At 42.1% G+C, this 57,671-nt stretch carries 50 protein-coding genes and 1 pseudogene (1 of these 51 running past the window's edge); 20 read left to right on the top strand and 31 right to left on the bottom strand.

Annotated features, from left to right (window positions below; genetic code table 11):
• Window positions 1–564: the 3' portion of a M23 family metallopeptidase gene (locus B2575_RS03675; RefSeq protein ID WP_296240197.1), read on the top strand. Its footprint begins 39 nt before the window's first position; 564 of the gene's 603 nt are visible here — the last part of the coding sequence; its start codon lies off the left edge, out of view; it ends in the stop codon at window positions 562–564.
• Here the strand turns inward: B2575_RS03675 and phoR are convergent.
• The 3 genes from phoR to dtd form a co-directional block, all read right to left on the bottom strand.
• Window positions 561–1,664, bottom strand: coding sequence for a phosphate regulon sensor histidine kinase PhoR (gene phoR / locus B2575_RS03670; protein ID WP_055125877.1), 1,104 nt, complete (start codon window positions 1,662–1,664; stop codon window positions 561–563). The two genes, B2575_RS03675 and phoR, sit on opposite strands and share 4 nt — an antisense overlap.
• A gap of 80 nt (window positions 1,665–1,744) precedes the next feature.
• The gene (gene phoB, locus B2575_RS03665; RefSeq protein WP_055125876.1) at window positions 1,745–2,449 is read right to left on the bottom strand and encodes a phosphate regulon transcriptional regulator PhoB; all 705 of its coding nucleotides are present in this window, start codon (window positions 2,447–2,449) and stop codon (window positions 1,745–1,747) included.
• Window positions 2,450–2,605: 156 nt separating this feature from the next.
• Window positions 2,606–3,061: a D-aminoacyl-tRNA deacylase gene (dtd, locus tag B2575_RS03660; RefSeq protein WP_201554859.1), complete on the bottom strand. Its 456-nt coding sequence runs from the start codon at window positions 3,059–3,061 to the stop codon at window positions 2,606–2,608.
• A 112-nt stretch (window positions 3,062–3,173) separates the two neighbouring features.
• Here dtd and asd point away from each other — a divergent pair, with 112 nt between their 5' ends.
• Complete coding sequence (asd, locus tag B2575_RS03655; protein ID WP_238035055.1) at window positions 3,174–4,010, top strand: archaetidylserine decarboxylase; 837 nt, start codon at window positions 3,174–3,176, stop codon at window positions 4,008–4,010.
• A gap of 287 nt (window positions 4,011–4,297) precedes the next feature.
• On the opposite strand, the gene B2575_RS03650 is transcribed toward asd, so the two are convergent.
• From B2575_RS03650 to fadB, 7 genes and pseudogenes are all read right to left on the bottom strand, one after another.
• Window positions 4,298–4,903 (bottom strand): DUF1287 domain-containing protein, encoded by a 606-nt coding sequence (locus tag B2575_RS03650; RefSeq protein WP_296240192.1) that lies wholly within the window; start codon window positions 4,901–4,903, stop codon window positions 4,298–4,300.
• Window positions 4,904–5,018: 115 nt separating this feature from the next.
• Complete coding sequence (locus B2575_RS03645) at window positions 5,019–5,648, bottom strand: HD domain-containing protein (RefSeq protein WP_296240190.1); 630 nt, start codon at window positions 5,646–5,648, stop codon at window positions 5,019–5,021.
• Between the two features lie 180 nt (window positions 5,649–5,828).
• Window positions 5,829–6,404, bottom strand: a complete 576-nt coding sequence (locus tag B2575_RS03640; protein ID WP_201554866.1) for an isochorismatase family protein — start codon at window positions 6,402–6,404, stop codon at window positions 5,829–5,831.
• A gap of 202 nt (window positions 6,405–6,606) precedes the next feature.
• On the bottom strand, window positions 6,607–8,325 hold the full coding sequence (locus B2575_RS03635; RefSeq protein ID WP_296240188.1) for a rhomboid family intramembrane serine protease: 1,719 nt from the start codon (window positions 8,323–8,325) through the stop codon (window positions 6,607–6,609).
• 17 nt (window positions 8,326–8,342) lie between these two features.
• Window positions 8,343–9,272, bottom strand: a complete 930-nt coding sequence (locus B2575_RS03630) for a hypothetical protein (protein WP_296240186.1) — start codon at window positions 9,270–9,272, stop codon at window positions 8,343–8,345.
• 152 nt (window positions 9,273–9,424) lie between these two features.
• A complete protein-coding gene (gene fadA, locus B2575_RS03625; protein WP_201560821.1) occupies window positions 9,425–10,597 on the bottom strand; it encodes an acetyl-CoA C-acyltransferase FadA in 1,173 nt (390 codons plus the stop codon).
• A gap of 258 nt (window positions 10,598–10,855) precedes the next feature.
• Window positions 10,856–13,013, bottom strand: a pseudogene (fadB, locus tag B2575_RS03620) (fatty acid oxidation complex subunit alpha FadB).
• A 788-nt stretch (window positions 13,014–13,801) separates the two neighbouring features.
• Here fadB and B2575_RS03615 point away from each other — a divergent pair.
• The 3 genes from B2575_RS03615 to B2575_RS03605 all read left to right on the top strand — a co-directional run bounded on the left by B2575_RS03615 (window position 13,802) and on the right by B2575_RS03605 (window position 17,065).
• Window positions 13,802–14,905 carry a polyprenyl synthetase family protein gene (locus B2575_RS03615; RefSeq protein WP_296240182.1) on the top strand — a complete coding sequence of 368 codons (1,104 nt, stop codon included), beginning with the start codon at window positions 13,802–13,804 and terminating at the stop codon, window positions 14,903–14,905.
• Window positions 14,906–14,946: 41 nt separating this feature from the next.
• Window positions 14,947–15,765, top strand: a complete 819-nt coding sequence (locus B2575_RS03610; protein ID WP_296240180.1) for a DUF72 domain-containing protein — start codon at window positions 14,947–14,949, stop codon at window positions 15,763–15,765.
• Window positions 15,766–15,901: 136 nt separating this feature from the next.
• Complete coding sequence (locus tag B2575_RS03605) at window positions 15,902–17,065, top strand: YaaC family protein (protein WP_296240179.1); 1,164 nt, start codon at window positions 15,902–15,904, stop codon at window positions 17,063–17,065.
• A 116-nt stretch (window positions 17,066–17,181) separates the two neighbouring features.
• Here B2575_RS03605 and B2575_RS03600 read toward each other — a convergent pair whose 3' ends face one another.
• Entirely contained in the window at window positions 17,182–17,811 is a 630-nt protein-coding gene (locus tag B2575_RS03600; protein ID WP_238035046.1) for a superoxide dismutase, read from the bottom strand.
• 542 nt (window positions 17,812–18,353) lie between these two features.
• Here B2575_RS03600 and rdgB point away from each other — a divergent pair.
• The 6 genes from rdgB to B2575_RS03570 all read left to right on the top strand — a co-directional run bounded on the left by rdgB (window position 18,354) and on the right by B2575_RS03570 (window position 25,952).
• The gene (gene rdgB, locus B2575_RS03595; RefSeq protein ID WP_296240174.1) at window positions 18,354–19,007 is read left to right on the top strand and encodes an RdgB/HAM1 family non-canonical purine NTP pyrophosphatase; all 654 of its coding nucleotides are present in this window, start codon (window positions 18,354–18,356) and stop codon (window positions 19,005–19,007) included.
• A gap of 513 nt (window positions 19,008–19,520) precedes the next feature.
• Window positions 19,521–20,864: a trigger factor gene (gene tig, locus B2575_RS03590; protein ID WP_055125866.1), complete on the top strand. Its 1,344-nt coding sequence runs from the start codon at window positions 19,521–19,523 to the stop codon at window positions 20,862–20,864.
• A gap of 448 nt (window positions 20,865–21,312) precedes the next feature.
• Complete coding sequence (clpP, locus tag B2575_RS03585; protein ID WP_270896824.1) at window positions 21,313–22,017, top strand: ATP-dependent Clp endopeptidase proteolytic subunit ClpP; 705 nt, start codon at window positions 21,313–21,315, stop codon at window positions 22,015–22,017.
• A 114-nt stretch (window positions 22,018–22,131) separates the two neighbouring features.
• A complete protein-coding gene (clpX, locus tag B2575_RS03580; RefSeq protein WP_087814795.1) occupies window positions 22,132–23,445 on the top strand; it encodes an ATP-dependent protease ATP-binding subunit ClpX in 1,314 nt (437 codons plus the stop codon).
• Between the two features lie 225 nt (window positions 23,446–23,670).
• Complete coding sequence (locus B2575_RS03575) at window positions 23,671–24,681, top strand: SDR family NAD(P)-dependent oxidoreductase (RefSeq protein WP_296240171.1); 1,011 nt, start codon at window positions 23,671–23,673, stop codon at window positions 24,679–24,681.
• 320 nt (window positions 24,682–25,001) lie between these two features.
• Window positions 25,002–25,952, top strand: coding sequence for a c-type cytochrome (locus B2575_RS03570; RefSeq protein ID WP_296240170.1), 951 nt, complete (start codon window positions 25,002–25,004; stop codon window positions 25,950–25,952).
• A 104-nt stretch (window positions 25,953–26,056) separates the two neighbouring features.
• Here the strand turns inward: B2575_RS03570 and B2575_RS03565 are convergent, their stop codons facing one another.
• From B2575_RS03565 to argS, 3 genes are all read right to left on the bottom strand, one after another.
• A complete protein-coding gene (locus B2575_RS03565) occupies window positions 26,057–27,151 on the bottom strand; it encodes a PTS transporter subunit IIC (protein ID WP_296240168.1) in 1,095 nt (364 codons plus the stop codon).
• 145 nt (window positions 27,152–27,296) lie between these two features.
• Window positions 27,297–28,112 carry an SPOR domain-containing protein gene (locus tag B2575_RS03560; protein ID WP_296240167.1) on the bottom strand — a complete coding sequence of 272 codons (816 nt, stop codon included), beginning with the start codon at window positions 28,110–28,112 and terminating at the stop codon, window positions 27,297–27,299.
• A gap of 102 nt (window positions 28,113–28,214) precedes the next feature.
• Window positions 28,215–30,044 carry an arginine--tRNA ligase gene (gene argS / locus B2575_RS03555; RefSeq protein WP_296240166.1) on the bottom strand — a complete coding sequence of 610 codons (1,830 nt, stop codon included), beginning with the start codon at window positions 30,042–30,044 and terminating at the stop codon, window positions 28,215–28,217.
• A gap of 728 nt (window positions 30,045–30,772) precedes the next feature.
• On the opposite strand from argS, the gene B2575_RS03550 reads away from it, so the two are divergent.
• Window positions 30,773–30,991 (top strand): DUF2788 domain-containing protein, encoded by a 219-nt coding sequence (locus tag B2575_RS03550; RefSeq protein ID WP_045448016.1) that lies wholly within the window; start codon window positions 30,773–30,775, stop codon window positions 30,989–30,991.
• Between the two features lie 156 nt (window positions 30,992–31,147).
• Here B2575_RS03550 and B2575_RS03545 read toward each other — a convergent pair whose 3' ends face one another.
• The 3 genes from B2575_RS03545 to cmoA all read right to left on the bottom strand — a co-directional run bounded on the left by B2575_RS03545 (window position 31,148) and on the right by cmoA (window position 33,264).
• Window positions 31,148–31,270: a hypothetical protein gene (locus tag B2575_RS03545; RefSeq protein WP_265732813.1), complete on the bottom strand. Its 123-nt coding sequence runs from the start codon at window positions 31,268–31,270 to the stop codon at window positions 31,148–31,150.
• A gap of 81 nt (window positions 31,271–31,351) precedes the next feature.
• Window positions 31,352–32,413, bottom strand: coding sequence for a tRNA 5-methoxyuridine(34)/uridine 5-oxyacetic acid(34) synthase CmoB (cmoB, locus tag B2575_RS03540; protein ID WP_296240162.1), 1,062 nt, complete (start codon window positions 32,411–32,413; stop codon window positions 31,352–31,354).
• Window positions 32,414–32,463: 50 nt separating this feature from the next.
• Entirely contained in the window at window positions 32,464–33,264 is an 801-nt protein-coding gene (gene cmoA / locus B2575_RS03535) for a carboxy-S-adenosyl-L-methionine synthase CmoA (RefSeq protein WP_296240161.1), read from the bottom strand.
• Window positions 33,265–33,467: 203 nt separating this feature from the next.
• Here cmoA and msrA point away from each other — a divergent pair, with 203 nt between their 5' ends.
• The 3 genes from msrA (at window position 33,468) to B2575_RS03520 (ending at window position 35,609) form a co-directional block, all read left to right on the top strand.
• Window positions 33,468–33,989, top strand: coding sequence for a peptide-methionine (S)-S-oxide reductase MsrA (msrA, locus tag B2575_RS03530; RefSeq protein WP_296240160.1), 522 nt, complete (start codon window positions 33,468–33,470; stop codon window positions 33,987–33,989).
• 171 nt (window positions 33,990–34,160) lie between these two features.
• On the top strand, window positions 34,161–34,814 hold the full coding sequence (gene tmpT / locus B2575_RS03525) for a thiopurine S-methyltransferase (RefSeq protein ID WP_296240159.1): 654 nt from the start codon (window positions 34,161–34,163) through the stop codon (window positions 34,812–34,814).
• 81 nt (window positions 34,815–34,895) lie between these two features.
• Window positions 34,896–35,609, top strand: coding sequence for a DUF1499 domain-containing protein (locus B2575_RS03520; protein ID WP_296240157.1), 714 nt, complete (start codon window positions 34,896–34,898; stop codon window positions 35,607–35,609).
• Between the two features lie 31 nt (window positions 35,610–35,640).
• Here B2575_RS03520 and B2575_RS03515 read toward each other — a convergent pair whose 3' ends face one another.
• Together B2575_RS03515 and B2575_RS03510 are read right to left on the bottom strand one after the other, a co-directional pair.
• Window positions 35,641–36,246: a retron system putative HNH endonuclease gene (locus tag B2575_RS03515; protein WP_296240156.1), complete on the bottom strand. Its 606-nt coding sequence runs from the start codon at window positions 36,244–36,246 to the stop codon at window positions 35,641–35,643.
• On the bottom strand, window positions 36,233–37,732 hold the full coding sequence (locus B2575_RS03510; RefSeq protein WP_296240155.1) for an AAA family ATPase: 1,500 nt from the start codon (window positions 37,730–37,732) through the stop codon (window positions 36,233–36,235). Before B2575_RS03510 ends, B2575_RS03515 begins: the two co-directional genes overlap by 14 nt.
• Window positions 37,733–38,025: 293 nt before the next feature.
• Here B2575_RS03510 and B2575_RS03505 point away from each other — a divergent pair, with 293 nt between their 5' ends.
• A complete protein-coding gene (locus tag B2575_RS03505) occupies window positions 38,026–39,507 on the top strand; it encodes a lytic murein transglycosylase (RefSeq protein WP_296240154.1) in 1,482 nt (493 codons plus the stop codon).
• A gap of 107 nt (window positions 39,508–39,614) precedes the next feature.
• Here B2575_RS03505 and B2575_RS03500 read toward each other — a convergent pair whose 3' ends face one another.
• From B2575_RS03500 to B2575_RS03485, 4 genes are all read right to left on the bottom strand, one after another.
• Window positions 39,615–39,914, bottom strand: coding sequence for a hypothetical protein (locus B2575_RS03500; protein ID WP_045455583.1), 300 nt, complete (start codon window positions 39,912–39,914; stop codon window positions 39,615–39,617).
• Window positions 39,915–40,190: 276 nt separating this feature from the next.
• Window positions 40,191–41,189, bottom strand: coding sequence for a DUF4062 domain-containing protein (locus B2575_RS03495; RefSeq protein WP_296240152.1), 999 nt, complete (start codon window positions 41,187–41,189; stop codon window positions 40,191–40,193).
• Window positions 41,190–41,354: 165 nt separating this feature from the next.
• Complete coding sequence (gene murI, locus B2575_RS03490; RefSeq protein WP_296240151.1) at window positions 41,355–42,362, bottom strand: glutamate racemase; 1,008 nt, start codon at window positions 42,360–42,362, stop codon at window positions 41,355–41,357.
• Between the two features lie 253 nt (window positions 42,363–42,615).
• The gene (locus tag B2575_RS03485; protein WP_296240150.1) at window positions 42,616–43,311 is read right to left on the bottom strand and encodes a DUF1285 domain-containing protein; all 696 of its coding nucleotides are present in this window, start codon (window positions 43,309–43,311) and stop codon (window positions 42,616–42,618) included.
• A gap of 613 nt (window positions 43,312–43,924) precedes the next feature.
• Here B2575_RS03485 and B2575_RS03480 point away from each other — a divergent pair.
• Window positions 43,925–45,562, top strand: a complete 1,638-nt coding sequence (locus tag B2575_RS03480) for an electron transfer flavoprotein-ubiquinone oxidoreductase (protein WP_087814817.1) — start codon at window positions 43,925–43,927, stop codon at window positions 45,560–45,562.
• Between the two features lie 113 nt (window positions 45,563–45,675).
• Here B2575_RS03480 and B2575_RS03475 read toward each other — a convergent pair whose 3' ends face one another.
• Window positions 45,676–47,172, bottom strand: coding sequence for an alanine/glycine:cation symporter family protein (locus B2575_RS03475; RefSeq protein ID WP_060491926.1), 1,497 nt, complete (start codon window positions 47,170–47,172; stop codon window positions 45,676–45,678).
• A 1,110-nt stretch (window positions 47,173–48,282) separates the two neighbouring features.
• Here B2575_RS03475 and B2575_RS03470 point away from each other — a divergent pair.
• From B2575_RS03470 to B2575_RS03460, 3 genes are all read left to right on the top strand, one after another.
• Complete coding sequence (locus B2575_RS03470) at window positions 48,283–48,543, top strand: DUF4212 domain-containing protein (protein ID WP_045448034.1); 261 nt, start codon at window positions 48,283–48,285, stop codon at window positions 48,541–48,543.
• 4 nt (window positions 48,544–48,547) lie between these two features.
• A complete protein-coding gene (locus B2575_RS03465) occupies window positions 48,548–50,416 on the top strand; it encodes a sodium:solute symporter family protein (RefSeq protein WP_060491927.1) in 1,869 nt (622 codons plus the stop codon).
• Between the two features lie 359 nt (window positions 50,417–50,775).
• Window positions 50,776–51,321 carry a hypothetical protein gene (locus tag B2575_RS03460; protein ID WP_296240146.1) on the top strand — a complete coding sequence of 182 codons (546 nt, stop codon included), beginning with the start codon at window positions 50,776–50,778 and terminating at the stop codon, window positions 51,319–51,321.
• 84 nt (window positions 51,322–51,405) lie between these two features.
• On the opposite strand, the gene B2575_RS03455 is transcribed toward B2575_RS03460, so the two are convergent.
• The 7 genes from B2575_RS03455 to B2575_RS03425 form a co-directional block, all read right to left on the bottom strand.
• Window positions 51,406–52,011 (bottom strand): rhomboid family intramembrane serine protease, encoded by a 606-nt coding sequence (locus tag B2575_RS03455; RefSeq protein ID WP_045448040.1) that lies wholly within the window; start codon window positions 52,009–52,011, stop codon window positions 51,406–51,408.
• 40 nt (window positions 52,012–52,051) lie between these two features.
• Window positions 52,052–53,101, bottom strand: coding sequence for a 5'-nucleotidase (locus tag B2575_RS03450; protein ID WP_296240145.1), 1,050 nt, complete (start codon window positions 53,099–53,101; stop codon window positions 52,052–52,054).
• A 174-nt stretch (window positions 53,102–53,275) separates the two neighbouring features.
• The gene (locus tag B2575_RS03445; protein ID WP_413469117.1) at window positions 53,276–53,803 is read right to left on the bottom strand and encodes an IS630 family transposase; all 528 of its coding nucleotides are present in this window, start codon (window positions 53,801–53,803) and stop codon (window positions 53,276–53,278) included.
• Complete coding sequence (locus B2575_RS03440) at window positions 53,769–54,122, bottom strand: IS630 transposase-related protein (protein ID WP_087816314.1); 354 nt, start codon at window positions 54,120–54,122, stop codon at window positions 53,769–53,771. Before B2575_RS03440 ends, B2575_RS03445 begins: the two co-directional genes overlap by 35 nt.
• Window positions 54,123–54,361: 239 nt before the next feature.
• Window positions 54,362–55,651 carry a TRAP transporter large permease gene (locus B2575_RS03435; RefSeq protein WP_045448043.1) on the bottom strand — a complete coding sequence of 430 codons (1,290 nt, stop codon included), beginning with the start codon at window positions 55,649–55,651 and terminating at the stop codon, window positions 54,362–54,364.
• On the bottom strand, window positions 55,648–56,175 hold the full coding sequence (locus tag B2575_RS03430) for a TRAP transporter small permease (RefSeq protein ID WP_201582122.1): 528 nt from the start codon (window positions 56,173–56,175) through the stop codon (window positions 55,648–55,650). Before B2575_RS03430 ends, B2575_RS03435 begins: the two co-directional genes overlap by 4 nt.
• A gap of 17 nt (window positions 56,176–56,192) precedes the next feature.
• The gene (locus B2575_RS03425; protein ID WP_296240142.1) at window positions 56,193–57,254 is read right to left on the bottom strand and encodes a TRAP transporter substrate-binding protein; all 1,062 of its coding nucleotides are present in this window, start codon (window positions 57,252–57,254) and stop codon (window positions 56,193–56,195) included.
• Window positions 57,255–57,671 lie beyond the last annotated feature (417 nt).

Genomic DNA, 57,671 nt, shown 5'->3' with positions numbered 1-57,671 from the left:
AAAAGGCTAACTTTTTTAAGCCGTGTACTCAGTGTGCTCATTAAAGCGGCTATATTGTTGATGCTATTATTTGTATTTGATAGGCTCTTACCCGGTATCAGCCAACAAACTCAGTCATTTGTGATAGCAAAATGGCAACAGCTCAGTTTGTTACAGCAAGAACTACCGACGGAAAACAGCTTACCCAGTCCACTTCCAGAACAACATCTAACAGATACATGGGGCGCTGCACGCAGTCAAGGTCGCAGTCATGAAGGTATCGATATCTTTGCCGCACGAGGCACACCAATACGAGCCACGACACAAGGCATCGTCAGCAAAGTTGGTGAAAATACGTTAGGCGGTCGTGTGGTGGTCGTGGTTGGACCAGGCGGCGCAGGGCATTATTATGCGCATTTAGAAGATTATGCAGATATTAGTCCAAACGACTGGGTTAATGCCGGCGATATCATCGGCTACGTCGGCGACAGTGGCAATGCAAAAGGTACGCCGCCACATGTGCATTACGGTATTTATATCAATGGTAGTGCAGTGAACCCTTACCCACTTTTACAAAAAGATTAGGGTATCGCAGCTGATCTAATGTGGGCAGCTGGAAATACCATACTGAACGTCGAGCCTACCCCTTCTACTGATTCAATTTGTAAATTAGCCTCATGCTGATATAAAACGTGCTTAACAATTGCCAAACCTAGCCCTGTGCCGCCAGTCGCCCGACTACGACCTTTATCAATACGATAAAAACGCTCCGTCAACCGTGCGATATGCTCAGGTGCAATACCAATGCCGTTGTCTTCGACGGCAAATCGGCAACCTTCTGACGTTTTTGTCCAGCTAATGGCGATATTACCGCCCTTGGGCGTGTATTTGATGGCATTAATCACCAGATTAGAAAGCGCGCTATTTAGATACATCTCTGAGCCATACAGTCCGTCATAAGTGTCAATCTGCAAGTGAATGGTATGCCCATATTCTTGATTGTACGCTTGCGCATCATCATAAACATGGGTCAGCAGCTTGGTCATATCAATATAACTGAGCTCATGGGTTTCTTCGATTTCGATACGAGATAACAGCAATAAGTCATTTACAATTCTATTCATACGCGCAGTCTGTTGGCTCATCAGCTCAAACCCGCGCTTCCAATGCGGCGGCATATCTGGCTGATCCGAAAAATTTTCTAGATAGCCCATCATGACGGTCAACGGTGTGCGTAACTCATGCGAGACATTCGCCACAAAATCGCGGCGCATCTCCTCCAAATGATGCAAGCGCGTCACATCATAAATGATGAGCAGCTTCTCATCGCCAAAAGGCGTGAGCTCACACTTTAGATAACGCTTGGGCGCGCGCCACGAGACAATGTGCACACCATCCTGAGCGCCATCGTTAGGGTTGGTCGTCGCCTGATAATACTGACGAAATTCAGGCGCACTGATAAAGTCAAAAATGCACTTACCTTTATCTGATAATTGTAACAACATTAAATCTTCGGCGGCCTGATTCCACCATTCGAGCCCATCATCGTCATTGAGCAAAACCACCGCATCTCGTAATGCGCGTAGTGCGCTTCTAATTTTTTTGAGTTGATCCGTTGTATTCTGCTGAGTTGCTAGCAGTGATTTATTTTGTTGGTCGCCTTGAGCCGATATTAGGGTGTTCATCCATCATCCTTATCACTATTCGCCGTTTTTCACTGTGCTACGATTGACATACTGCTTTTATAGCGAATAAAAACCGTCCGTTAAATTGGTTCAATAAAGCTAGAAAATCGATAGCCTGTCCCGCGTACTGTCTGTATCAACGTATCACATTGATGTGGTCGTAGTAATGTCCGCAAACGTTTGATATGCACATCAATGGTTCTATCTTCGATATATACATTACCGCCCCATACTTGGTCTAGCAGCTGCGTCCGCGTATAGGCACGCTCTGGATGACTCATAAAAAATGCCAATAATCGATATTCCGTAGGACCAACATCAACCACTTTACCAGCCGCTGTCACTCGCTGACTTTTGGGATCAAGGCTCAAATTGCCGATTTCGATAGGTTTATCACTACTGAGCGCGTTACTACGACGCAATACTGCTTTGATTCTGGATATTAACTCTCGTGTCGAAAAAGGCTTGGTCATATAATCATCAGCACCAGCATCAAGGCCATGCACTTTGCTGTCCTCTTCACTTTTAGCCGTCAACATAATGACTGGTATCTCAGCGAGTAGCTCATCGTTTTTGAGCAATCGACAAAAATCAATGCCACTTTTATCTCCGGGCAGCATCCAATCTAGCAAAATCAGCGCAGGGCGGTGATCGACTACTTGTTGGTGCGCCTCAGATACATCCGCTGCCTGTAAACTATCAAATCCCGCCATCTCTAGCGTCATGACGATCATTTCACGAATCGCAGGTTCATCTTCAACAATCAAAATTTGCTCATTATACATACGGCATTCTCAGTGTTAGAGGACAACATTTAGCTGACAAAAAAGGCGATAAATGCTCGCCTGCTGCTCCCTATTAGACGGGGTAATTATGACAGTTTAATGACATTCAACTTTTAAGTGGTTCATAGGTCTCGTGACGGCTAATGCTTAGTTTACTCAATTCACTTCTAACAAGAAATTCAATGGCCCGTCATTGACGCTCGACACTTGCATATTAGCGCCAAACTGACCAGTTGCCACGTTTGGATGTTGCGTGTTGGCATAGGCGACCAATTGCGCAAACAACGCTTGCGCCGCATCAGGTGCCATCGCACCACCAAAGTCAGGGCGACGACCCTTGTCTGTTTTTGCCATTAGCGTAAACTGTGATACCAATAACAGTCCGCCACCAACTTGCTGGACGTTTTTATCCAGTTTGCCGTACTTGGCAGGATCATCATCATTATCAAAAATACGATAGGTGAGGATTTTATCCACCATGCGCTGGGCGCTTGTTAGGTCGTCATCAGGCCCTAAACCAATATAAGCCAATATGCCTTGCTCAATCGTACCAACACACTGCGCGTCGACGGTGACACTAGCATGGCGTACGCGCTGTATAAGTGCTTTCATTTACGGATTCCTTACCAATTATGCCCATACAATAATACGCCGTCCATGATAAAATACGGCCACTCTCTTGCTTATTAATTATTACATCACACCCTATTTTGGTAGCCTCATTATGAATGTATTCACTACTTTACAACAGCTTGTCCCGCAGCAGCAACTGAGTAAAGTTGCTGGGCGTCTAGCCGCTAGCCGCCATCCTTATGTTAAACGCACGTTTATCCGTAGCTTTGCTAAAGCCTACAACGTCAGCTTGGACGAGTATGAGCGCCAAAGTCTCAACGCCTATGAGAGCTTCAATGACTTTTTTACTCGTGAGCTAAAAGAAGACGCGCGCCCTATCGACATGACGCCTCATGGTATCGTCAGTCCTGCCGATGGTATTATCTCGCAGTTGGGTCAAATTGACGACCATAAATTGCTCCAAGCAAAAGGTCGCTATTATGACGTTGGTCAACTTCTTGCTGACAGTGAAGATGGGCGCTATTTTGCGGATGGCAGTTTTGCAACGGTTTATCTTGCGCCCAGTAACTATCACCGTGTACATATGCCCTTCGCCGGCACTCTGACCAAAACCCGTTATGTACCGGGTACGCTGTTTTCGGTCAACAATACTACGGCGGCGAACGTGCCAGACTTATTTGCGCGTAATGAACGCTTGGTTTGTCTGTTTGATACAGTATATGGTAAAGCAGCGGTGGTGATGGTTGGGGCGATGATTGTCGCTGGTATCGAAACGGTGGCAACTGGTAAAATTTCCCGCACTGATGATATTCAAGAAGCTGAGCACAATATGAGCTTTGAAAAAGGCGATGAGCTGGGGCGTTTTTATTTAGGCTCAACCGCAATTGTCATTCTACCAAAAGGCGCAAAAGCAGATTGGCAAGACAGTATGAAAGCCGATAGTGTGGTAAAAATGGGACAGCTATTGGGTGTCGCTAACACTCCATAGGCAAGCGATTTAACGACTCAAAAAAGCTCAGTTCAGCATCCTAATCTATGTTGAACTGAGCTTTTTATTGTGGATAATTATCTCATCGCAACATATTAGGGCGTGTCATCAATTAGCACATGAATACATTTAGTGGTCTTAAAATGGCTAAATTTTGCTAAATATCGTCAGAAATTTTGTCAATATGTTCATGTTAACGGCAATTTCTTCCTTGTTTATCTACAATTTTTCTCATTTTAAGCCTCACAATCTAATTGATGACACACCCTAGTTAATAATGAAAGTAGTTAATAACGAAAGTGCTTGAGAATAGGATAAGCAAACAAGATGTTTTCTTCTTGCGTACCGCGTCCGATATTGTGAATAATCAGCGGTGTACCATCCGCAGCGACTTTATCGGAGACGATGCCCGTGTGCGGCAAATTACCATTCGGTAGTCGCCACGTCACCACATCGCCTGCTTGAAAACTGGCTTTATCAGTCGTCGATAATGTCTTTGCGTGACGCGCAAAAAACACTTCAAGATTGGGCACTCGGCGATGGTCGATATTCTTATCGGTTGATTTGAGCCCCCAACTCTTTGGATAAGCCGACCAATTTGACTTCATATCATGGTTGACTAATTGCTGTAGATCTATATTTTGCAAGCGATAAGCACGGACGATAACATCGGTACAGACGCCAGTTTCTATCGGTACATCGCCACGCGGAAAATCCAACTTGCGGTAAGCAGGATCATAGCTGGTGGTAATGCCGATCTGTTTTTTGGCATCGTGCGCCAGTTTATCACCATTACTAATAGGTGCGGCAGCCTGCGTTAGTTGCGCCAAAGTTAATAGGCTAACAAAGACGAGCGATTTAGCAAAAACCTTATAAGTACCAGTAATTCTCATTTAATAATCTCTCTATATAATGTTCTTAATCGCTCATTGAGCTAACTATAAATGCTTTACTAGTTGAAAAAGATGAATGTTTGCAAACATGTAAACGGCAAAATGATGGCTTTACTTAAGCATCAATCAACCATCCTTGCTGGGTCGCATAGTCGATATTTTTTGATAGCCAATCATGAATGGGAGGAAAGCTGTCTTTGATAAAAGCAAGTGCCGCAGCCACTTGCGAGCACGTGACGTTAGCATCAATCCACGTTTTTCCATTGGTATTTAAATTCAATAAAAAAGGCAATAAGCGATCAACCACTCTGATCAGCTGGGTTTCTTTACTACTACCCGTCTCCTGCTCTTCCCAAATCTCATTTAAATCCATGATGCCATTGCCACGCTCAGCTTGCAATCGAGCAATGCCTGCACGTTCTTCAATGTGCGCCTCGCTACGACTGTTTGCGAATAAAAATGTATCGCCAGCGTCAATCTCACCCAAGTCATGTACCAATGCCATCTTGAGTAGTTTTTCATGATTGACATCTAGCTCAAACTGTTCAGCGATAGACCAGCACGCCATGGCTAAATGCCATGAATGTTCGGCAGAGTTTTCTTTGCGTATGGTATGCGTCACATAACTACGACGATTGATACGTTTAAGCGCATCAAGCTCTAATAAGAAATGAGTGACATGATCTATATCAATGTTTGAGGCAAGCGTTGGGTTGGTTAATAAAAGGGGTTTGGTTGATAGCATAAATTTTCTCTTAATTTTTCTACGAATATATAGCGCTTCATTTTACCTTTACGCATAAGCAATTATTATACATTTTATGAGCGCTATAAAAGAGCATGCCAACCTATAGCTGATTAACACCACTATAAAAAATAGCGCTTATGTGAGTAAGCGCTATCGGTTCTATTTTGAACAAAAGAACTATTTAATCAAGTTACTGATGGTTTTAAAAGCAGGGTCTTTACTACTGCGGCATAACTCAAACAGAATGGTTTCAACTGTGGTAATCACGCCACCAGCACGGCGAATACGGCGAATTGCTTGCTTTTTATCATACGGAAAACGCGAACCGACCGCATCACCAATAATAACCGGCTGCATACCATTATCTAGCAAATCAAGCGCTGTTTGTAGTACACAGACATGTGTCTCTACGCCAAATAGCAAAACAATACTTCGATTTTGCTGCGCTAAATAATGCCACGAATCATCATTATCACAAGCGCTAAAAGTGACCTTTTCAAAGCTTTTGGCGTTATCGCCTTCTAATACCTCGCGTATTTCAGGTAGCGTATCGCCGAGCCCTTTTTTATACTGTTCATTGAGCATGATAGGGATATTCAGTGCTTGTAGACCTTTAATAAGCGTCACTGTTTTTTTGACGATGTTTTCATGGTCATAAATATGCGGTGTTAAGCGTTCTTGAACATCGATTATCATCGCTTGGGTATTTTCGCGAGCGATTCGATAGGTACGATCGGTAATCATAGTAGACATGGCACACTCCTTGTACGGCTGACTTTATTGTTAAAGGCTATGTTAGTTTTATCATTGATATTGTCTTTATTAGCCTTACTCTTATTTAGTCATAGTTTGCTGAGGGCGTCAATGGAGATAGTCTCTAATAATGATTAATAACAATTCATCACGTTTGATTCATACTGCTTAGCGTAGGTTTTTGATTATGAATAGCCAATAACTATATATTATGACGCCTAGCATTACGTAATAAAGACTGTTTTTGAGTCATGACTATGACCACACCGAAAACAATACCAAAACACAAGGTTAAAAGATAATACACCATATAAATGAGCGTGTTTATAAATGCAAAGAACATGCTGGTTAAAGTAATGATTAATATCGCAGCGATAGTACCACCGAATAGCTCTCGATATTTTTTATTAAAAATCTTAAAGGCTACCAACGGTATCGCGATACCAAACAAGCCAAATGTAGCACCCCAAACACCTGCCATATCCATATCAAAATATAGTACCCCTAAAACATTAGCGAAAATACCACATATAAAAAACGCAATCGCAAAACGTATAGGACCCAATACTTTTTCCAAAATATAACCTGTCGCAAACAGCATCCCCAGACTCATTACTAAATGCATAATTCCTGCATGTACAAAAAGTGCTGTGACCACCCGCCAATATTGACCAGCTTGCAGCGCGTCCATCGTCAACCCACCTACACTATTTACCTGTCTAGATAAAGGGTCAATGATATCCATACCCATGAATACGGTTAGTATAAATGTACCTATACAGGTCAGTATTAACACCAACGTTGCAGGTCGTTCTTTATTATTTTTAAACCAAACTACTAGGCTCTTTGATACATCACTTACTGGTGCTCGTTTTTTTACGGGCTTTTGTTTTTGTATATGTTTTCGCTTTTGTATATGTTTTTGCGTACTTTTCTTTTCTTGACTATCAAACTCTGCTGCGAGAACGAGCAACAAGCACAGCACCATACCAATAAAAAACGAACCAAATCCCCAAACAAAATCACGATCTAAGCTATCAGCAAGTAATCCTGTTTCTGGCTTCAATATCAAGGGTGGCAAATTAGATTGCCTATTAGCCGTAGAAATCGTGTGTAAGTAAGCATTTCTGCTATTTGATGATTTAAGTTTCTTAAAGTAGCTGATAGTAGAGAGGTCGTTGGCTGCGTACTTATGGTGCGAGTCGTTAATAAACGCTGAGTATTGACTGTCTTTAATACTTTGGTCTGCGCGATTATCGTATTTCGTGTGGTAGCTAGAACCTAGCCAAATATTATCAGCGGCTATAAATGGCGTCGCAATGTAATAATCAATATGCAATGTTGAGTCAAAATATCGTCCACTGACTACTTGTGTTTCTATATAAGAAACGCTCTCTAATTTGAGTGGCTCAAAATCATTTACTCTGAAATACTTTTGCTTTGGATAATGACGAATATCATTCAAGCTATTTACTTCAATGACCTCGTAAGCCGCTTTGGATAAATAGTTTTGGCTGAGAACGAGCGGTATCACTAATGCTAGAACCATCGTTATAAAAAAGTAGCCTGAACTACTGCGCTTAACCCATTTTAAGGTTAAAAGCTCATACCTCGGCCACATCCAAATACTAACGACTAAAACAGATAACAGAAAAGGAATACCAAAATCCCAATAGCCTTCCTTTAAAGGTAGAATATCTAGATAAATATCTAGCAACCAACGTAAAGCCCCAAAAAGCAGAATGGTCAGGATACTAAGACCTAAATATGGCAAGAATATTTGCTTTAGTTTTATTATGATCGATTCTTTAGCGCTTAGGCTTTGTATTCGCTTCTGTTTAGCACTTTTGCTTACTCTTTTTTTGTTTCTGCTTCTATTTTTATTCTTATACCTATACTGGCTTTGCTTATTATTATCCATGCCCTATCACCACAAATCTAGCGTAACTTAAACTGTTGAAATGCTTTTTTATCAATCGTTGCTTTTAAGACTAATAGTAAGCAAATAAACATGCCAATGATAAAAAATCTAAAGAATTTTGCTAACTCTTTATCTGCTTTTTCGTTAAGTGTGCTCAACTGAGATACAAGTATTATTGGGTCATTAATATGTTGCTGACCTGACAATCTAATCGCTTCTAAATAACCATACTTAGTATCTGAGTTTTGCAATTTTTCAAAATAATCAGCAGTAGATATCTCTTCATTTGCATATTGTTGTCTAGAAATCCTTTTAAAATTTTCTATTTGTTGAACTTTCTCTTTTTCTTCAAGATCATTATCAATAACCTTAGTAAAAGCCTGTCCCCACCAGATATCTTTATCTCCATAAAAAGGAGTGGCAAAATATAAGTATATTTTTAACTCTTGTCTAGATTTCCCCATCTCCCTAGTATTGAAGTAAGAAACAACCCCTTGTTTCTCAATACCTTTATTATCAAATTGGAAGTATTTTTGTTTTGGATATAATTTAATATCACTTATATTACTTATATCAATAATGTCATATGCTGCTTCATATAAGTAAGCTTGACTGATTGATATAGGCGGAAATAAAGCAAGTATCATCACCAAGTAAAATACATTAGCGCTATTATCATCAAATAATTCAAATCGTAGCAGTCTAATCCTTGATCGCATTATGACAAGCACTAAAATAACACTGATAATTATTGGGATAATTAAGTTCCAGACCGTATCTTTTAGAGGCCATATCCCTAGACAGATGTCCAACATCCATCTTATGATGTTGTAGAATAAAATGGCGCCAATACTAAAACCTAAAAAAGGAAGAAAGATATAGCGCATTTTTAACTTAAACACCTCTAAATCTAAGCGCCTCTTATCTGACGATTTATGATGTGCCATTTATACTCTACCTTTCATTACTATGACTTAAACCAAAAAAAGCGCCTCCAACATTAAGTGAGAGACGCTCATTTTACAAGACATTAGTACAAATTTAATCGACAAATATCAGCTTTATTAATATTTACTGCTATTTGGAGATTAGATAAAAATTACACACGCTCAATAATAGTCGCGATACCTTGGCCAAGACCGATACACATAGTCGCTAGACCAATTTCAGTATCTGACTGCTCCATGGCGTTTAGCAAAGTAACCGTGATACGAGCACCTGAACACCCTAGTGGATGACCTAATGCAATCGCGCCACCATTAATGTTGACGATGTCTTGCTTGTCCGTCAAGTTTAAGGCTTTTAGTACTGATAAGCCCTGCGCTGCAAAAGCTTCGTTTAGCTCGATTGTTTGCATATCATCGATGCTCATGCCAGCACGTTTAAGCGCTTTTTGCGTCGCAGGTACTGGACCGTAACCCATGATAGCCGCATCACAACCAGCGACTGCCATGCTACGAATACGAGCGCGAGGTTTAAGACCTAGCTCTTTGGCTTTTTGCGCGCTCATGACTAGCATCGCTGATGCACCATCAGATAATGCAGATGAGGTCGCAGCAGTTACTGTACCGCCTACTGGATCAAAGGCTGGACGTAGCTTTTGCATTTGCTCCATCGTGGCATCAGGACGAATCACTTCATCGACAGTACATAGTTGCAGGCGACCCGCTTCGTCATGACCTTCGATACCGATGATTTCATTGTCAAAACGACCTTCAGTAGTCGCAGCCCATGCACGGCGATGCGACTCAAGACCAAAGGCATCTTGCTCTTCACGGGTGATGTTATTCATACGACCTAGCATTTCAGCAGTTAAGCCCATCATGTTTGAGGCTTTTGCATAGTGCTTTGACGCTTCAGGGTTCAGATCAACGCCATGCATCATGCCGACGTGACCCATATGCTCAACACCACCGATGATGAATACATCACCTTGACCGGTCATGATCTGAGCCGCAGCAGTATGTAGCGCCTGCATAGATGAACCACATAGACGGTTAACGGTTTGACCGCCAGCAGTCTTTGGAATACCAGCAAGCAAGCCGATGTTACGACCGATGTTTAAACCTTGCTCTAGTGTCTGATTGACACAACCCCAGATAATGTCTTCGACGTCACGTGTGTCAAAGTCGTTACGCTCAACCAATGCACGTACCAATTCGGCAGACATGCTATCAGCGCGGACATGGCGGAACATACCGTTTTTGGTTTTACCCATCGCTGAGCGTACGCCATCTACGATGACCACGTCTTTTGGACTTAAAATTGTCATACTATCTTCCTTTTCAATTTTTATTGTCAGTGTAGTCAGTCTGCTTTAGTGCTATTACCTCGTCAATCTCGCTTGAAGTACAATACGTACCTCTACGCTTGATGTCTTTGTACTAGCCCTAAATGAAACTAACTATAATCGTACGTGTGCTATTAAAGATTTGTTATTAAAAAATAGTGCCATTAAATATAAATAGATTAATAGCTCTCACCCTCAAACAGCACACGTACGGCACTTCATCCTAGTAATGACTGCCTATTACGCAGTTGCGTAAAAGGTCTCGCCCGCTGCTGCCATGTCGCGAATTTTTTGCGGCGCTTCATAAGCTTTGCCAAGGTATGCGTATTTTTCACACAGTGCCAAGTAGTTATCTAGACCCATTTGGTCGATATAACGGCAAGGACCACCGCGGAATGGCGGGAAACCAACACCCATAATCATCGCCATATCTGCTTCTGATGGCGTGCTGACGATATTGTCTTCTAGGCAGCGTACAGTTTCATTACAGAACGCTAGCATAGTGCGGTCGATAATTGCTTGATCATCAAAGGTTTGCTTGTCGCTATCAGTCGTGGTTTTTAACAGCTCATAAGTGGCTTCATCAGCAACTTTCTTTGGCTTGCCACGTTTGTCCATTTCATACTTGTAGAAACCAACGCCGTTTTTCTGACCTAAGCGTTTGTTTTCATATAAAAGCTCAATCGCGCCTTTATAATCAGGCTTCATGCGGTCAGGGAAACCTTCTGCCATGACTTCAGCGCCATGTACGCCCGTATCCAAACCAACAACGTCGATTAGATAAGCAGGACCCATCGGCCAGCCGAATTTTTCCATGACTTTATCGACATGAGCAAAATCTGCACCTTGCTTGAGGAGCAAATCAAATGCACCAAAGTATGGGAACAAGACACGGTTGACTAAGAAACCTGGGCAGTCATTAACCACAACAGGTACTTTGCCCATTTTAGACGCTAGCGCAACGGTAGTCGCAATCGCTTCTTCAGAGGATTTCTCACCGCGGATAACTTCAACCAATGGCATACGGTGTACTGGGTTAAAGAAATGCATNNACGAAGTTTTCTGGACGCTCAAGTGCTTCAGCCAAGAAAGTAATAGAGATGGTCGAGGTGTTTGACGCTAGGATACAATCGTCTTTTACTAAGCCTTCAACTTCTTTAAGAACCGCACGCTTCACGTTTGGATTTTCTACCACTGCTTCGATGACGATATCAGTTTCAGCAAAATCGCCGTAATTCAAAGTAGGACGGATACGGCTTAAGGTTTCACCCATTTTTGCTGGGGTCATTTTGCCGCGATCGACCATTTTGCCCAGTAATTTGCTGGCTTCGCCCATACCAAGATCTAATTGCTCAGACTTGATATCTTTCATGATGATTGGCAAGCCTTTGCTGGCTGCTTGATAAGCGATACCGCCGCCCATGATACCAGCGCCTAGTACAGCGGCTTCATTGATTTCATGCGCTTTTTTGCTGTGCTGCTTGGCTAATTTTTTAACCAACTGATCGCTTAAGAATAAACCAACCAAGCTTTCTGCTTGTGGGGTTTTCGCCGCTTTTGCAAAACCAGCCGCTTCTACTTCAATCGCTTTATCACGTGGTAAGTTAACGTGTTTTTCCATCGCAGCGATAGCAAGTGCTGGTGCAGGATATTGTTTAGGATTGGCTTTAGCAAAGATCATACCTTTTGCGCTGTTAAATGCCATCGCTTGCTCAAGCTGATTTAGCTTAACAGGAACGAGTTTCTCTTCACGCTTCGCTTTCCAATCAAGCTCACCTGAGATACATTTTTTGACCAAATCAATGGCAGCATCTTGCAAGTCATCAGCAGCAACGGTCGCATCAACCAAGCCCAGTTTTAGGGCATCAAGTGGTTTCTTTGGTGTACCAGTCGCAATCAGCTCAAGCGCATTATCGATACCAATCACACGCGTACTACGAACCGTACCACCAAAACCTGGGAAGATACCCAGTTGGGTTTCTGGTAGACCGATGATGGCTTTGTCGCTCATGACGCGATATTCACAAACCAAAGTCATCTCACAACCACCGCCAAGCGCCGCGCCATTGATGGCCGCTACTTTCGGGAAAGGCAGGTCTTCAAAGCGGTTAAAGGCGTCATTGATACCTACGACCCAATCTTTAATCTCGCTTTCTGGCTTTTTAAAAGAGCCAACGAATTCTGTGATATCAGCACCAGCGATAAAGACGCCTTTGCCTGAGGTCACGATTAAACCTTTGACGTCGTCAGCTTTTTCTAAGGCAGTAACCGCTTCACCAAATTGCTTATTGGTCTCAGCATCAAACTTGTTCACGCTCTCATTTTCGGCGTTGTACTGCATGTTGGCGATGCCATCCTCTAGCATTGTCACCGTGATGCGATTTCCTTGGTATATCATTTGGAACTCCTTGCTATATAACGAAAGCTACGTTTTAAAATTAAAAGTTTTAAAATTAAAAGTTTTAAAATTAAAGGTCATAGCCAGTTATTGTTAGAAAAACGAGTAATAACACTGCCAATATACTGTGTTATAAAGTCAGTATAGAGTAAGCAGTGAAGATGTCTTTATTATCCAGCGCTCATGGTTATATATTCATTTTTTATGCTTAATGTTACCGCGTTAGCACAAGTGAATACGGCGCTTCATTTATATATATTGTGACCAGTACTGATATTGAACATACTAACATTAAAAATATGGACTGAGATTTGAGCAAATTTTTCGCTGAAATAAGCACGCAAACCTCTAGCCCTGAATCATCAGATCATTTTTATGGCAATTAGTGTAGGGGATTATGCCCCTAACTGTCACAAGCTAATACCATACTCACAAGTCACTCTTAAATCAGCAGCAGCCCTTTACCTGACTAGTAATGTGCTTTAAGTGACGGTTTGTATACTGAAATTGTATACTAAAAATTCGTCTTTTAAAGATTATAATGACAGATGCTTATCGTCACATGACATCACACGCTTAACTTGATTCTTTATCAAAACATATCCACTGACTAAGTTAAATCACCAATACGTAACGAGGGCTTGTTGCATTATTTCGGTGTGCTTAATCGAATTTTTAACAGTAAGCTGCCAAAAATATGGCATTGATGATGCTCAGCCCATAAGCTATATAATCTATCATGCTACACTAGCGATATTTTTATTATTCACCTGATAAATGGTTGGGTTATGACTGTTTCTTCTACGCCAAGCTTTATACCTGAAAGCCTTATGCCTTCAAGACTTGTATCTTTTACTAGTTTTAATAACAACACCGAGCAATTTCATAGCGCCGTGCGCGCGCAACTTGCACAAGATATCGACGTGCTGTTTGCTTATGCTGAGCTGCCAAGCCCGCTGCTTGATGCCTGTCGTTATGTGATGACCGGTCAAGGTAAATTGGTGCGTCCACTATTGGTTGCCAGTGCCTTTGATAGTGTCAATCAAAGCAATGCTAATGATAATGATAATACAGATAAAAGCACTGACAATAAAAACAGCATGGCTAACGCTGATGGTTTGGAAGCTCTATTAGAAAACGACTCCGATTATGATATGGCGCGCCGTGCGGCATTGGCGGTAGAGCTGCTGCATACTTATTCGTTGGTGCATGATGATCTGCCCTGTATGGACGATGATGAGCTGCGCCGTGGTCAGCCAACGGCGCATATCGTCTTTGAAGAATCAACCGCCCTACTCGCTGGCGACGTGCTACAGACGCTCGCCTTTGAAGTATTGACCGCAGAGCTGCCCACTTTTGCGCCCTTTGATTCAGCCATCGTCAGCCAGCTTATCGCAATATTTGCACCACGTGCACGGCGTATGGTTTCTGGTCAAATGCTTGACCTGAATGCTGAGGCTAGTGCTAGTATTTCACAAGGCGATCTAGAAGCTATCCACCGTGATAAAACAGGCGCATTGATTGAAGCCGCTATGCTTATGGGCGGCATCTGTGCTGGTGCGACCGCTCCGCAGCGTATGGCACTGCAAGAGTGCGCTCAGCACATTGGTCTCGCCTTTCAGGTTCAGGACGATATTTTAGACGTCACGACCTCTACTGATACCCTTGGCAAACCTGCAGGCAGCGATGAGAAACTAGATAAATCTACCTATGTGAAATTGATGGGTGTCGAAGACGCGACCAGCTATGCGCAATCGCTATTTAATGATGGACGCACAGCCATCATTCGTGAACTGAGTCGTCATGAATCAAGCAGTAGCGAGCTTGGCAATGACGCAAACAATGATGCTTTACTGGCATTAATAGAATGGCTATGGGCACGTAAAAAATAGCCAAAAATTTAATCATCAAAGAACGGTAATGAGTGGTCAACATGGACAGTAACCCTACCCTGCGTATTTACCTTGGCACTGGCGGTTATAGCGATACCGATTTGCTCGGTACGCTGTATCCAACTGGCACAAAGAAAACGGACTTCTTACGTGAGTACGCCAAACAATACGGCGCGGTCGAGATTAACAGTACCTTTTACGCGCCTATCGGACAGAAAGCCTTTACAGGTATGGTCAATAAAGCCTATGCCGAAGCGAATAGCCAATTGAAATTTGCTGTCAAGCTACATCAAGACTTTACTCATGCGCGTAAGGGCACTGCTGAACATGCGCAAGCGTTTTTAAATGCCCTATCCCCGCTTATCGAAGCCAATGCTCTAGCGCCACTATTATTACAGTTCCCACATGGCTTTGATCGTACCCGTGAGCACCGCTTATATCTGGCTAACCTCGTGAGTTGGTTTAAGGATTATCCATTAGCCGTCGAGTTCCGTCATAACGGTTGGCATACACCGCAAGTGGTCGATAGCTTTACCCAGCAAGGTCTGATTTGGTGTAGCGTCGATTATCCAAAAGTTAGCGGTCTGCCACCGTCACGGCTGATATTTACTCAGCGTACTGGTTACCTACGGATGCATGGTAATAATCTCAACTGGTGGGATGCAATGAGTGCGGCTGATCGTCATGATTATCGTTATAGCGAGGTGGAAATGCAGGATTGGGCGCAAGCGATTGCCAATCAGCGTCAGCATTTTGATACTTTATATATTTTCTTTCAAAATACCGTTAATGCGCACGCTTATTATAACATTGCCATGCTGCGTGAGGCGTTGGGTAAGTTTGGGTTTGAGGTGTTGTAGCTTCAATAGCTAGTAGATACAAACCTGACTTAAAGAATGTATATAGGTAGTATGAATCAAAACAAATAATTTTTTAAACTAACTATTTACGCCGTAGGTTAGCACCTACGCTACGATTACCAAAGAAAGGATAATTGTGAAAATTTCAGATGTTTCTAAAAGGGTTACTCAAAATAAAACTACAATTAAAGAGATTAAAGACTCCTTAAAGCCTATTAGAAAAAGAGAGGCTCTAAAAGTTGGCATATGGCCAGTTACTGTTTATCATGCAACATTAAACCCTAAAATCCAGTCTAAAACCATATTAACAGACTCTACTTGGGAGTTTGTAGAAATATATTTGAAGCAAAACTGTGACGGTTCAAAAAAGCAAAAAAATGCTATCCTGTATTGGCAACAGGCAAGGAATTTTTATCAGGCAACACAATCTCTCGATAATAACTCTAAGCCATTGACTATTTATTATTGCCTTCTAAACGCAACAAAAGCATTACTAGAAACTAAAAAAATTCCCTATAGTTTTGCTCATGGTGTCGCAGGAAGGAGTAGTAACGGGCATAACAATATAAAAAATGAGTTCGTAAGACTAAAAACTAAAGGTGTACTTTCTGGATTATGCAATTATTTAGAAGAGCCAGTCCGCCCAATATCTGTTCAAGAGCCACACGAAGAGTACTCGATTAAAGATATTTTTTATAACCTTGCTTTTATTCATCGTGCCTACAATGTCACCTATTCAAACAGTGCAGAACTATTTATACCCATACTAAATCCACAGCTCGTAAGAGATAAGAGTATTAATCGGGCTTGGTTACAATTTGAGCTTGAACCAGAACATTCTAATAAAACAACATTATCTCGTATATTTCATCTGAAGTATGAACGAGAAAAAATCACGGATAATAGTGAAGGATTCATTATTAGGCATAAAAAGAGATTTGAATGGGATGTTGTCAGAAACGTACCTGACAGTGCAAATAAGCTTCGTTTAGACAACTATATTAAAACTCGTCGTAAAGAATTCCAATACATATACAGCGCTAATGAACTTTGGTATTTAAAAAGGAATGATCTTATTCCAGGTGTTATTAATCATAGTCCACTAGTACTAATATATTCAGCTATGCATCGTCTAAGTGAACTTGCAAGATATGAACCTGATATTCTAAAGTCTCATCTCGAAAAGGATGCCTCATGGCTTCTAAATGAATTTATTAATAAGTCTGTCGTACAGTTTATTGATCAGATTTCTTCTGAGATCACTGGCAACCAATTTCGTATTACAGGGTTTCGCTCCTGATTAACGATGTATTTATTAGCCCAAAGATATTGGCAATTGCTAACAACAATATCAAACCAAAAAAAAAGGACGCTTCACAGCGTCCTTTTTTATTAATCAAATACTTGGTTTAGAGATTACTCTTCAACACCAGCATCTTGACCTTTATATTTCGCATTGGCGTAATCCCAGTTCACTAGCTTGTCTAGGAACGTATCAACATAGTCAGGACGACGGTTGCGATAATCGATATAGTAAGCATGTTCCCACACGTCACAAGTCAATACCGCTACTTGGTCATGTGCAAGTGGCGTATCAGCGTTAGCTGTTTTGGCGATAGACAATTTGCCACCGACTTTATCAGCGACTAGCCACGCCCAACCTGAACCAAACTGAGTCAATGCTGCGTTTTTGAACTCTTCACGGAACTTGTCGTAGCTACCGAAGTCTTCTTCGATTTTGCCTTTTAGATCACCAGTAGGTTCGCCGCCGCCATTGGTTGGCGTCATGCAGTTCCAATAGAACGTGTGGTTCCATACTTGGGCTGCTTGGTTGAACATACCTTGCTTGCTGTCATCTTTAGCAGTCGCTACGATGATTTCTGGCAATGTTTTGTCTTCTAGACCAGAACCTGGTAGCAATTCGTTGAGCTTAGTCACGTAAGCATTGTGATGCTTGTCATGATGGTATTCTAGCGTCTCGGCACTGATGTGTGGCTCTAGTGCGTCTTTTGCGTATGGTAGCTCTGGTAAAGTAATGTTTGACATAGTTATTTTATCCTTGCTGTTTTTAGCCGTCATTTGATAAAAACTCATTATAGAAACTGAATTTTACGCTATTTTTACATGATAAAAAACACGATAAAATGGCGGACTAAATTGGCTGAGTTTATTGTTTGAAATGAATATTATTGCTTAATACCGTTTATTGTTTAACACAGTATCACGTATTATTATGAATCCAAAATTAACTTACTTTTGTTACAGTTTGCTCAAAAGCCAAGTGCTTGACTTCATAAGCATTTATTAACTTAATATTCACAAGCCATAAGATATCATTCACTGTAGCTTGGCGGCTATTATAGCAACAGTAGCGACAAATATCAGTTACCAAATGTTATGGATAACACTGTTAGTATAGCCTTTGGTTGTCTATAGACTAAGCGCAGAATGCCTTACCATGCCAATCGTGCTAGGCACTTAGCTGACTGATAAACTGATGAAATTGGCATTAAGATACCGATATAATTTAAAAACCGATCATACTTTCACCAACCATATTCTTAATAATGACATAACGGAATAACCCTATGAGCACCACAAATACCTCACGATCCTCCATCCAATCAACCCCTGATAATCAATGGGTGCTCGCCAGTAATAATAAAGGCAAACTGGCTGAGTTTAAAAGGCTGTTTGCCGAGGCAGATTTGGATGTGACAATCATCCCGCAAGGACAGCTTGATATCGAAGATGCAGTTGAGGATGGTTTAAGTTTTGTAGAAAACGCCATTATTAAAGCGCGTCATGCCAGCCGTATCAGCGGACTGCCTGCGATTGCTGATGACTCAGGACTATGTGTGCCTGCACTCGGTAACGCACCTGGGATTTACTCTGCTCGCTATGCTGGCGAACACGGTAACGATGCTAAAAATAACGCCAAGCTCATCGCTGACTTGCAGCCTATTCGTACTGAGCACGCGAACGAGCCTATTAAAGGGTTATTTGTTTGCGTACTGGCGATGGTGCGCCATGCTGATGATCCTCTACCGATTATCGCGCAAGGTCTATGGCAAGGTGAGATTTTAGAGACAGCGCATGGTGATGGCGGTTTTGGTTATGATCCGCTGTTTTGGTTGCCAGAGTTACAAGCTAGCGCAGCGAGCTTAAGTGCTGCCGATAAAAACCGCATCAGTCATCGTGGTCAAGCGATTCAGCAATTATTGGCGCAGTTACCGTTGTAGATAACCCTTAAATCTTATAGTCGATTCAATTTAGCCCTTTATCTATTAATGCTGATACAAGAAAGTCGAGCGCAGAGGTACAAATCGTACTCTAAGCGAGATTGACGATGTAGCAGATTCAAAGTGAATGGACGATAAAGAGATAATTTTTACTTTAATAAACAGATAGATTATACTGTTCTACTTTTAAAATTTTGTTGAAAGCCGTTATTTGTCTGTATAATTCACCAAAAAGCGTTATTATGCGGTGCATTAACGGTTTATGATTGATATCTGATAGCGCCTATTACTAAGATATCCGTTTCACATTTTAGTATCAGTCAGCGCCAGTGGTGACCAAAGGCGATTGCTCAAGGTACTGACTTTGACATTGCGCGCTATCGCTATCCCCTATTTATTCCAACGGCAACCCATGGTACACGCCCGTAATTTGAGGCACGGTTTGTCTATTACCATTTAACCCTAAGTACTATTTAATCAAACGTACTATTTAATCCTAAAGGTGTAATCAACATGGCTACAGATTTACAAGTCACAACCAACAAGTTATCTAATAAAGAAACCCAATTGACAGTTAAAGTACCTGTCGAAAAAATTCAAAACAAAGTCGAAGGTCGTATTCGCCAAGTTGCGAAAACTGCCAAGATTGACGGTTTCCGTAAAGGTAACGTCCCTATGTCACACATCCGTTCACAGTACGGTGCTGGCATTCAACAAGAAGTCATCAACGATGTGATCCGTGATACCGTTTTTGAAGCGATCAAATCTGAAGACATCCGCGCGGTTGGCATGCCTAACATCGACGACGTAAAACTTGAAGATGATTTCTTGGTTTATCAAGCCACTGTTGAAATCTTCCCAGAAGTAGACGTGCAAGGTATCAATGAGATCGAAGTTGAGCGTCACACGGCTAAAGTAAGCGAAGAAGACGTCGACACTATGATCGAAAACCTTCAAAAGCAACGTGAAGAATTCGTTGAGAAAAAAGGTAAAGCGGACAAAGGCAATCAAGTAACTTTTGACTTTGAAGGCTCTATCGATGGCGAAAAATTCGAAGGCGGTTCTGCTGAAGATTTCAAACTGGTTATCGGTAGCAACCAGATGATTCCTGGTTTTGAAGCGGGTATCAAAGGCATGAAAGCTGGCGAAGAGAAAGTTATCGACGTGACTTTCCCAGAAGACTACCAAGCTGAAAACTTAGCGGGTAAAGAAGCTCAGTTCAAAATCAATGTAAAATTGGTTGAAAAATCTAAGCTACCAGAAATCAACGAAGAGTTCCTTGAGCTATTCGGCGTGAAAGAAGGCGGCATTGAGAAGTTGAAAGAAGACGTTCGCAAAAACATGGAACGCGAAATCAAAAACGCGGCTCGTAGCCAAGTTAAGCAAGCGACTTTTGACGCATTGCTAGAAAAGAACGAATTTGACGTACCAAACGCGATGCTAGAGCAAGAAATCGAGCGTCAACGCAACATGATGATGCAACGTTTTTCTCAGCAGTTCGGTGCCAATGCTGATAGCTTCGATAAAGACATGCTGCCAAATGAGCTATTTGAAGAGCAAGCGCTACGTGCTGCCCGTCTTGGCATCATCGTTGCTCGCGTTATCGATACCAAAGGCTTAGAAGTCGATCAAGAACGCGTTGAAACCTTCATCAAAGAAGCCGCTGAAAACTACGAAGATCCAAGCGAAGTAATCGAGTATTACACCAATGACAAGCAGCAGCGCGCGAACATTGAGTCTGTGGTACTAGAAGACCAAGTAGTTGATTATTTAATCGAGCAAGGTAAAGTAACTGACAAAGAAGTTAGCTACCAAGACTTGCTAGCTGCACAGCAACAACAGCAGCAAGGCATGTAATTTAGTGAGATAACTTAGCAAGTTGCCATTCAATGGCAACTTGCTAATCTCAATCTAAACATGCTCTAACGCCATGCTCTAACGCCATGCTCTAACATATGTGTTAGGGCATTTTTATTGGGGATTTATATGCTATCTTTATAGACAGTTTATCACCAAGCCCCTTGATAAATGGTTACAGACGCCTTATTAATAGTGAGTCAATCATTTTATTAATAGCACTCATGTTATAAATAGAAAATTATTTTTCACATGAAAAAGTTACTATTGCCTCAATAAAAAAGTTACCATTAGCTCAATTATTTTTAGCGATATCTGGCGCTTATTATTTCAGCCAGCGAATATTATTAAAAAGCGGCAACATCTAACATGATGAGCAGCCATACAAGCGTAGCCGCTCGCTAACTTCAATCCCTTTATTTTATGTACTTATAAACAGGACATCTTTATGACAGATTATGATCGCATCACTGCCAACCCACATTTTGATATGCTGATGAGTGCGCATAATGACGCACAAGGCATGCAATATACCCAAAGCGCCCCTCAAGCTGCGCATGCAGCATTAGTGCCAATGGTCGTTGAACAATCCTCTCGCGGTGAACGCTCGTTTGATATTTTCTCGCGTCTATTGCGTGAGCGCGTTATCTTTTTGACAGGTCAAGTCGAAGACCATATGGCCAATCTGATTGTTGCACAGTTGCTATTTTTAGAAGCAGAAAACCCAGACAAAGACATTCATTTGTATATTAATTCACCAGGCGGCTCGGTGAGTGCAGGCTTGGCAATCTTTGATACCATGAACTTCATCAAACCTGAAGTATCGACCATCTGTATGGGCGGTGCTTATAGCATGGGCTCGTTCTTGCTCGCGGCTGGTCAAAAAGGCAAGCGTTATTCTCTTGCCAATGCTCGTGTCATGATTCATCAGCCTTCAGGCGGCGCGCAAGGTCAAGCAACCGATATCGAAATTAATGCGCGTGAAATTCTAAAAACGCGTGCCCGTTTAAATGAGATTTTGGCTGAGCGTACTGGTCAACCATTAGAGAAAATTGAAAAAGACGTTGAGCGTGACTTTTGGTTAGATGCGAAAGAAGCCAAAGAATACGGTCTGGTTGATGAAGTATTAGAGCGCCGCCCTACTTCTTTATAATTACCGCATAAGAGCAAAAGCTTTGATGGGCATCAAAAGCCTGAGCGTTATACGTTTTGGCTTTGATGTAAAAATCAAAATATTTGTAAGTTTTAAATTTTAGGAGCGCCTTTTATGGCAGAAGATAACACCCCGCATTGCTCGTTTTGCGGCAAAGCCAAAAGCGATGTACAGCAGCTGATTGCCGCTGACGATGCCAATATCTGTAATGAATGTATTGAGCTATGTACCGATTTAATCGCCGATAGCGCTGAAGATGGCGATGATGACAGCGATATTGATACTTCTTGGGTCAATAAAAAGCTACCAACGCCAAAAGAGCTGCGTGCCAAGCTTGATGAATACGTCATTGGACAAGACGCTGCTAAAAAAGCACTAGCAGTTGCCGTCTATAACCATTATAAGCGTCTAAAAGTTAGCCAAACCTTAGCCAATGACAGCAAAAAAGCGAAGATTGGCGCTGACGATGCCATGGTTGAATTGGCTAAGAGCAATATCTTGCTGATTGGCCCAACGGGTTCTGGTAAGACTTTGCTGGCGCAAACCTTGGCGCGTCTACTGGATGTGCCTTTTGCCATGGCCGATGCCACGACGTTAACGGAAGCGGGTTACGTTGGTGAAGACGTTGAGAACATTGTACAAAAGCTCTTGCAAGCGTCGGATTACGATGTCAGTAAAGCAGAGCAAGGTATTATCTATATCGATGAGATTGATAAAATCAGTAAAAAAGGCGACAACCCGTCTATCACGCGTGATGTGTCAGGCGAAGGCGTACAGCAAGCGTTGCTAAAGCTTATCGAAGGTACGGTCGCTGCCATTCCGCCGCACGGTGGCCGTAAGCATCCTCAACAGGAGCTGATCCAAGTTGATACGAGTAACATCTTAATCATCGTCGGTGGGGCATTTGCAGGTCTTGATGCGGTTATTCAGCAGCGTACAGAAAAAGGCGGCATTGGCTTTAACGCCGATGTCAGCTCAAAAGATGATAGCAAACGCAGCTCAGAATTACTGCAACAAGTAGAGCCTGAAGATTTGATTAAGTTTGGTCTTATTCCTGAATTAATCGGTCGTCTTCCTGTTCTTGCTGCGCTCACAGAGCTGGACGAGGATGCATTGGTTCAGATATTGACAGAACCAAAAAACGCCTTAGTTAAGCAATATAAGTATCTATTCGATATGGAAGGCGCTGACATTAGCTTTACCAAAGAAGCGCTCGATGCGATTGCCAAAAAAGCCATGGCGCGTAAGACTGGTGCTCGTGGTTTGCGTTCTATCGTTGAAAATGCGCTACTTGAGACTATGTACGAGTTGCCTTCGATGAAAAATGCCAAGACTGTCATCGTCGATGAGCAAGTGATTAATGAAGGTAAAACACCTGAAATCATCTTTTCTACCGACGACTCAGAGCAAATAGCGATAGATGCTTAGCGGTGGTTATCAGCTTTATTAAAACTGTCATTGAAGTAAAGGCGTCTAGCATATCTTATGCTAGACGTTTTTTTATGGCTGCTCACTTATGATCTTTTTACGACAGCCAATGTATGGATAAAGTGACAGCGGCGTCTATCAATCGTTCATAGCTAAAGCCACAAAGCATGCTAAGGTAAATGTACTACCAACACCTATCACTGATGAAACAAAGGACTGTTTATCATGCTTAACAATGTTACTTCTATCGCAACCTCATTACGTCAACACTTGCCTTTTCATACCACGATAGACCAAGATATTGCCCCTTATTATCATAATCATGTCGCGGCTATTACGGGTGCTGGCTCTGGTATGGGGCGCGAGTTGGCTATTCATTTGGCAAAGATGGGCTGCCACGTGGCACTCTCTGATATCAACGCGGCGCAACTGGCACAGACCAAAGAATTGCTCGTCGGTTATAATATAAAAGCGACTATGACGGTGCTTGATGTCTCAGACAATAAAGCCGTGGAAGCGTGGGCAGATAGCGTCATGGCAGACCATGGCAAAGTGAACTTCATCTTTAATAATGCAGGCGTTGCGCTATATTCGACCGTAGAAGGCAGTAGCATTAGCGAGCTTGAATGGGTCATGGACATCAATTTTTGGGGTGTGGTCTATGGCACCAAGGCATTTTTGCCATTAATTAAAAATAGTGTCAAACAAAGCGAATCGACGAATGGCAGCAAAAAAAACAGAACACGCCAACTTAACGAGCATGGTCACATCATTAATATCTCAAGCCTGTTTGGCTTAACCGCGCAGCCGTCACAATCTGCGTATAACGCCAGTAAATTTGCTGTACGCGGCTTTACCGAAAGCTTACGTCAAGAGCTAGATATTCAGCGCTGCGGTGTGTCAGCGACCTGCATTCATCCCGGCGGGATTAAAACCAATATCGCCAATAGTGCCCGTGGCAATGATAGTATCAATGACATTGGCATGCGTACTGGCCCCAAAGCCATTCAGAGCTTTAATAAATTCCTGAAATTTGATGCAAGCAATGCCGCTTTGATTATTTTGCAGGCTGCCGCGACCAATCAACCGCGCTGTCTGATTGGCAATGATGCCAAAATAATCGACGCGGTACAGCGTGTCTTTCCAGCGACATACAGTCAAATATTGAACGATGTCCATACGCTCTCTCGTAAGCTCAAACCACGCCGCCATAAAAAATCAAGCACGCCAAAATAGTATGTTTTAAAAATCACTCCCCACAAAAAAGCGCTTAAANNTTTAAGCGCTTTTTTGTGGGGAGTATTTCAACACTGTCTTTCAATATGGTTCTTCATACGGTATGAAATTGATTCATGTCCCTCTAAAGCCAAAACACTTTATCTATTTATATACTTTAATTATTTAATATTTGATACAATTATGTTTCTAGCAACTTACAGATTGATGACTCATTCAGATTTTTTGCACAAAAATTAAGATTACTTCTGTCATTTTGACAGCTAAATTATCATAAAAATATATTATTACATATTATTTTTGATAATAAGGATATTCCAATGAAAATACTTTTAAGGGTCAAACCCTCTTCCTCCGTTTTACTGGCTGCTATCTTTGCTATTGGTGCGGTTAGCCTGTCAGGCTGTAGTGAATCAGATACCAAGGCTGTCGACCGTGTCGAAGAAGCTGAAGCATTGGCCCGAGTTAAGTCACTTGAGGCACGTGCCGCAGAAATTAAAGACGAGATGGCTGCAAATCCAAGCGCCAAACTGACCGTTAGCATGCCAGATGAGTCCACTATTCCAGATGATGAGTTCGGCGCAGCAGTACGTCGCGGCTTACAAATCGCCAATCATACTTATAAAGAAATGCCTGACAATGTCGGCAACCAGTTGAATTGTACCAGCTGTCACTTGGGTAACGGCTCAGAGGCTTACGCGGCGCCTTGGAATGGTATGCCGGGCATTTATCCTATTTATCGGTCACGTGCTGGTCGCGTTAATTCAATACAAGAGCGCATCAATGGCTGTTTTGAACGCTCAATGAATGGCAAAGCACTTGATCTAGGTTCAGATGATATGAATGCGATGGTGTCTTATATGAGCTGGCTATCACAGGGTTTGCCTTATGGTGTCTCGCCTGAAGGTCGCGGTTTTGTTAAGGTAGACAAAACTTTAGAGCCAAATACGGACAATGGTAAAAAGCTGTTTGCTGAAAAATGTAGGGTTTGCCATGGTGAAAACGGCGAAGGTCAATATAACGACGATGGCACTTATATCTATCCAGCAGTAGCTGGAGACAAGTCCTTCAACGATGGCGCAGGTATGGCGCGAACTTATACAGCAGCGGCCTTTATCAAGGGCAAAATGCCCTTTGGTCAAGGTAACTCGCTTAGTGACCAAGAAGCGGTCGATATTGCCGCTTACTTTACCCATCTGCCGCGACCTATCAAAGCCAACAAAGACAAAGACTGGCCAAATGGTGATGCCCCTAAAGATGTACGCCGCTAATTAAAACAAGCTCATAATTTATATAGTAAAAAAGCCCAGCTATTTAAGTAGCTGGGCTTTTTTACTATTGATAGTTAGGACAATTTGCGTCCTTTATCTTTAATTTAAGGCAATTTCATATCACCATCAACCAGCCAGCCCACGCGGCGCATCACATGAGCGACCACCCCTGCAATTAGGGCAGGTAATACAAACATCAACAAAATAATCGCTGTCCATAATTGACCCGTACTCATGATATCTTGTGACGCTTCAATCACTCCAAATACGCCGACCAATCCAGCAGTACCCATACCTGCACCCGTTGCCGTACATGCCAGTCCAAAGCCTACGGTCGCGATAGGACCAACGATGGCGCTAGCAATCACAGCAGGCAACAACACCAGCGGTTTTTTTAACACATTAGGAATCTGTAGCATACTGGTGCCCAGACCTTGAGATATCACGCCACTGACGCCGTTGTCTTTATAGCTTGCAACGGCAAAGCCAATCATGTGTGCCGCACAGCCTACCACTGCTGCCCCGCCTGCTACGCCACCAAGCCCAATTGCGATACAAATAGCAGCGCTGGACGTTGGCAATGTCAATAAAATACCCACCACCACTGCAATCACAATACCCATTAACAGAGGCTGTAACTCAGTGGCCGCTTGAATACCTTGACCAATGGCAGCGACCGCAGCGACGATAGGTGGATTCAATAGGGCGCAAACTGCTAATGCTACCGCGCATACCAATAAAGGAACCAATAGAATATCAAGCTTGGTTTTGCCAGCGACCCAAGTACCAGCACGATAAGCAAATACTGAGGTCAAATACGCCCCTATCGGATTACCCGGTAACGCGGCAAAGGTCGCAGGTCCGCCTACTTGGGGCGTAAATAACGTCCCTGCCATTAATGCTTCAGAGTGTGCGCCAAGCATACCCGCCACCAAGCAGCTGAGCATGACGAGCGTCGGTGCTTTAAGGTAATAGGCGATCCCTACTCCGATACCCGCACCCATTAGTACTGAGGCAAGCTTGCCCACCGCAACCAATGCGGGCAAATCTAACCAGCCACCGATTTGCGAGATGATTAGACCAGCAATCAATGTGACAAATAGCCCTAAAGCCATGCCAGTAAACGCATCAATAAAATACTTTTGGAAAAATGCTTTAATGAAGCCAGTAGGCGGTGTTGCTAAATGAGAGACAGTCATAGCCACGCTCTTTATAAAATTTTTGATGAAAGGTAATAAACCAACAGAAAAATAACTTTGCTAAAAATCAGAGATAAAAAAAACGTCATTGCGACGCTTTTTTTATTATTCATAAAGAGCTATAACTGTCATTAAACAGCATAACTTAACGACGCTGTTCAACAATAATGGAGTCAATACCATTATTCTGTAGGCGCTGCTGAGCAGTGGTTACTGCTTGGCGATTATTCATCGGGCGAGAAATAACCTGATAAATTGGCAAACCATTACCCGTCGTATTCTTAACCACTCTAGCGTCTACACCCGCCATCAGCACTTGGGCACGACGACGATCTGCCTCATCCGCATCACCGAAGCTGTTTATCTGCAAAATGTAAGTTGCCGCAGGTTTTGCAGCCTGAACGCTAGCAGTACCTGCGCCTGCATTATTGGTGGACGTATTATTGTTACTAGTAGGCGTCGATCCATCATAGGTCGCGTCTTCTTCAACGATCACAATGTCATCGCCGCTATTACTGGTAGCCGCGTTATTACCACGACTAGGCGCAATAACCGTGTTTTCAGAGATACCAAAGTTACCAGTATCATCATTGCGACTGGCTGAGCCATCTTCAGGTTGAGTCACCACCACATCAGGCTCAAAGGCACTGATATCCCCTATGCGATCATTGCCTGTCTCAGCAATATCTTCATCAGGAATAGTCGCCATCTCTTGATTGGGCAAAATATCATAGAACTCATAATCACCATTATCAGTATCAGTGTCGACACGTGGCTGCACCTGACGATCAGGATCATTACCAGCGGTGCTGTCAGCGGGACTGAAATCAAATAATGGTGACAAGTATATAAATACCCCTATCATAAGGGTCAATACCGCCCCGACAAACATCCACAATAAGCCTGATACGCTACTTGTTTTGCGTTTTTCAGTCGCACCTTTAGGTTTTTTGGCTAGCATGGATCTGGTTCTCCCTACTGAATCTAACTATCATCAAATTATGGCTGGCAGTCATCTATACTCATACTACATGTTAGAAAGTTACTATATACTAGAAAAAAACTACATGCTAGATGGTGCCGACAACCCTAACAAACTAAGACCATTGGCCAATACTTGACGTACGGCTTTAGACAAACGCAAACGGGCTTGCATCAATTCCATCTCATCCGAGCTTGGTGTCTCACCTGAGGTCAAACTCACTGGCAAAATACGATTGCTGTCATACCAACCATGAAATAGCGCTGCCAACTCTTTAAGGTAGTTGGTCAAGACATGTGGCTCATAACCCGTCGCAGCGCGTAATAATGTCGCTGGATATCCTGCTAATAGCTTAATCAGCTCGTCTTCGTTTGGTGCGCTAAGTAAGTTTTGATGTTCTAAACCAATCGCATCGTCTACCACAAGACCACTATTTTGTAGCTTTTCTAATACTCGGCAAACACGAGCATGCGCGTATTGAATGTAATACACTTGATTGTCTTTGCTTTGTGATTTAGCCAGCTCCAAATCAAAATCAATATGCACCTCAGGCTTACGGGCGACATAATAAAAACGCGCGGCGTCGTTACCAACTTCGGTACGTAAATCACGCAGGGTGACAAATTGACCTGAACGCGAGGACATTTGTACTTTTTCACTGCCACGCCATAATGCAACAAATTGCACAAGCACCACATCTAAACGCTCAGCATCAATACCAAGCGCCAATAAAGCAGCTTTTACGCGTGGCACATAACCATGGTGATCGGCACCCCAAACATTGACCACTTTATCAAAACCACGATCAAATTTGTTTTTGTGATACGCAATATCAGAAGCAAAATAAGTAGATTGGCCATTGGCACGGCGCACAACACGGTCTTTTTCATCACCAAAATCGGTTGATTTAAACCAAATATTACCGTCTTTTTCGTATAGATAGCCTTTTTCGTCTAAGGTTTGCAAGACTGGCTCAATATCGCTATCAATAGACCGTTCGCTAAACCAGCACTCGTAGCGCACACCAAAGTCATTTAAGTCATCTTTGATATCGGCTAAAATACTGCTCAATGCGGCATTCAAAAACAGCTCATAACCCTCACCAAGCAAGGCTTTACTGTTGGCAATCAAGCCATCAATATGCGCTTCTTTGTCACCTGATAGCAGTGTTTTTTCGCCGTCCGCATTGACCTCAAACTCAGCATCTGCTGGCACATCTTTGGCGATTGCTGCAAAGCTATGAACGTAATGATCACCGTGTTGCGCTTTTAACGTTTGGGCGATGTCACTGACATAATCACCTTGATAACCATTGACTGGGAAGATTATTTGCTCACCGTTGCTTTCCAGATAACGCAAATAGGTACTGGTCGCCAAGATATCCATCTGCCGACCCGCATCATTGACATAATACTCACGCGTGACGTCATAACCAATCGCTTCCAGCAGGTTTGCCACGCTCATACCGAACGCTGCACCGCGACCATGCCCAACGTGCAAACTTGACGTTGGATTGGCAGAGACAAACTCAACCTGAATTTTCTGCCCGTCAAACTGATCGCTTAAACCAAAGCGATCTTGCAAGGCAAAGATATCATCTAATACCGCAAATTTGGCTTCCGCATTTAAGAACACGTTAATAAAGCCTGGACCTGCGATTTCTACTTGGCGAATGTCTTGGTTTTCAGGCAGCGCATTGACGATTTTTTCGGCAAGCTGTCGTGGATTGACCTTGGCAGCTTTGGCCGCTGTCAGCGCGATATTACTGGCGAAATCACCATGGCTTAAGTCTTTAGTACGGGTGATTTGGCTATTATTTTGCCAATCGCTTGGTAACGTGCCATCTGCTTGTAGGGTTTGAATCGCATCGTTAAATAGTGATGCAAGTGTATCAATTTGGGCTTGTGACATAAGGATTTGAACTCAATTAAATAAACAACAAAAACGGTATAAAAATGTGGCGAATGCGAGCAGCCAATAACTGCCTATTATAATAGCGACCGACATTGCAGGGGATAAAATAATACAAAAAAGATAAGTAACCTGTAAATATAACAATCTTTGCCCTGCATTGCACCATTTGCATCAAAATTAGCACTAAAATCTTACGGTTATGACAGTTAACACTGATAATTTAAGTGACTAGGGCGTGCCCTCATTGTAAAAATGGTGATAAAAAGGAGATAAATTGCCGTCAAACAAAGAAAATAGCGCAAACAATATCGAGATATTGATAAGCTATTTGACGATGTTTGGCAAAATTTAGCCCTTTTTAGCCCATTTAGAGGATGATTGATTGAATTGAAGACACGCCCTAACAGACGCGTTGCCTGTGCTTTCATTCACGATAAGTCAGATTAAAATATTTTAAATAGATCAGGATTTAGCGCTGTTACCGATCAGTCAGCCCTGCAAATTGTAGCGTTACTGTTGTCTCATACTTAGCAGCAGTTTATACCTGCTCGCTTCCGCGCTATAATAACGGTTTGTATTGCTGCCTGCTTTTTTCTGACTTATTTTATGGATTACTGCTTATATCATGAATGGTGATACTTCATTTTGAAGGCAATTATTATCGAAAGATTCATAAAATAATAGAAATAAATAAAGGCGGCGTTACTACTTTATAGGATTATGCCATGTTTGCTATTGCTGCCAGTACGGTTACCAGTTGGGGATTGTATGTTTTACTACCCATATTTATCGCCTTCTTATTTTTTATTATGTGGGATATCTCTAAAGAATCTCAAGCTGGGCGCGCGGGTACATTTTGGATTTTCTTAGCACTAGGCGCAGGGTTTGTGGGCTTCTTACTCAAGCTATTATTGGAAGTCGCTTTTAAAAGGTGGTTGATATAATTTTTATATGACTAGGCCGTGTCCTCACTGTCGATGATAGGTAATAAATAACTCGCCTATCACTGATAAATAAGCGGTTAAATAATCAATTAAAAAATACATGGCTCATGACGGCTTCACTTTACAGTGTGTCAATCATTCCTACCAAAATATCACTCACTGAGCCTTGCTATCATTTTTAACAAACCCCCAACCTTCAAAGGGATCACCATACGCATCTGATGCCATAGCAGGTAGCGAGAATAGACCAATCGTCATACAAGCCATTATTTTTTTCATAATCTCTCATCCTTGCTATATTTGCAGTCCATTTCCACTGCTGATTATATTGACTGATGGCTTCTCTGCTACCCTAAAAAACTATCTTTTGGCAATCAAGGTCGCGCGCATCGGCGCAGGATAGCCTTCAAGGGTTTTGCTGGAATCATTAGGGTCTAAGAAGTCGGATAGCGAATGATAGGTCATCCACTCCGTTTTGCGCTGCTCTTCTGTTGAAGTCACTGCGACATCAACGCAGCATACCTCTGAGAATCCTGCTTTTTCTAGCCAGCCTATCAATGCGGCGACTGATGGTAAAAAATACACGTTATTCATCTGGGCATAGCGGTCGTGTGGCACCAGTACGGTATTGGCATCACCTTCGATAACCAAGGTTTCAAGCACCAGCTCACCGCCTTTGACCAACTGCCCTTTAAGCTGTTGTAAATGCTCAAACGGCGATTGGCGATGATAGAGCACACCCATGCTAAATACGGTATCAAATAATTGGCTATGCTCGGGCAAGGCTTCAAGTGGTACGGGGATATAATGCGTTCTATAGCTATCAGCAGCCCCGACAAAATGCCGAATCGCCATAAACTGATGATAAAATAAGCAAGACGGATCAATGATAATGACTGTATCCGCGCCAGCGCCAGCCATACGCCAGCCGTGATAGCCAGAGCCACCGCCCACATCCAATACGCGACGACCTTTTAAATTACCCAAATGCGGTGCGACTCGCTGCCACTTCCAATCACTGTGCCATTCGGTATCAATCAATATTGGCGCGGCTTGTTGGTCTTCATTCTGACCACTATCAATTTGATTTTCGATCTGACCACCAATTTGAAAAGGCCCTTTACGCCACGGCATGAGCTGCTTTAATAATGCCATTGTTTGTTTGCGCTGAGACTCACTAAGATTTGCCTCAATCGTCAGGACATCACTGTTTAGATCGACATTATTGACCGTCAATGTTGGCAAACGAGCGACTGACGCTTGATAAGCAGGTGCATGCGCGTAGTTGGCTTTGTCCTTGATATCATTTAACCATGTTGGCAAGCGCGTAAGCCATTCATAAGCACTCGGCTGCTGCTGGGCTAATTCTAGCAAGGTTAAATATAATGCGCGTTCGGCGTAGGTGATAGTGTTGTTAAGCATAAAAGCAGGTTACCGTATTGATCAAAAAACAACTGTGTTAAAAATAAGGATTATTTAAATGCCACAATAGAGACGAAGTTTAAAAACTGAAACCACGTCAGATGACGCTGAAAACCAACTTGATCTAACCGTGCATGATGCTCGTCTAAAGTATCAGTAATAAGCACGTTCTCTAGTGCATTACGCTTGCCGCTGATTTCCATTTCGGTATAACCATTGGCACGTTTAAAATCATAATAACGCTCAACTAACCATGCATCATATTGCTCATCAAAGGCATGGGTTTTTTCAGTTAATACCAGTATGCCGCCTTCGCTCAATGCTGCATAAATCTTCTCTAAGACTGCGACTCTATCGGCGGCGGGGAAAAACTGTAGCGTTAAATTCAAAATCACCATATCGCATGGCTCAAGCTCGACATCGCGAATATCAGCGGTAATGACTTCGATGTCATGCTCAGGATAATTTTCACTCAGTAGCGTGGTCGCTTCGGTCGTCATCGCTGGTGAGATATCAATCGCTTTAATCTGCAAATCTTGCGGCTCAAACTCACCCGCCAAGGTCATGCTTGCTGCGCCAAGTGAACAGCCCAAATCATAAATGCGACTGACGCGCTGACCACTATCGCTCTGTTGACGATACTTACAATGACGACGGGCAAATATGGGCAGCATCGCCAGCACCTGACCATAACCGGGCACACTGCGACGAATCATATCGGGAAAGCAAGCCACCACTTGCTCATCAAAGGAAAAACGTGCCGCTTTATCAAGTGGCGTGGTAAACGGTTTGTCAAATAGGGTGTCGTGTTTAACAATAGCAGGCTTAGACTGACTCATGGTGCGACTCATTTTGTGATAATAGAACTTAAATTAGGAGATAAGTGATGGTCTTGCTTGTCATTATTAGCTGAAAGGGGCACGACGTAGCAAAAGCCCATTATAACATTACTGTTTGTTACTTATCGCGGTCAGATGCCCTGCTAAGCTAAATACGTATTGCTAAGTAAGTAACACTTGGCTCATATTTTATATTTATAAAAATAGGAAAAATTATGCAAACCATTATTTTGGGCGGTGGCTGTTTTTGGTGCACCGAATCGGTATTTTTATCCGTAAAAGGTGTGCAATCTGTCGTTTCAGGCTACATGGGCGGTGACGCTATTTCTGCCAACTACGAAGCGGTTTGTGGTGGCAATACAGGGCACGTTGAAGTCATCAAAATCGAGTTCGATGACTCTATCGTCCCGTTAGAAGTGATACTTGATGTTTTCTTTGCCACCCATGATCCCACCACAATGGATCGTCAAGGCAATGACGTCGGTAGCCAGTACCGCAGCGTGGTTTTTTATACCGAAGAAAATCAGAAACCAACGATTGACCGCACCATCAACAAACTGCGTGATATGGGCGTCAATGTGGTCACCGAAGTACATCCAGCTGTTGAGTTTTATCAAGCAGAAGAGACCCATCAGGATTTCTTTAATAAGAATCCAGGACAAGGGTATTGCAACTTTGCCATACCACCAAAGCTTGCCAAATTACGTAAAGAATTTAGTCAATATATGGTGAGCTAAACGACAAAATAAAGATATTTTTTATTTAGAATAAAAAAATATCTTAGTATTTCATTATAGCCAAACGCTTATTGTATGAGCGTTTGGCTTTTTAACATCTTTAGCATTCTCACTCAAACAGTTATGATAGAAACAACTCAAAGATAACCCTCAACGAATAAAGGCGAAGGTATGAACGCTGAATTTTGGTACAGCCGTTGGCAAGAGAAACGTATTGGCTTTAATCAGTCTGCAGTGAACCCATTATTAATAAATTACTTTAAGCAGTTAAACCTGCAAGCTGGTAGCCGTGTCTTTGTCCCTCTTTGCGGTAAATCGATTGATATGGCTTGGCTGGCAGCGCAAGGCTACGACGTCGTAGGCGTTGAATTGGTGGAAACAGCGGTACAAGAATTCTTTACTGAGCAGAATATCTCTCCTACTGTGCACCAGTATGCAGACAATCCAGCCATTAAATACTATCAAGGTCAGTTGTCAGGACAAACCATTACCCTATGGGTTGCTGATATTTTTGCAATAACAACTGAGGATATCGGATCTGTAAATGCCGTATATGACAAAGCCGCATTGATTGCGCTGCCAGAAAATATGCGTACGAAGTATAGCGAGCATATACGTAAAATAAGTGGTCATGCACCACAATTCATCATCACTCTCACTTATGACCAAAGCAAAAAAGTGGGACCGCCGTTCTCTATCAGTAGCGAGCAAATACAGCAATATTATGGCGATAACTATCATATCAGCGAACTGACGAGTGAACCTACTTCTATAGGATCGGCACCTGAGCTAATGGTCACGGAGCATGTTTGGCTGTTGAAATGAGTGGTTAATAAATGAAATGAGTCGTTAATAAAGCCGTTTGCGTAGTGATTAAGCAATACTAAATTATGATGGAAAAATTGAATGAAAATATTAGTTGGGCTGATAAGTTTAATCTCTATTTTGCTAGTCACACTCGCAGGTCCGCTGTACAAGTTTGGCTTAGTCGATTTAGCGACTGCGTTTGCAGGGTTTAAGTTTGGTGTATTTGCTGGTATCGCAGCATTGGTACTATTAGTCATACAGCTTTTATTTAAACGAGACACGGCTAGCCTTGGTAGCGTATTAACATCAGCAGCACTTGCTATCATTGCCATTGCTATTCCACTAAGCATGATGAATACCGCCAAAAACGTACCGCCCATTCACGATATTTCAACCGACCTAGTGAATCCACCTGAATTTGTGGCCATTGCCCCACTGCGCGCTGATGCACCAAACCCAGTTGAGTATGCAGGTGTAGAGACTGCCACGCAGCAGCGCGCCGCCTACCCTGAATTACAAACATCACGCTATAGACAGTCAAAATCTGAGTTGGTTGAGGCAACCAAACAAGCCATCGATAATTTAGGTTGGGAGCTTGTCAATATCGATGCCGATAAAGGCATCATTGAAGCGACAGATACGACTGCTTGGTTCGGTTTTAAAGATGATATTGTCGTGCGTATCACGGATAACAGTAGTGAACGTCTAGTAGATATTCGTAGTAAGTCACGGGTTGGTGGGAGCGATTTGGGCAAAAATGCGGCGCGTATTCATACGTTGGTTGAAGAGTTGGATAGGGTTTTGGGGGAGTAGTTATTTTTGAAACCTCGAAACCTCCTATAACTTATTTAGTCAGTTTTTTGACAATATATTGAAGCTCACTTCTTTGCCCTTCATCAGGTAGACATGTTAAAAGCATTTCAAGAGCGTATTTATTTGCTATTTCTATGGGAGGCTTATACGGTAAGTCATAACCAAAAACCTCACTCATCATAGTGAACAAATCTTTGCGGTGTCTACAGGCTTTACGACTATTTAGATTCAACATTTGAATAGCTTCACTACCACGTTTACTATCGGACTCTAACTCTCCTGCAAGATTTAGTTTTATCTCTTCTTCACATTCATCCATAAGCGGTGTTAAAAGCAGTTCTTGGCTGCCTTTTGCGTTGTCACACTGCTTAGCAGTTCTACAACTTAATAATAAATTATCATAGTCAAAGCACTTATGTGGATAGTCGTTACGGCTTTTTAAATGTTCAATAGTCGTGTTTCCATTGCCAAGACTTTTACAGCAGTAACAGCAAACTCCACGCTGTTCATCATACAACTGCTGACGCAAAGGCGCTTTAATAGTTTCTGGAATTTCGCCCCAATTCTTAGTTTGATACTTTTTAAAACTCTTTGCTGTCTCAAGAGGCATTGACCCTAACTTATCAATCTTTTGCATGACTGGACTCATCTGTATTGTTGTTTACCAATTTAGATTGAGCCAAGAGCAAGCGACATTTCAATAGTTCTAAATGGTCAGATGGCAGTTTTTCAGCTAGCTCTGTTATACAATTTTCCGCTGTCACATAATCATGCTTACTGATAGCGCGGCGAATCACGTTAAATTGTTCCTCTACCTTACTGTCACGAATATCTACATCAAATATTTTGGTAAGCACTGTATTCGCATCTTCACCATAGACATTAGGCATTTCTGTCAATTCACCGTCATCTAATGAGTATAATAAAAGATCATTTCGGTCACTTATAACGTGCGGCGAATGTGTGGTTAGGATAAATTGAACATTTGGAAAAGTAGCGACCAGCTTATCAATCAAATCATGTTGCCACTTTGGATGCAGATGCAAGTCCACTTCATCAATCATAACCACGCCTTCACCCTCTAGCGGATTATCCAGACTGGGATTAAGCAAAGTCAAACGACGGGCAATATCACCTACTAAAGCTAATAAAGATTTTTCACCTTGTGATAACTGATTAACGTCTAATTCTTCGCCATCTTTTTCTACTATCATAGTAGGCGTGCCTTGGCGGCGAATACGAATGTTCTCGAAATTGGTAAACCTAGTTATGCTTTCTCTTATAGGACTTAGAATTCTTCTAGCTTGATATTCGGAATTCCTACTATAACTTTGAAATTTTTCCTGCAATTCACTTACTTCAACTAAGTACTCTTGAACCCTGTTCTTGAGTAATTCAAACTCTTTTGGATCTTTGGTTTGACTGACTTTATTACTTAAAGAGCTCAAATCTTTCATTAGATATTTAATCTTATCTTGCATATCTTCTGAATTATAATTCAAGTTTTTTGTTTCATTTTCAATATCTTCTTCGTTTCTGAACCATTGAATAAAGTCAGAAAAATCAATTCGTGCACCATCTAAGCTCGCAAAATACCCTTTAAGCTGTTCAAAGTGTCTTGATAACATAGCTGTATTTTTATTTTCATAATTAGAGCGCTCTACTGGGTAAAAAACTAATAATGGTAAAGAATAACTGTCTTCTTGAGTTAGATATTTTCGATACTTTTGGACGACAGATTCTAATTCAAAAAGCTTATCTTCAAATGAACTGTTACGTCCTTCACGTACAGATGATAACTGCCATCGAGTATATCCATCCTCATTGAAAAGACTGATATAGTTATGACTACCAAAATCGGTTGTTATTTCTGCTAAGACATCGTTTTTATTATTTTTGATTGAACTTTCTTCAATAGCAAATCCGCTGACCTTCCCATTTCTCAAATATCCTATAAACCAACTCAGACTTGTCGCCAAAGCCTGCAAAATCTGCGACTTGCCAGCGCCATTATTACCCACGATAACAGTGACATTACCCGCCTTTTCAGAAGTTGGCGCAAAGTCTATTTTTAAGTCTTCAAAGCGACCATAGTTTTGTAGGTGTAAGCGTTTGACTTTCATTGTTTACCTTATTTTTATAGGTAGTAAATATTTAAGTATTTTATCAATTTCTTTGAAAATTCTTACCAGTCAGTATAGCAACTTAAAACACAGCTGAGGAATGCTATTGTTTTGGGAAAAAATTCTCAACTTGCCTAAACCCTCTCTCAACCTCACGCCACCGTCAATTTATAGTAACAGCTTACTTCGATACCTTTTCTTTACCCATGAGATTGGTTACTCTAAGTCCATACTGCACCAATCCGCTTTGCTTTCTCTTTTAATAACTATTTCAACGTTTATAGGATATTTTCATGCGTTTGACTCCAGTTTCTACTTTATCGCTACTTAGCCTTGCTGTTGGGCTGAGTTTTGCTAGCACTGCTCAAGCAGCCAAACCACCAGCGCCAGACTTATCTAATGCCGAGTTTCAACAATGCTTAGACGGTTTGAAAAACTCTAGCAAATTTCGAGGGGTTGATAGCTCTACTTTTAATAACTATCGCCCTAGCCAGCCTGACCCTAGCGTGATTCAGTCATTGAATTACCAGCCAGAGTTTCAAAAAGACGTTTGGGATTATTTATCTTCACTGGTCGATAAAGAGCGTGTAGAAGATGGCATCCGCGCCAAGCGCCAATGGGCAGATACGCTACGTCAAATTGAATCACGCTATGGCGTCAAAGCCGAGCACGTACTAGGTGTATGGGGCGTTGAGTCAAACTTTGGGCAGACATTGGGCAAAAAACCTTTGTTTGAGTCTCTAGCGACGCTGTCTTGTTTCGATCGCCGTCAGAGCTACTTCCAAGGTGAATACGCTAATGCGCTAAAAATCGTCCAAAACGGTGATATCGCACCAAGTGATATGACTGGCTCATGGGCAGGCGCTTTTGGGCAAACGCAATTTATGCCAAGTACCTTTTTAGAGCTGGCAGTCGACTTTGATGGTGATGGTCGCCGTGATTTGGTCAATAGTGTGCCTGACGCGCTAGCCTCTACCGCCAACTTCTTGGACAATCGTGGCTATCGCACGGGCGAGCCTTGGGGCTACGAAGTCAAGCTGCCCAGTGGATTTTGGGCTGCGTCTGACCGTAAAAACAAGAAGTCTATTAGCCACTGGCGCAATCAAGGTATCACGCTCGCCAATGGCAGTCCATTGCCAAACGATTTGAGTAGCGCTGGGTTATTATTACCCGCTGGCAAAGATGGTCCTGCTTTCTTAGTTGGTAAAAACTTTGATACGTTTTATTCTTATAATGCGTCAGAAAATTATGCGTTGGCAATCGCCCATTTATCAGACTTAATCACCAAAGAGGACAGCAGCAAAACTGACTTTGTCACAGCATGGCCTACCGATGACCCTGGTATCAGTCGCCAGCAAGCCAAAGATATCCAGCAGGCGTTATTGAATGCGGGTTACGATATTGGTGGTGTTGACGGCATTATTGGCGACAATACCCGTATCGCGATTCAGCAATACCAATCTAGTCGTGGTATCTTGCCAGCGGATGGCCGCGCAGGACAGAAATTCTACCGCGCAATCATTGGAGATGCTGGAAATACAGCCCCGAAAAGTACGCAATACGGCAATCAATACGGGCAGCCATCGAATAGCCAGCCTTTAAACCCTGCCTCTGCTGATCGCATGGGACAGCTGATTCAGCAGCAAACGAGTACTCCTAATACCTACTCGACGCAGCCTTCTACACAATCACCTAACTCTAGTAACACACGCTATCGCCGTGTCATCGGTAGCGACGGTGTGGTGAAGCTCGTTCGTGTTGACGAAGGTTCTTAGTATTCCGCGGATGTATCTTAGGTTAAAGCACATAAAAAAAAGCCACGTTAATAATAACGTGGCTTTTTTCATAGGGTTTACTTTTTACTTTTTAGTCAATTTTTAACTTAAACGATCGGTGGTGGGTTCGGTTTACCATTGTCACCATCCCAGTTCTCACGTGCTTTTTCATCTAGATCAGCAGGTGTTTTTGGTTCCCACTTGCCGTTTTCTTTCCAAGTAGCATCGCCCCAATCAGCGTCTTCTTCTTTTCTGTCCAAGTCTTTGTAAGCTTGGCTAGGGTCGATACCGCGACGTTTCATGTCCGCTACTTGCTCTTCTAATGTATGAAACTGCTCGGCAGCATGCATAGATTCTTCTAAGCCATCAAGCTCTTTTTTTAATGCATCGTTTTTAGCGTTACTCATCAGGTGCTCTCCTTAGTCAGTATTATTATGCGATTTATATACATTCGACTTATATGTATACAATATATACGTCAGTAATTTTAATATAAATAATGTATTTATTATCAATCTCTGATTAGTCTCAATATTACCAGTCTTAAATGGATTCACAACCGTTGACGCGTATGCTTTGTATTACAAAACGTAGTCACAGCCACACGTGTGCTTTTTACAGCAGATAGGCTATGACTATTTTGAAATAAGGAAGGCAGGAATATTATTAGTGCAGAGTGCGAATCATTGGGAGTTATGATGGACTTCGTTCAAGAGATTTTTTGCGTGAAAGGTCAACTTCCAAAGTTCTTGCGAGACGCGAGTGCCATAGGTTGTGAGCTGTATCCAGTTTGCACCCACTAGCTGACGTTGTAGCTGGTTCAAATCATCTTGAGAAATTTGGCAGCGCGAGACGGCATGGACATTCGGCATCTCTTTTTTGATGTCTTGCTCAGCTTTTGACGCTATCAAGCGATTCACAGCATTTTGCAAGCCATAGCTCGAAAAGGTCGCTGGTATTTTCATCAAGGCGATCAATATCTCTTGCCATGTTAAGGTCAAGGGTCTGGTAACATCGGTTAGGTTGCCACCTGCATAAGCTTGAGCACTATATTGAATATCAAAAGCTTCTAACAATATAATAGGCTTACTCACATCATCAGAGACGAATTCATCAGCAGGTGGGCTATTTTCCTTTAGCGTTTTGTCAGTAGACAATAGATCTGCAAACCGTTCCGCCACGGTTTGCTTGCTCAATTTAATCATTTCCTCATTAGCTCTCAGCCATCCACCAACGACCTGATGATTGGTCACTGCGTTATAGTAAGCTTGTACAAGTAATGGCTCAATATCCGTTTCTGTATCATAATAATATATTGTATTGTCCTGCCGAGTTACCGACTTAATAAATTCTTGCAGTTGACGACTGATACTCGCATCTGGATGATGATTTTTGATTAAGATGAGTAACGGTTTGAGCTTGGCTTTGGCATTCAAATAGCTCAAATGCATTTGGCTAACGCCATTCCTTTGCACGGTGCCATAACTGTCTCCAATGAGCATCAGTGCATAATCGCAGGAGTCGATACATTGTCGACCATATAGCGATGCTTTTGGCAATTGGCTCGACACATCATAGGTCAAGAAAGCCCGCGACTGAAAAAATATCGCCAAGCTGTCCAAGACCAACAATTGATCATTGTCAGCGCATATGATGTGAATATGATAGCGACGGTTTGGCACAATCACCTCTAAGCTTAGGTCATGACATAGAATAATATGATATAAAATAGAGCACAAATATCTTGTGTTGCACAGCCTAGCATAATCTTATAAAAATAAGCTCAATTTATTTTTAATATATCAATATTATGGTTATGGGTTTGATATAAACACCTTTAGCTGCGCCTATTCAGAACAGTATTGCAAGATGGCGTCTTTGCCAAGCAAACGCGCTATTAAAGTACCCAGTTTATCATCGAACTTAGTCGCATAAAAAATCAATGGCGGTCGAATGACAACTTTTGTTCTGTTAGTTGTTTCTAAACAATGATCATCTGGGGTATTGTCAACCAATGCAGACAGCTGGTTTGCAGCCAATAGCTGCTTAACTCGCTCAGCAATGGCTTGTCCAGAATCAACGACCTGCATCGCCAATTGCTGCTGAGCAATCTCATCTAACAAAAACGTTTTGAAAAATGGATAGTGCGTACAGCCTAGTACCAATTGATCAACGCCATCATGAGCAAATAATGTGAGCTGCTGGCGTAATCTTAAAGCAGTATCATCCTGCTCTGGCATTCCCGCCTCTACCCAAGGTACCAATTGCGGATCAAAATATTTGGTCACTACCGTATTGTTGGGTTTAGCAAAGTGATCGATGACCTCATTAAGCAATGTGCCATTCAAGGTAGCCTTAGTCGCTAAAACGACCACGCGACCAGTTTTGCTCGCCGATATGGCGGGCTTTAGCGCCGGGACTAATCCGACGATAGGCAGCTGCGGATAACGCCGTCTGGCTGTTTCCAAAGCATAAGCTGAGGCGCTATTACAAGCAATAACAATGAGCTTGCAGCCCTGCTCATACAACCAATCAACGGCTGTTAAAGTCAACGCTTCAATATCGGCGCTATCACGATTACCATAAGGCACATTTAAGGTGTCTGCATAATAGACATAACGCTCAGCAGGCAACTGCTGTGCCAAATGTAGATAAACTGACAGTCCACCGACACCAGAGTCAAACAATCCGATTGGCGCATTGCGCTTTTTATTATTTATAACTGTGCCGATATTCGTTTTATGGATGTCAGCTTTAGCATTAGTTGCACTATCGACATGCTCAACATGTTTACCATCAAGGCTATCTAAGCGCATTTTCACCCTATTTAAGCTATTACTTGCAGCAATATCCATCACTACTCTACTGCCATTTTTATATACATATCGTCATCTTTATGCTGTTTGCTGTTTGCTGTTTTGCATACTACAGTAATTATCTGGTGATTTATCGCTATAGTCGGTTCAATATAATTTGGATACAATGAGGGCAAGCAAAAGTACTACAAATAGTAGACTAAGCGAACCTGATACCGTATCTGATTTATATGGGATTGACTATATCTAAACCGTAAATTATTTGACGGACACATAGTTTTGAGCCCTTGCGTTAACTGTCTGGCATCGACAGCTCATAGGATTTTCCGCCACTTTGTAACGTCAGTATCGTCTCACCATTTTGCTCTGTCAATTCGCCAATTTCGGTCAAGTGATAAAAAGTATTACGCCCAATAAGTGCGTCCAAACCATTTCTAACGGGCATATAAGGACGTACCTGCATATCCATTGCTGCCTGCTGATCAATCGTATCATTGTCTGTAGGATTATACGCTTTTAATGTGATGGTGTGCTCATCATCTAAACGCACCACATCGCCAGTCGTCGTGGTAAATTCTAGCCAACGGTTATTGCCTTCGTTGACGATACCGACGTCATTGATTAATAAAGGGGCATCTTCAACTTGGATACGGATTTTCTGTACTGGCGTCTTCAAAAAATATTCAATGACACCATTATTATCTTCTTTCCATAAAATAGTCGCAAATAAGCTCACCAATGACTCTCTGGTCATTTGCCCTCCTTCATGCCACCACTCGCCATTTGCCTTTATGACCAGATCCATATCGGCCACATCTTTTGGGTGCCATTTATCCAATGGTGGGATGGCACGTCCTTCACGTTTGCCTACAGTAGACTTTAGATACTGACTGAGCGAATCCATATTACTTAGCTCAGATGGCACGTCTTTTGGCGGTTTAGCTGCCGATTCATCGTTTTGAATTATGTCTTCATTATTGTTATTCATCGTGTAATCCTTTACTTAGCATTCAAAGTTTGGCAAATCTATTATTACTATAAATTTTAGTTTCGGGTATGATGAAAACATATCATCTTAGCACCCTCATTAGTTCAATCTTACCTTAACATCGATACTCATAAATGCGTATCGTGTTTGTAGGACTTTTCTTTTATAATGAGTAACGATTTTTTATTGAAATGGTCAAGTGGGTGTTGTGTTAATGACACATTTTACGTGATGTGTTGATATCCTTAAATACATGGATCTCGACAGTAACATGGTCAATTGATGTCGCAAAGACAGTTTTTATCGGGCAGCCATATGTCTGAGTAATGTTAGCGCCGCAAGTCTATTATTCAATGGTTAAGCTAATGATGCCCTGAGATAAGCCACTAAAAGTTTAGGAGTAGGTATGCAAGAGCAAGACAATCAAAAGCCAGTCATTGATAGTGACACTGTGAATACTGACCCATCAGTAGCGACAGAGACGGCAAATCTAGATAAAGCAGAGTCAGCCGTTGTGACCCAAGAAGCGCCAGCTGAAACAGTCGCTATCGACAAAGCGCCAGAGCCAGTAGTAGAAGCTGTCGCGGCAGAGCCTGAGATTGAACGTGAATCCATGGAATTTGACGTTATCATCGTTGGTGGTGGACCTGCTGGGCTATCTGCTGCTATCCGCCTGCGTCAGCTCGCTATCGCTGCTGGTAATGATGAGTTTATGGTTTGTGTGGTCGAAAAAGGTTCTGAGTTTGGTGCGCATACCTTATCAGGTGCTGTCATCGAACCACGCGCTTTGAACGAGCTGATACCAGACTGGAAAGAAAAAGGCGCGCCGCTTAATGTGCCAGCGACCGAAGATCGCTTTTATTATCTAAACTCAGCCACGCGCTCTACTAAAGTACCTGACTCGTTGATTCCAGGACCGATGCACAACAATGGCAACTATATTGTCTCATTGGGCAATGTGGTGCGCTGGTTGGCGGTACAAGCTGAAGAGCTTGAAGTCATGATGTTCCCAGGCTTCCCTGCAGATGATATTTTATATAACGACGACGGTTCTGTACGTGGTGTCTTAACGGGCGATATGGGTGTGGCTGCCAATGGCGAAGCCAAGCCTAGCTTTGAGCCAGGTTATGAGCTACTTGCTAAATACACTATTTTTGCCGAAGGCAGCCGTGGTCATTTAGGTAAGCGCTTAATCAGCCGTTTTGATCTTGATAAAGACTCAGATCCTCAGCATTATGGTATCGGTCTGAAAGAGCTGTGGGACGTAGCCCCTGAGAAACACGAGCAAGGCGTGGTTATGCACGGTCTTGGCTGGCCCTTGACCGAAACAGGCTCTACTGGTGGCTGGTGGTTGTACTTCGATGAAAACAACCAAGTAAGCTTTGGTCTTGTCGCTGACTTGTCTTACCACAACCCATATATGTCGCCATTCGATGAGATGCAGCGCCTAAAAACCCATCCCGTCATCAAAAACGTATTGGAAGGCGGTAAGCGCATCTCTTATGGCGCACGTGCTTTGACCAAAGGTGGCTTAAACTCTCTACCGAAATTTACTTTCCCAGGTGGTGTATTGGTCGGTGATGATGCTGGATTCTTGAACCCCGCTAAAATCAAAGGCACACACACATCGATGAAGTCAGGCATGCTAGCCGCCGAAGCCATCTTTGAGGCGCTACAAGCCGATCGTCAGCATGATGAAGTGGTTGCTTATACCACCATGTATAAAGAGTCATGGTTGTATCAAGACAACTATGAGTCACGCAACTTCTCGCCTGCAATACATCGCATGGGTCTGTTTATGGGCGGTGCTTTTACCTTTATCGAGCACAACTTATTAAAGGGTAAAATGCCGCTTACCTTACATGACAGCCTGCCAGATTATGATCAGTTAGAGCGTGCCAATCATGCTTTTCAGCCAACCTACCTCAAGCCTGATGGTAAACTGGTATTTGACAAGCTGTCATCGGTATTTATCTCTAATACTAACCATGCAGAAGACCAGCCGGTACATTTGAAACTGACTGATCCAACGGTACCTGTTTCAATTAACTTACCGCTATATGCTGAGCCTGCTCGTTTATACTGCCCAGCTGGTGTGTATGAAGTGGTAAAAGATGCGGAAGGAGCTAAGTTTGTGATCAATGCGCAAAACTGTGTGCATTGTAAAACTTGTGATATCAAAGATCCTTCACAGAATATCACTTGGGTAACGCCAGAAGGTGGCGGTGGCCCTAACTATCCTAATATGTAAATATAAACAATGTTAGAACTAATCACTAATACTAAAAACCGCCCTTATGAATTCATAAGGGCGGTTTTTTTAACTTCGACACATGAGACAAGTTTATCTTTAATCAGGTGAGATTAATCCGTCCATGCATCACGATTGGCTTCGTTTTTAAGCTTCACAAAGTCATCAGGATTAAACTTGATTTGATCGCCAGTTTTACCTTCTTTAATCTGACGCTCGTAATCACGCAATATGCGCAGTGCTACGGGTGACAAGATTAAAATAGCCACTAGGTTAACGAGTGCCATTAGACCCATTGATAAGTCAGCGAAGTTCCATATGGCAGGAAGACTGGCAATAGCGCCGACAAACACCATGCCCAAGACCATAAAGCGGAAAATCATAATCATGACTTTGGCATTTTTGGCACCAGAGATGAATTCAAGATTCGACTCACCATAGCTATAATTGGCAATGATAGAGGTGAAAGAGAAGAAGAAAATAGCAATCGCAACGAAGATAACACCCATATCACCCACATACTGCGACAGTGCCAACTGAGTCAGCTGAATTCCTTCTTGCTCAACACTAGGATCGACCACACCGGACAAAATAATAATCGACGCCGTTGCCGTACAAATGACAAGCGTATCCATAAATACACCCAGCATTTGCATAAATCCTTGCACCGCTGGATGATCGGGATGACTCTTCGCCGTTGCCGCCGCATTAGGCGCTGACCCCATACCCGCCTCATTTGAAAACAGACCACGCTTGATACCGTTAATCATTGCCTGAGCAATACCATAACCAATCACCCCGCCTGCTGCTTGCTCAAAACCAAATGCTGATTTAACAATTAACACAATCGCCGCTGGGAATTGACTAAAATTCGTCACGATAATGAACAAGGCTAATAGGATATAGAGAATCGCCATCACGGGTACGATTTTACCCGCGATACGAGCAACCGAGCGCAAACCACCGAATACCACTGGCGCAACTAATACGACCAATACCAAACCTGTCATCCACGTTGGAACCCCAAATGCTTCGTTGGTCGCTTGTGCGATGGTATTTGACTGCACGCCATTAAAGGCTAAACCGAACGCTACTAATAAGCATAATGAGAAAAATATCGCTAGCCAGCGCTGACCGAGACCTTTTTCGATATAATAAGCCGGTCCACCGCGGTAAACATTGTCATTGTGCGGCACTTTATAGGCTTGTGCTAATGTTGATTCGATAAAGCTGGTCGACATACCGACGATCGCAGTCATCCACATCCAAAACACTGCACCTGGACCACCAAGGTAAATCGCGATTGCGACCCCTGCCAAGTTACCCGTACCGACTCGCGCCGCCAATGAGGTCATCAGCGCCTCAAATGAGCTGATACCGCCATCTTTACGCCCTTGATTGGACACGCGCAATAGCTGCCACATATGCCCAAAGTGGCGAAACTGAATAAAACGTGTGGCAATGGTAAAATATAAACCCGCACCAATCAGTACGAACATCAGTAATCCATACCAAGGGTTACTTGCAATTAGCCAATCATTGTTGCCCCAAATGATGCTGACACCATAATTGACGATGCTATTAAACCAACCTGCTATTCCTTCACCCATACTGCTATCCTCTCACTTACATTTTATACTGCTAGTATATTTTATGAATTGATGTGATTAATGATATTTAAAAATGCTTACTAATCCCTCTGCCTACTCATGAAACAGTAAATATCTGATCAATATATTGGCAAAGTAAATCACTAACATCCTGTCGCTACATTTTAACTGACTAGAGATTATTTAACTATTTCAAACCTCTATTATAAAAATTAAATAACTACGAACTTTTGCAAGGTATTTAGATAAAGATCAAAAAAATATTTTTTATATGAAATATTGAAGAAAACTTTTAAGACTAGGTACAATAGTTAGATTTTAAAACGTATTCATATAAACACCATTCCAAAAAAAATAGTCACTGCCATAATATTTATTGAGTAAAGTATTGGCTATATTTATAGAATGAATGACTTTTATTGCTAATAATGCTCTAATACCTCTATAAAACTAAATCCTTAATATAAATAGGGTTTTAGCACAACACCTGAGCAACGACCGTTTTTTTAGTTACTCTCTCTAACATAAGTTGACCATGGTTTCCATAAAGCAAACATTTAGTTACATAAAGTAAATAAAATTTATTTATTGTTAATTAAGTCAATATTGTATATATTCCCAATAAGTTCATAAATATTTCTTGCAATACTTATTGGCATGAATAATAAGTTGAAATATTAAGACAATATCATCAGGGATGATGAGCATAATAAGACAGAGGACTGTCAACCAATACCGACCCTCCTCCATAAATCCTCATCTCTATATACTATAAATTCAGTCATTCTATAGCCCATAAATCTTGTTAGATGTTAAGGTTATAGTCGACCCACACCCATATTTTACAATGTAATTTTTAGCAAAATCGAACCACAGAAAAGTATTTTTCGCAGTGTTTTAACTGATAGAAATCTGCCTTTTTTTCGATAATATTGGGTTACTTACTACTGGTTGGTCATTCTGCTTTATCAGCCTATAAACTGATTTTATGATCCGTTTATAGACAACGTATCGAACTGTCTTCCATCATGTGATACATGCTAAAGCAAAATAACTTGTCAGGCTCAAATCAGTAATCTTGTTTTTATGTTAGGCAAAAGGAGTTGTCCTATGGAAAACCACAACGATCCATCCGGTTATTGGCGTGCCAATGTCCGTCTCATTTTAGGTAGCCTATTTATTTGGGCGCTATGCTCATACGGGTTTGGGATTTTGTTACGTCCTCTCTTAGCAGGTATTAAAATCGGTGGTACCGACTTGGGCTTTTGGTTTGCTCAGCAAGGATCCATTGGGGTATTTATCGTTTTAATTTTCTTCTACGCTTGGCGTATGAATAAGTTAGATAAACAATACGGCGTAGACGAGGAATAGCCCCATGAGTCAATTTACGATTAATATTATTTTTGTAGGTCTATCTTTCGCTCTATACTTCGGTATTGCAATTTGGGCACGTGCTGGCACAACGAGTGAATTCTACGTAGCAGGCGGCGGTGTTCATCCTGTCGTCAACGGTATGGCAACGGCTGCTGACTGGATGAGTGCTGCGTCATTTATTTCGATGGCAGGTATTCTTGCCGCTGGCGGTTATGGCGCATCAACTTATTTGATGGGTTGGACAGGTGGTTATGTACTACTGGCAATGCTCCTAGCGCCTTATTTACGTAAATTTGGTAAGTTTACGGTACCTGACTTCATCGGCGACCGTTTTTATTCAAAAACGGCAGCAATGATTGCCGTAATTTGTTTGATTATCGCCTCAACCACATACGTTATCGGTCAGATGACAGGTGCCGGTGTCGCTTTCTCACGCTTCTTGGAAGTTGAAAACACGACTGGTCTCCTGATTGCTGCGGTTGTTGTCTTCTTCTATGCTGTACTTGGTGGTATGAAAGGGATTACTTATACGCAGGTAGCGCAGTATGTAGTTCTAATGATTGCATATACCATTCCTGCTGTTTTCATCTCACTTGAGTTAACAGGCAATCCAATTCCAGGTTTGGGCTTGTTTTCAAACCATGTGGAAGCAGGCGTTCCTATCTTAACCAAGCTAGATCAGGTGGTTACTGATTTGGGTTTCACGGCTTATACTGCTGATGTCCCTAACAAACTAAATATGGTGCTATTTACCTTATCACTCATGATCGGTACAGCAGGTCTACCACACGTTATCATCCGCTTCTTCACCGTACCTAAAGTCGCTGATGCGCGTTGGACAGCTGGTTGGACGTTGGTATTTATCTCGCTATTATACTTCACTGCTCCTGCCGTAGGTGCAATGGCACGTTTAAACCTGATTGATACGATTTATCCACAAGGGGTAGCAGAAGCACCTATAAACTATGATCAACGTCCAGACTGGATGAAGACATGGGAAGATACCGGTCTCATTAAATATAATGATCTTAATAATGATGGTCGTATCCAAATGTACAACGACAGTGGACTTGGTGCGGCTGAGCTTGCCTTGACTGCTGCACAAGCGGATGGTGGCGATGTAGCCGCTGCCACTGCAGCCGTAGAGACTGCACGTGTCGCACAGGATCTAGAACTTGATGGACGCTTTACCGCAGCAGGCTGGAAAGGTAATGAGCTGGATGTCAATGCCGATATCTTAGTATTAGCTAACCCAGAAATTGCGAATCTTCCACCATGGGTTATTGGTCTTATTGCCGCAGGTGGTTTGGCAGCAGCGCTCTCAACAGCAGCAGGCCTACTACTCGCTATTTCGTCAGCGATCAGTCATGACTTGATTAAACGAAACCTTAATCCAAACATTACTGATAAAGGCGAATTGAGAGTTGCACGTATTACGATGGGTGTTGCAATTGTAGTTGCTACTTGGTTAGGAATAAATCCACCAGGGTTTGCCGCACAGGTAGTCGCTTTAGCATTCGGTATCGCTGGTGCATCGCTCTTCCCTGCACTGATGATGGGTATTTTCTCTAAACGGATCAATAATGTTGGTGCCATCGCTGGTATGCTAACAGGTCTGATTAGTATCCTTGTTTATATCTTTGTCTTTAAAGGTTGGTTCTTCATTAGCGGTACAGCGAACTTCCCTGATACGGCAGAGTATTGGTTATTTGGTATCTCACCACTATCATTTGGTGCGATTGGGGCATTGCTTAACTTTATCGTAGCGTTTGCTGTCTCTTATGCTACTGCTCCCCCACCATTACACATTCAAGAGTTGGTTGAAAGTGTCCGCTCTCCACGTGGCGCAGGCGGTGCAGTCGACCACTAAGTGTATAAATGAGAATATATCTTCAGTTACTATATATCACTCACAGGCAGTAGCTGCTTGTGAGTGATTTTTTTATCTCTTATTTATTATAAAAAATGTTAGATTTTTGCTTTATTGAATATAATTTATTAACTATGCTTAGGACGTGTCCTCAATTAAATCGATTACCCTCTAAATGGGCTAAAAATGGCTAAATTTTGCCAAACATCGTCAATAGCTTATCAATATCTCGATATTATTTTCGCTACTTTCCTTGTTTGACGGCAATTTATCTCATTTTTATGACCATTTTTAAAATGAGGACATGCCCTAGTTAAAAGCGCTCAATTAAAAGTGCTTAACGCATTAAGGAAGATTTTATGCTTTTTGAGTTTATCGCTACCATTGCTGCCGCATTTGGCATGGCTGGTCTGGCACTCATTATAACTCACCTCAGTAAACTGGCTGGCAAACGCGCACCAAAGTGGCTTATTCCTTTGTTTGCTGCGATTGGTATGTTTGCCTTTCAAATACACCAAGAGTATAACTGGTATGGTCAGCAAGTGAGCAAGTTACCAGCAGGCGTGCAAGTCGTCAAAGTAGCAAAAAGCACCGAGTGGTTTCGCCCATGGTCTTATATCAAACCGCAAATATTACGTTTTATCGCTGCCGATACCGCCAACGCTAGCGTGCAGGTAGACAATCCAGATATATATTTGGTCAATTTATATTTGTTTGAAAGACGCAGAAGTGTGCAGAAAGTACCACAAGTTATAAACTGTCGTATTCCTGCGCGTGCCGATTATGTCATCCCCGAAAAAGACAGTAAGCTAACGATTGATGAACATTTGAGGCAAACAACAGCATGGCGAGAGTTGGCAACAGATGACCCGTTGTTCATTAGTATTTGTACTGGTAAAAGCTAACCTCCTCATAAATATGCAAATACAACCCTGCTAAAACATTTGATTACTAAGGGGTTTAAGACGGCTTATATTATATTCATGTATTCAATTGCGCTGAGAAGTTGCGGTATAAGTATGCTTAGAATTAGCGCCTAACAGCAATCCAGCGCATAGACCACCGAAGTGCGCCGCAAACGAGATACCTTGTTGCGGCATCAATCCTTGCTTGATGGTCAACCAATAGCCAGTACCCATGACAATACAGGCAATCAAATAACCCCAACGCCGCGCAAATACAGCACCGCCTATCATATAGCCGAGCATCGCGAAGCATAATCCTGATGCGCCAACATGAATTGACAATGGCGAGCCAATGATCCAAGTGACCAATCCAGATGCGATAATGAGCTTAATCACTGTTCGATAAGCATTCTTCTCAAACAATCCAAACAAAAATAAAATCTGTAACAACGTCAAAGTGTTACCAAGCAAATGTGAAAAATTGCCATGCATCGTCCATGACGCAAACACTCCAATCATGCTGCCCACATCCAAGGCACGAGGTACAATCCCAAAGATATTCCACATACCAAATAATGCCACTTCATTTAAAAAAAACATGCCCCACATCGGTATTAATACAAAAGCATATAAGCCTATAACCTGCTTTATTCGTATCATAATCAAGCTAAGCAGTTGCTGCCAATTCATATAATGCCCTATTCTTTTAATCTATGTTTTTAGCGATATTTTAATGACTCAGCGTAGTAGTGGAGCGTGTTACAGGTGTAAAATCTAACAATGCAGCCTCTTTGTCAGTCATCAAATAACTGTCACTATGTAATAACGACGTCGAGTGATAAGGCACCAAAGCGGTGGGCACAAAACGACGAGCGGCATCGATATGTTTGATAGAATCATCAAAAAAGATATGAGGTGCAAATGTTCTAAGTACAGCTGTTTTTTCTAAACCTCCTAAGAAAAACGCCATATCAACATTGACGCCCCACTCTCGCAATGTCTTAATCGCACGCAGATCAGCGGGTGCGTTGCGAGCTGTCACCAATGCAATCTTTATTGGAGAATACTTGAGACCAGCGGGTAGACGTTCCTGTAAATTTGATAGTTTAATCAACAATTCAGCATAAGGGCCTTTTTCAATGGGTAAATCACGCATCTGTATTTCGCGATCGTGAAAAGCACGCAGTCCTTTTTGCTTGTACAGCAGTTCACCTGAATCATCAAACAGCACCGCATCACCATCAAAAGCAATACGTAGCTGATCAGTATCTAACTCATAGGTATTGACGGGGGTTGCATCGAGTATCGCACAAGCGCAGATATTGGCATCAGCCACTTGCTGGGCATCTTCGCGATTGGTCGTCAAAAATAGATCGACGTTGAAGTCTTTAATATAAGGAGCAACAGGACTGCCTGAAATAAATGCCGAGCGTGAGATAGTCAGCTCATGCTCAAGAATGGCATTGAGGACTTGAATGCCCGTATCTGGACTACTCTTTGAAACAATGACCACTTCCACCAAAGGTGTCTCAACCTCTAAATCTTGCATGCCATCATTGCAATAATTATTCAGATTTAATAGAGCTTTAATTAATGGATAACCAGCACCAATGCTGAGAGCATCGTTCTCACGCTTGGTCATATAATCTCGAAACTCTTTTATGGCGCTTACAGGTCTCTGCTCTAGCAGCTCTAGCAAATAATTTTCTGATTCGGTTAAATCAAAAAGTGCCGTTGCAGAAATCGCGACGATGAGCGTATTACTAAAATCGACTGCCATGATTTTCTCTATTTATAAAGTTATCTATTCGGAAATGCCAACCAGTTTACTACATTCACAAGCCCTTAGAATGATAAGAAAAGTTATCCACGTATAATGTCATTTAGTATAAAAACCACCTTCTAAGTAATCCAAATGACCGCTCAAAAAATGTCTCATAATGTGACTTTATAGTCAGTCTATAATAAAAGAGATACAGCCCATATCCTGAAACAGTTTTGGTAAATTATTCTCCATCCACCCTTGGCGTAGAAACTTAGCCTGTGCCCACTTTTTCTCGATAGGGTTTAGATCAGGGCTGTACGGCGGCAGCCAAAGAATACGATGCCCGTGCCTGTTTAGTAGCTTTTGAATACGTTTGCTTTTATGAAATCTAGCATTATCCATAACTATAACGCATTTAGTCTTAAGGCTTGGGATTAGTGTTTGTTTGCACCATTGGTAGAATATGCTGCTATTAATATTTTTCTCAAAGTAATCAAGCGCAAACAGCATTTTTTCATACAGAGCACCGATGACGTTAGTACGCTTTTTTGCTTGCCAGTTGTAGCGATCAATACAAGGTTTGCCAATTGGTGCATAGCCATAAGGGCGAATAGTTTCGGCCTCAAAGCCACTTTCGTCCATATACACAATGGGATAGCCTTGCTGCTTAAAGCTATCAAGCTTACTCTGATATATCGCTCTTTTTATTGGACACACTTTTGGATGTTCTAAGGTCTTTTTTTTGACTGATACCAAGGCGCTTCAAGGCAATCTCAATACCCGATTTACTGCAGCCTAGACGCTGTGCTCGCTCGTACATATAATCATCTGGATGTTGAGCGACGTCTTTGAGAAGAGCCTCATTCGGTATTTTACTGGGTGGCTTATCCCGAGTTTTCTTAATACTTGGGTTTTTTAACCAACGCTGTAGTGCTGTTTTGCTAACATTATAGAAAATACAAGCTTGACGAATACTCATGTCTTTGTTTTGGACACTTTTGATCACTTGCGCTCGAAAGTCTGCTGAATAGGTCATGTATTCTTCTGCCGTGTCGCTTATTTTAAAAGTATTGTATCTTATTTATAAAAGACTAACTATATATGCCTTTATGTGGAATAATTTAACCATAGAATTGTTATGTCGACTTTTTCTTTTATCATAAAAAAGCCATATTGTTATGAAAACAATATGGCTCTATTAATGAACAATACAGATGAACAGTGTAGATAAACGACGCAGCTATGATTTTCTAAGCTTACTTTTATCAATAGCGCTTACGTTAGCAGCACTAAAGATATCGCTGGAAAGGCGACCAAAATAACCAGTCGAATCAGATCAGAGACAATGAACGGTGCGACCCCGCGGAACATATCAGACAGCTTAATATGCGGTGCCATTGCCTTAATGACAAAGATATTCATCCCCATCGGCGGCGTAATCAGTCCAAGCTCTACTGTCAATACAGCGATGATACCAAACCATACGGGATCAAACCCTAACGCCACAATGATTGGATATACCACTGGAATGGTAATGACCAGCATCGCCAAAGCATCCATGAACAACCCTAAGAGGAAGTACATGATTAAGATACAGATCAGTACAATCATTGGGCTAACTGCTAATGTACCAATCCAAGTCGCTAGCGTATAAGACAAGCGTGAAACGGAGATAAAGTAACCCAAGGCTTCTGCACCCAGCAGCATAAAGAATACCACCGCTGACAATGCAAGCGTTTCAATCAAAGACTGCTTTAGACCTTTTATACGCATGCCTTTGGCAAAAGCATAAGCCCATGATACAAACGCACCGACTGCTGCCCCTTCTGTCGGAGTGAATAACCCAAAGAAAATACCAGCGATAATCACAATGAAAATAAAGCTAAATGGTATGAGTCCCGTCAATGACAGCAGCTTGGCTTTCCAAGAAGTAGGCTCACCGCGACGCGCTAAATGCGGCTTCCAGCGTACCATAATCATAACAGTGATTGAATACATCACCATGCCCAAAATCCCAGGCAAGAAACCAGCGATGAACATGTCACCGACCGACTGCTGGGTTAAGATCGCATAGACCAGTAGCGCAATGCTAGGCGGAATCATAATACCTAACGTGCCACCCGCTGCTAAAATACCACAGGCAAAACCTGGTTGATAACCATATTTCTCCATTTGTGGCAGCGCAACCTTGGTCATAGTGGATGCTGTGGCTAAGGATGAGCCTGAAATAGAAGCAAAAATACCAGACGATCCTATACCAGCAATACCCAAACTGCCCCTCACTCCCCCAAAAATAGTTCGGGTAGCTTCAAACAATTTCCCTGCCATCCCTGAATGAGTGGCAAAAACGCCCATTAAAATAAATAAGGGAATCGCACTAAAGTCATATTTGGCTAGCACATCTACCGGAATATCTTTGAGCATTTGCAGTGCACCACTGGGCGCCGTCACTGCGCCAAAACCAACCAATCCAACACCTAACATGGCAAGCGCCACTGGAACTCGCAGGACAACAAGCAGGATCATGACGATTAAGCCGATAGCTCCAATAATTTCTGGACTCATGCGCCTGTCTCCTCGGCGTCAAAGAACTCGCCCGTTTTAAAGATATTGATGGATTCGATTAATGAGCGAATGGCGAGTAAGAGACTTAAAAATGCACTAAATGCATAGATGGGCATCATTGATAATCGAAGGTCTTGAGTGACTTTACCGTATTCTGTGGCATCAACAGCACTCTCATAAAGCCCCCAAGCAAAAACGATACCGATGATAAAAAAGCCCATCATAAAGACGCCCATCATATAACCTTTAATGGCTTGCGGCATTTTTTGGGTAAAGACATCAACGATGATTTGTGAGCGTTCGACGAAAGCGCCAAAGGCAGCAAGTAAAGCAAAGAGCATGAAGTAAGAGACGATCTCTACACTGCCTTTAACGGTAAAGCCAAACTCGCCACCAGTCAGCTTAAAAATATAACGAGCAGTCACATCGAACATCGTTGTGAGAACAATAATAATAAGACTGATACCACCGATAAACTGGCATAATCTAGAGATTAGAATACTTATTTTTACTAAAAATGCCATGTGACACCTCCAATGGGTTATACCACTTTACAAGCAGCACTGGCAGCTTTTGCTTTCTCATAGACACTATCAGCATCTAAACCCAAAGCATTGACATCACTTAGATATTTTTTAGTACCCTTTTCAAGTGGTCCTTTCCAATCAGGATCATTCAATGGATCAGGAATTTCAACGATCTCATCGCCTTTAGCTTTAGCAGCTTGAATGGCCATTTGATCATGCTTATCAAACACTTCACCAACTTTATTAGCCAATGCCATTCCTGAGTTTTTATCCAACACTTGCTTTAAATCATCAGGTAAGTTGTTATATTTATCCTTATTCATAGTAACCATCAGCGCCGAACTATAAAAAGGAATGTTGGTATGATATTTGGTGATTTCGTCAATTTTGAACGCTGTTACGGCTTCCCATGGAAAACTCAACCCATCGACGACGCCGCGCTGTAGCGAGGTATACATATCATTAGCAGGCAATCCTACTGGTGATGCCCCAGCGCTTTCGATAATATCACCTGCGACTGCAGAAGGGCGTCGGATGCGCATACCTTTCATGTCTTCAGGAGTCCGAATCAACTTATCCGTAGTATGCAGTGAGCCAGGCCCAGCGCCATACATGAATAGTAGATGTGAGTCTTCATACTCACTAGCAAGCGTGCCATCCTCATAAAGAGTCTGAAGCATACAACCCATTTGAGTCGCTGAGTTTGATAAACCAGGAAGTTCAGTGATTTGAGTTAAAGGAAAACGACCACTGGTATAACCATGTGCTTGTGAGCCGATATCTATCGTACCTTTAGCAGCAGATTCGTACGTAACATCTGCTTTGGCAAGACCCGCGGAAGGATACAACTCTACTTTTAAGCGACCATTAGAATCTGTCTCTATTTGCTTGGCCCAAGGTTCAAAAACCTCTGTGCTAATAGAAGAGGTTGCTGGCCAAAAGTGAGAGAAGCGTAAAACGGTTGTTTCTTGAGAGTTTGCTGATGAGCCATCAGACGTGTTAGCAGATTGGTTAGAGCAGCCTAAAAGACTAACAGCCGCTAAGACACCAATTGAAAAAAGAGGAGCTAGCTTCATTATCAATTCCTTTTGATAATCGTGAAAATAGGAGTAATACATCACTGGTAAATAATCCAATCTATACCAGATGTAATAATTTACAAGTTTTAAATATATCTTTTACATACCTGTAATAAAAATCTATTTTAAAATTAGCAGCTATAATGAGATAAGTCAAATCATTTTGATGGTAGGACTAAAAAATATATTCATAAAATTGCATAGCAATTAAACAAAAAAAATCTTCAATTCAAATAGAAAATACACTTATAGAGTGTTAATTCTAAAAGTAAGTGAGATTAAGCATAACTTAATCTCAAACCCACGAAAAAGAAAACCCCCTCCGCTTTCGCGGAGGGGGTTTTACTTTGAATAGAGAGCTGACGATGACCTACTCTCACATGGACGAATCCACACTACCATTGGCGCAATGAT

The sequence above is a fragment of the Psychrobacter sp. UBA6739 genome (assembly GCF_002453835.1).
GTDB classification, from domain to species: Bacteria; Pseudomonadota; Gammaproteobacteria; order Pseudomonadales; family Moraxellaceae; genus Psychrobacter; species Psychrobacter immobilis_A.
The sequence above is the reverse complement of the archived record's forward strand: the minus strand, read 5'-3'. Positions and strand labels throughout refer to the sequence as shown.

Coding starts and splice junctions, on each gene's coding strand:
- B2575_RS03545 (WP_265732813.1), bottom strand. CDS start 31,270: ATGAAAAAAATAATGGCTTGTATGACGATTGGTCTATTCTCGCTACCT.
- msrA (WP_296240160.1), top strand. CDS start 33,468: ATGCAAACCATTATTTTGGGCGGTGGCTGTTTTTGGTGCACCGAATCG.
- murI (WP_296240151.1), bottom strand. CDS start 42,362: ATGGATATTGCTGCAAGTAATAGCTTAAATAGGGTGAAAATGCGCTTA.
- B2575_RS03560 (WP_296240167.1), bottom strand. CDS start 28,112: ATGCTAGCCAAAAAACCTAAAGGTGCGACTGAAAAACGCAAAACAAGT.
- B2575_RS03615 (WP_296240182.1), top strand. CDS start 13,802: ATGACTGTTTCTTCTACGCCAAGCTTTATACCTGAAAGCCTTATGCCT.
- clpP (WP_270896824.1), top strand. CDS start 21,313: ATGACAGATTATGATCGCATCACTGCCAACCCACATTTTGATATGCTG.
- B2575_RS03565 (WP_296240168.1), bottom strand. CDS start 27,151: ATGACTGTCTCTCATTTAGCAACACCGCCTACTGGCTTCATTAAAGCA.
- B2575_RS03645 (WP_296240190.1), bottom strand. CDS start 5,648: ATGCTATCAACCAAACCCCTTTTATTAACCAACCCAACGCTTGCCTCA.
- B2575_RS03450 (WP_296240145.1), bottom strand. CDS start 53,101: ATGGCAGTCGATTTTAGTAATACGCTCATCGTCGCGATTTCTGCAACG.
- B2575_RS03430 (WP_201582122.1), bottom strand. CDS start 56,175: ATGGCATTTTTAGTAAAAATAAGTATTCTAATCTCTAGATTATGCCAG.
- B2575_RS03610 (WP_296240180.1), top strand. CDS start 14,947: ATGGACAGTAACCCTACCCTGCGTATTTACCTTGGCACTGGCGGTTAT.
- B2575_RS03480 (WP_087814817.1), top strand. CDS start 43,925: ATGGAATTTGACGTTATCATCGTTGGTGGTGGACCTGCTGGGCTATCT.
- rdgB (WP_296240174.1), top strand. CDS start 18,354: ATGAGCACCACAAATACCTCACGATCCTCCATCCAATCAACCCCTGAT.
- B2575_RS03500 (WP_045455583.1), bottom strand. CDS start 39,914: ATGAGTAACGCTAAAAACGATGCATTAAAAAAAGAGCTTGATGGCTTA.
- B2575_RS03475 (WP_060491926.1), bottom strand. CDS start 47,172: ATGGGTGAAGGAATAGCAGGTTGGTTTAATAGCATCGTCAATTATGGT.
- clpX (WP_087814795.1), top strand. CDS start 22,132: ATGGCAGAAGATAACACCCCGCATTGCTCGTTTTGCGGCAAAGCCAAA.
- B2575_RS03510 (WP_296240155.1), bottom strand. CDS start 37,732: ATGAAAGTCAAACGCTTACACCTACAAAACTATGGTCGCTTTGAAGAC.
- phoB (WP_055125876.1), bottom strand. CDS start 2,449: ATGTATAATGAGCAAATTTTGATTGTTGAAGATGAACCTGCGATTCGT.
- B2575_RS03440 (WP_087816314.1), bottom strand. CDS start 54,122: ATGACCTATTCAGCAGACTTTCGAGCGCAAGTGATCAAAAGTGTCCAA.
- cmoA (WP_296240161.1), bottom strand. CDS start 33,264: ATGAGTCGCACCATGAGTCAGTCTAAGCCTGCTATTGTTAAACACGAC.
- B2575_RS03640 (WP_201554866.1), bottom strand. CDS start 6,404: ATGTCTACTATGATTACCGATCGTACCTATCGAATCGCTCGCGAAAAT.
- B2575_RS03425 (WP_296240142.1), bottom strand. CDS start 57,254: ATGAAGCTAGCTCCTCTTTTTTCAATTGGTGTCTTAGCGGCTGTTAGT.
- B2575_RS03460 (WP_296240146.1), top strand. CDS start 50,776: ATGCTTTTTGAGTTTATCGCTACCATTGCTGCCGCATTTGGCATGGCT.
- argS (WP_296240166.1), bottom strand. CDS start 30,044: ATGTCACAAGCCCAAATTGATACACTTGCATCACTATTTAACGATGCG.
- dtd (WP_201554859.1), bottom strand. CDS start 3,061: ATGAAAGCACTTATACAGCGCGTACGCCATGCTAGTGTCACCGTCGAC.
- B2575_RS03575 (WP_296240171.1), top strand. CDS start 23,671: ATGCTTAACAATGTTACTTCTATCGCAACCTCATTACGTCAACACTTG.
- asd (WP_238035055.1), top strand. CDS start 3,174: ATGAATGTATTCACTACTTTACAACAGCTTGTCCCGCAGCAGCAACTG.
- B2575_RS03520 (WP_296240157.1), top strand. CDS start 34,896: ATGAAAATATTAGTTGGGCTGATAAGTTTAATCTCTATTTTGCTAGTC.
- B2575_RS03630 (WP_296240186.1), bottom strand. CDS start 9,272: ATGGCACATCATAAATCGTCAGATAAGAGGCGCTTAGATTTAGAGGTG.
- B2575_RS03455 (WP_045448040.1), bottom strand. CDS start 52,011: ATGAATTGGCAGCAACTGCTTAGCTTGATTATGATACGAATAAAGCAG.
- B2575_RS03515 (WP_296240156.1), bottom strand. CDS start 36,246: ATGCAAAAGATTGATAAGTTAGGGTCAATGCCTCTTGAGACAGCAAAG.
- B2575_RS03465 (WP_060491927.1), top strand. CDS start 48,548: ATGAGTCAATTTACGATTAATATTATTTTTGTAGGTCTATCTTTCGCT.
- B2575_RS03505 (WP_296240154.1), top strand. CDS start 38,026: ATGCGTTTGACTCCAGTTTCTACTTTATCGCTACTTAGCCTTGCTGTT.
- B2575_RS03570 (WP_296240170.1), top strand. CDS start 25,002: ATGAAAATACTTTTAAGGGTCAAACCCTCTTCCTCCGTTTTACTGGCT.
- phoR (WP_055125877.1), bottom strand. CDS start 1,664: ATGAACACCCTAATATCGGCTCAAGGCGACCAACAAAATAAATCACTG.
- tig (WP_055125866.1), top strand. CDS start 19,521: ATGGCTACAGATTTACAAGTCACAACCAACAAGTTATCTAATAAAGAA.
- tmpT (WP_296240159.1), top strand. CDS start 34,161: ATGAACGCTGAATTTTGGTACAGCCGTTGGCAAGAGAAACGTATTGGC.
- fadA (WP_201560821.1), bottom strand. CDS start 10,597: ATGACAATTTTAAGTCCAAAAGACGTGGTCATCGTAGATGGCGTACGC.
- B2575_RS03635 (WP_296240188.1), bottom strand. CDS start 8,325: ATGGATAATAATAAGCAAAGCCAGTATAGGTATAAGAATAAAAATAGA.
- B2575_RS03485 (WP_296240150.1), bottom strand. CDS start 43,311: ATGAATAACAATAATGAAGACATAATTCAAAACGATGAATCGGCAGCT.
- B2575_RS03650 (WP_296240192.1), bottom strand. CDS start 4,903: ATGAGAATTACTGGTACTTATAAGGTTTTTGCTAAATCGCTCGTCTTT.
- B2575_RS03600 (WP_238035046.1), bottom strand. CDS start 17,811: ATGTCAAACATTACTTTACCAGAGCTACCATACGCAAAAGACGCACTA.
- B2575_RS03435 (WP_045448043.1), bottom strand. CDS start 55,651: ATGAGTCCAGAAATTATTGGAGCTATCGGCTTAATCGTCATGATCCTG.
- cmoB (WP_296240162.1), bottom strand. CDS start 32,413: ATGCTTAACAACACTATCACCTACGCCGAACGCGCATTATATTTAACC.
- B2575_RS03550 (WP_045448016.1), top strand. CDS start 30,773: ATGTTTGCTATTGCTGCCAGTACGGTTACCAGTTGGGGATTGTATGTT.
- B2575_RS03470 (WP_045448034.1), top strand. CDS start 48,283: ATGGAAAACCACAACGATCCATCCGGTTATTGGCGTGCCAATGTCCGT.